51 protein-coding genes and 1 pseudogene (1 of these 52 cut by a window edge) are annotated in these 56533 nt (G+C 73.9%); 35 read left to right on the forward strand and 17 right to left on the reverse strand.

The features are described 5' to 3' along the window. Positions 1-437: 437 nt before the first annotated feature. Positions 438-2033: a hypothetical protein gene (locus AB0I60_RS18595; protein WP_360731368.1), complete on the forward strand. Its 1596-nt coding sequence runs from the start codon at positions 438-440 to the stop codon at positions 2031-2033. Positions 2034-2106: 73 nt separating this feature from the next. Here the strand turns inward: AB0I60_RS18595 and AB0I60_RS18600 are convergent, their stop codons facing one another. From AB0I60_RS18600 to AB0I60_RS18610, 3 genes are all read right to left on the reverse strand, one after another. Next, positions 2107-3033, reverse strand: coding sequence for a YihY/virulence factor BrkB family protein (locus tag AB0I60_RS18600; protein WP_360731370.1), 927 nt, complete (start codon positions 3031-3033; stop codon positions 2107-2109). Positions 3034-3102: 69 nt separating this feature from the next. Then, a complete protein-coding gene (locus AB0I60_RS18605; RefSeq protein ID WP_360731371.1) occupies positions 3103-3804 on the reverse strand; it encodes a Crp/Fnr family transcriptional regulator in 702 nt (233 codons plus the stop codon). 218 nt (positions 3805-4022) lie between these two features. Then, positions 4023-4508 (reverse strand): carboxymuconolactone decarboxylase family protein, encoded by a 486-nt coding sequence (locus AB0I60_RS18610; RefSeq protein ID WP_360731372.1) that lies wholly within the window; start codon positions 4506-4508, stop codon positions 4023-4025. Between the two features lie 170 nt (positions 4509-4678). On the opposite strand from AB0I60_RS18610, the gene AB0I60_RS18615 reads away from it, so the two are divergent. Beyond that, positions 4679-5596 carry an RNA polymerase sigma-70 factor gene (locus AB0I60_RS18615; RefSeq protein ID WP_360731373.1) on the forward strand — a complete coding sequence of 306 codons (918 nt, stop codon included), beginning with the start codon at positions 4679-4681 and terminating at the stop codon, positions 5594-5596. A 36-nt stretch (positions 5597-5632) separates the two neighbouring features. On the opposite strand, the gene AB0I60_RS18620 is transcribed toward AB0I60_RS18615, so the two are convergent. Continuing rightward, the gene (locus AB0I60_RS18620; protein WP_360731374.1) at positions 5633-6223 is read right to left on the reverse strand and encodes a hypothetical protein; all 591 of its coding nucleotides are present in this window, start codon (positions 6221-6223) and stop codon (positions 5633-5635) included. A 152-nt stretch (positions 6224-6375) separates the two neighbouring features. Between AB0I60_RS18620 and AB0I60_RS18625 the strand changes: the two genes are divergently transcribed. The 6 genes from AB0I60_RS18625 to AB0I60_RS18650 all read left to right on the forward strand — a co-directional run bounded on the left by AB0I60_RS18625 (position 6376) and on the right by AB0I60_RS18650 (position 11536). Further along, the gene (locus AB0I60_RS18625; protein WP_360731376.1) at positions 6376-6729 is read left to right on the forward strand and encodes a ClpX C4-type zinc finger protein; all 354 of its coding nucleotides are present in this window, start codon (positions 6376-6378) and stop codon (positions 6727-6729) included. Next, positions 6726-7994, forward strand: a complete 1269-nt coding sequence (locus AB0I60_RS18630) for an MFS transporter (protein WP_360731377.1) — start codon at positions 6726-6728, stop codon at positions 7992-7994. The genes AB0I60_RS18625 and AB0I60_RS18630 overlap by 4 nt, the downstream gene beginning before the upstream one ends. Before the next feature lie 110 nt (positions 7995-8104). Continuing rightward, positions 8105-8674, forward strand: a complete 570-nt coding sequence (locus tag AB0I60_RS18635) for a YbaB/EbfC family nucleoid-associated protein (RefSeq protein WP_360731379.1) — start codon at positions 8105-8107, stop codon at positions 8672-8674. Between the two features lie 10 nt (positions 8675-8684). After that, complete coding sequence (locus tag AB0I60_RS18640; protein WP_360731381.1) at positions 8685-10193, forward strand: WXG100 family type VII secretion target; 1509 nt, start codon at positions 8685-8687, stop codon at positions 10191-10193. Positions 10194-10196: 3 nt separating this feature from the next. Further along, positions 10197-10937, forward strand: coding sequence for a hypothetical protein (locus AB0I60_RS18645; protein ID WP_360731383.1), 741 nt, complete (start codon positions 10197-10199; stop codon positions 10935-10937). After that, a complete protein-coding gene (locus AB0I60_RS18650) occupies positions 10934-11536 on the forward strand; it encodes a hypothetical protein (RefSeq protein WP_360731385.1) in 603 nt (200 codons plus the stop codon). Before AB0I60_RS18645 ends, AB0I60_RS18650 begins: the two co-directional genes overlap by 4 nt. Before the next feature lie 19 nt (positions 11537-11555). Here the strand turns inward: AB0I60_RS18650 and AB0I60_RS18655 are convergent, their stop codons facing one another. Both AB0I60_RS18655 and AB0I60_RS18660 read right to left on the reverse strand, forming a co-directional pair. Further along, on the reverse strand, positions 11556-12164 hold the full coding sequence (locus AB0I60_RS18655; protein WP_360731387.1) for an isochorismatase family cysteine hydrolase: 609 nt from the start codon (positions 12162-12164) through the stop codon (positions 11556-11558). Next, entirely contained in the window at positions 12161-13201 is a 1041-nt protein-coding gene (locus AB0I60_RS18660) for a methyltransferase (RefSeq protein ID WP_360731389.1), read from the reverse strand. The genes AB0I60_RS18655 and AB0I60_RS18660 overlap by 4 nt, the downstream gene beginning before the upstream one ends. 643 nt (positions 13202-13844) lie before the next feature. On the opposite strand from AB0I60_RS18660, the gene AB0I60_RS18665 reads away from it, so the two are divergent. The 5 genes from AB0I60_RS18665 to AB0I60_RS18685 all read left to right on the forward strand — a co-directional run bounded on the left by AB0I60_RS18665 (position 13845) and on the right by AB0I60_RS18685 (position 18765). Beyond that, positions 13845-14822, forward strand: coding sequence for a siderophore-interacting protein (locus AB0I60_RS18665; RefSeq protein ID WP_360731391.1), 978 nt, complete (start codon positions 13845-13847; stop codon positions 14820-14822). A gap of 37 nt (positions 14823-14859) precedes the next feature. Further along, positions 14860-15861 (forward strand): ABC transporter substrate-binding protein, encoded by a 1002-nt coding sequence (locus AB0I60_RS18670; RefSeq protein WP_360731392.1) that lies wholly within the window; start codon positions 14860-14862, stop codon positions 15859-15861. Beyond that, complete coding sequence (locus AB0I60_RS18675; protein WP_360731394.1) at positions 15858-16856, forward strand: iron chelate uptake ABC transporter family permease subunit; 999 nt, start codon at positions 15858-15860, stop codon at positions 16854-16856. Before AB0I60_RS18670 ends, AB0I60_RS18675 begins: the two co-directional genes overlap by 4 nt. A gap of 176 nt (positions 16857-17032) precedes the next feature. Continuing rightward, positions 17033-17992: an iron chelate uptake ABC transporter family permease subunit gene (locus AB0I60_RS18680; protein WP_360731863.1), complete on the forward strand. Its 960-nt coding sequence runs from the start codon at positions 17033-17035 to the stop codon at positions 17990-17992. After that, positions 17989-18765, forward strand: a complete 777-nt coding sequence (locus AB0I60_RS18685; protein WP_360731395.1) for an ABC transporter ATP-binding protein — start codon at positions 17989-17991, stop codon at positions 18763-18765. Before AB0I60_RS18680 ends, AB0I60_RS18685 begins: the two co-directional genes overlap by 4 nt. 6 nt (positions 18766-18771) lie before the next feature. Here AB0I60_RS18685 and AB0I60_RS18690 read toward each other — a convergent pair whose 3' ends face one another. Then, positions 18772-20307, reverse strand: a complete 1536-nt coding sequence (locus AB0I60_RS18690; protein ID WP_360731397.1) for a spherulation-specific family 4 protein — start codon at positions 20305-20307, stop codon at positions 18772-18774. A 231-nt stretch (positions 20308-20538) separates the two neighbouring features. On the opposite strand from AB0I60_RS18690, the gene AB0I60_RS18695 reads away from it, so the two are divergent. Then, positions 20539-21429, forward strand: a complete 891-nt coding sequence (locus AB0I60_RS18695) for a DUF2268 domain-containing putative Zn-dependent protease (RefSeq protein ID WP_360731399.1) — start codon at positions 20539-20541, stop codon at positions 21427-21429. 55 nt (positions 21430-21484) lie between these two features. On the opposite strand, the gene AB0I60_RS18700 is transcribed toward AB0I60_RS18695, so the two are convergent. Continuing rightward, complete coding sequence (locus tag AB0I60_RS18700; RefSeq protein WP_360731401.1) at positions 21485-23596, reverse strand: M6 family metalloprotease domain-containing protein; 2112 nt, start codon at positions 23594-23596, stop codon at positions 21485-21487. Positions 23597-23825: 229 nt separating this feature from the next. Here AB0I60_RS18700 and AB0I60_RS18705 point away from each other — a divergent pair, with 229 nt between their 5' ends. After that, positions 23826-24443 carry a hypothetical protein gene (locus tag AB0I60_RS18705; protein ID WP_360731403.1) on the forward strand — a complete coding sequence of 206 codons (618 nt, stop codon included), beginning with the start codon at positions 23826-23828 and terminating at the stop codon, positions 24441-24443. A gap of 64 nt (positions 24444-24507) precedes the next feature. Then, positions 24508-25524, forward strand: a complete 1017-nt coding sequence (locus tag AB0I60_RS18710) for a LacI family DNA-binding transcriptional regulator (protein WP_360731405.1) — start codon at positions 24508-24510, stop codon at positions 25522-25524. Between the two features lie 54 nt (positions 25525-25578). Here the strand turns inward: AB0I60_RS18710 and AB0I60_RS18715 are convergent, their stop codons facing one another. Beyond that, positions 25579-26043, reverse strand: coding sequence for a hypothetical protein (locus tag AB0I60_RS18715; protein ID WP_360731407.1), 465 nt, complete (start codon positions 26041-26043; stop codon positions 25579-25581). Between the two features lie 203 nt (positions 26044-26246). On the opposite strand from AB0I60_RS18715, the gene AB0I60_RS18720 reads away from it, so the two are divergent. The 4 genes from AB0I60_RS18720 to AB0I60_RS18735 all read left to right on the forward strand — a co-directional run bounded on the left by AB0I60_RS18720 (position 26247) and on the right by AB0I60_RS18735 (position 31593). After that, the gene (locus AB0I60_RS18720; RefSeq protein WP_360731409.1) at positions 26247-27833 is read left to right on the forward strand and encodes an ABC transporter substrate-binding protein; all 1587 of its coding nucleotides are present in this window, start codon (positions 26247-26249) and stop codon (positions 27831-27833) included. A gap of 61 nt (positions 27834-27894) precedes the next feature. Then, positions 27895-28884 (forward strand): ABC transporter permease, encoded by a 990-nt coding sequence (locus AB0I60_RS18725; protein WP_360731411.1) that lies wholly within the window; start codon positions 27895-27897, stop codon positions 28882-28884. After that, positions 28881-29789, forward strand: a complete 909-nt coding sequence (locus tag AB0I60_RS18730; protein ID WP_360731413.1) for an ABC transporter permease — start codon at positions 28881-28883, stop codon at positions 29787-29789. Before AB0I60_RS18725 ends, AB0I60_RS18730 begins: the two co-directional genes overlap by 4 nt. Before the next feature lies 1 nt (position 29790). Further along, complete coding sequence (locus AB0I60_RS18735; RefSeq protein WP_360731415.1) at positions 29791-31593, forward strand: ABC transporter ATP-binding protein; 1803 nt, start codon at positions 29791-29793, stop codon at positions 31591-31593. Positions 31594-31632: 39 nt separating this feature from the next. Here AB0I60_RS18735 and AB0I60_RS18740 read toward each other — a convergent pair whose 3' ends face one another. Next, positions 31633-32517, reverse strand: coding sequence for an RNA polymerase sigma-70 factor (locus AB0I60_RS18740; protein ID WP_360731417.1), 885 nt, complete (start codon positions 32515-32517; stop codon positions 31633-31635). Positions 32518-32682: 165 nt separating this feature from the next. On the opposite strand from AB0I60_RS18740, the gene AB0I60_RS18745 reads away from it, so the two are divergent. From AB0I60_RS18745 to AB0I60_RS18775, 7 genes are all read left to right on the forward strand, one after another. After that, positions 32683-33423, forward strand: a complete 741-nt coding sequence (locus AB0I60_RS18745; RefSeq protein ID WP_360731419.1) for an SDR family oxidoreductase — start codon at positions 32683-32685, stop codon at positions 33421-33423. Between the two features lie 174 nt (positions 33424-33597). Continuing rightward, complete coding sequence (locus AB0I60_RS18750; RefSeq protein ID WP_360731421.1) at positions 33598-34701, forward strand: TIR domain-containing protein; 1104 nt, start codon at positions 33598-33600, stop codon at positions 34699-34701. A gap of 61 nt (positions 34702-34762) precedes the next feature. Next, the gene (locus AB0I60_RS18755; protein ID WP_360731423.1) at positions 34763-35617 is read left to right on the forward strand and encodes a virginiamycin B lyase; all 855 of its coding nucleotides are present in this window, start codon (positions 34763-34765) and stop codon (positions 35615-35617) included. A 148-nt stretch (positions 35618-35765) separates the two neighbouring features. Beyond that, the gene (locus AB0I60_RS18760; RefSeq protein WP_360731425.1) at positions 35766-36641 is read left to right on the forward strand and encodes an XRE family transcriptional regulator; all 876 of its coding nucleotides are present in this window, start codon (positions 35766-35768) and stop codon (positions 36639-36641) included. A 171-nt stretch (positions 36642-36812) separates the two neighbouring features. Beyond that, the gene (locus AB0I60_RS18765) at positions 36813-38387 is read left to right on the forward strand and encodes a hypothetical protein (protein ID WP_360731427.1); all 1575 of its coding nucleotides are present in this window, start codon (positions 36813-36815) and stop codon (positions 38385-38387) included. Between the two features lie 149 nt (positions 38388-38536). Continuing rightward, positions 38537-38911, forward strand: coding sequence for a helix-turn-helix transcriptional regulator (locus AB0I60_RS18770; protein ID WP_360731428.1), 375 nt, complete (start codon positions 38537-38539; stop codon positions 38909-38911). Continuing rightward, positions 38908-40281 carry a permease prefix domain 1-containing protein gene (locus tag AB0I60_RS18775; protein ID WP_360731430.1) on the forward strand — a complete coding sequence of 458 codons (1374 nt, stop codon included), beginning with the start codon at positions 38908-38910 and terminating at the stop codon, positions 40279-40281. Before AB0I60_RS18770 ends, AB0I60_RS18775 begins: the two co-directional genes overlap by 4 nt. 65 nt (positions 40282-40346) lie before the next feature. On the opposite strand, the gene AB0I60_RS18780 is transcribed toward AB0I60_RS18775, so the two are convergent. Next, the gene (locus tag AB0I60_RS18780) at positions 40347-41039 is read right to left on the reverse strand and encodes an NAD-dependent protein deacetylase of SIR2 family (protein WP_360731432.1); all 693 of its coding nucleotides are present in this window, start codon (positions 41037-41039) and stop codon (positions 40347-40349) included. Positions 41040-41160: 121 nt separating this feature from the next. Between AB0I60_RS18780 and AB0I60_RS18785 the strand changes: the two genes are divergently transcribed. After that, the gene (locus AB0I60_RS18785) at positions 41161-42441 is read left to right on the forward strand and encodes a cytochrome P450 (RefSeq protein WP_360731433.1); all 1281 of its coding nucleotides are present in this window, start codon (positions 41161-41163) and stop codon (positions 42439-42441) included. A gap of 274 nt (positions 42442-42715) precedes the next feature. Further along, positions 42716-44329 carry a S8 family serine peptidase gene (locus AB0I60_RS18790; protein WP_360731435.1) on the forward strand — a complete coding sequence of 538 codons (1614 nt, stop codon included), beginning with the start codon at positions 42716-42718 and terminating at the stop codon, positions 44327-44329. A 90-nt stretch (positions 44330-44419) separates the two neighbouring features. On the opposite strand, the gene AB0I60_RS18795 is transcribed toward AB0I60_RS18790, so the two are convergent. Beyond that, a complete protein-coding gene (locus tag AB0I60_RS18795; protein WP_360731437.1) occupies positions 44420-45238 on the reverse strand; it encodes a tyrosinase family protein in 819 nt (272 codons plus the stop codon). A gap of 25 nt (positions 45239-45263) precedes the next feature. Then, complete coding sequence (locus AB0I60_RS18800; RefSeq protein ID WP_360731438.1) at positions 45264-45713, reverse strand: tyrosinase family oxidase copper chaperone; 450 nt, start codon at positions 45711-45713, stop codon at positions 45264-45266. A 901-nt stretch (positions 45714-46614) separates the two neighbouring features. Here AB0I60_RS18800 and AB0I60_RS18805 point away from each other — a divergent pair. The 4 genes and pseudogenes from AB0I60_RS18805 to AB0I60_RS18820 form a co-directional block, all read left to right on the forward strand. Beyond that, positions 46615-46989 (forward strand): hypothetical protein, encoded by a 375-nt coding sequence (locus tag AB0I60_RS18805; RefSeq protein ID WP_360731440.1) that lies wholly within the window; start codon positions 46615-46617, stop codon positions 46987-46989. Between the two features lie 83 nt (positions 46990-47072). Further along, on the forward strand, positions 47073-47456 hold the full coding sequence (locus AB0I60_RS18810) for a hypothetical protein (RefSeq protein ID WP_360731441.1): 384 nt from the start codon (positions 47073-47075) through the stop codon (positions 47454-47456). A gap of 177 nt (positions 47457-47633) precedes the next feature. Beyond that, entirely contained in the window at positions 47634-48626 is a 993-nt protein-coding gene (locus tag AB0I60_RS18815) for a glutathione S-transferase C-terminal domain-containing protein (protein WP_360731865.1), read from the forward strand. A gap of 229 nt (positions 48627-48855) precedes the next feature. Next, positions 48856-49095, forward strand: a pseudogene (locus AB0I60_RS18820) (transposase); the annotation flags it as partial. Between the two features lie 99 nt (positions 49096-49194). Here AB0I60_RS18820 and AB0I60_RS18825 read toward each other — a convergent pair. Then, positions 49195-52176 carry a BTAD domain-containing putative transcriptional regulator gene (locus tag AB0I60_RS18825; RefSeq protein WP_360731443.1) on the reverse strand — a complete coding sequence of 994 codons (2982 nt, stop codon included), beginning with the start codon at positions 52174-52176 and terminating at the stop codon, positions 49195-49197. A 191-nt stretch (positions 52177-52367) separates the two neighbouring features. Then, positions 52368-52757: a hypothetical protein gene (locus tag AB0I60_RS18830; protein WP_360731445.1), complete on the reverse strand. Its 390-nt coding sequence runs from the start codon at positions 52755-52757 to the stop codon at positions 52368-52370. A gap of 87 nt (positions 52758-52844) precedes the next feature. Here AB0I60_RS18830 and AB0I60_RS18835 point away from each other — a divergent pair, with 87 nt between their 5' ends. Further along, a complete protein-coding gene (locus tag AB0I60_RS18835; protein ID WP_360731447.1) occupies positions 52845-53237 on the forward strand; it encodes a hypothetical protein in 393 nt (130 codons plus the stop codon). Between the two features lie 37 nt (positions 53238-53274). Here the strand turns inward: AB0I60_RS18835 and AB0I60_RS18840 are convergent, their stop codons facing one another. Together AB0I60_RS18840 and AB0I60_RS18845 are read right to left on the reverse strand one after the other, a co-directional pair. Continuing rightward, positions 53275-54432 carry a hypothetical protein gene (locus tag AB0I60_RS18840; RefSeq protein ID WP_360731449.1) on the reverse strand — a complete coding sequence of 386 codons (1158 nt, stop codon included), beginning with the start codon at positions 54430-54432 and terminating at the stop codon, positions 53275-53277. A gap of 114 nt (positions 54433-54546) precedes the next feature. Then, positions 54547-56094 carry an oxygenase MpaB family protein gene (locus tag AB0I60_RS18845; RefSeq protein WP_360731450.1) on the reverse strand — a complete coding sequence of 516 codons (1548 nt, stop codon included), beginning with the start codon at positions 56092-56094 and terminating at the stop codon, positions 54547-54549. Between the two features lie 307 nt (positions 56095-56401). Between AB0I60_RS18845 and AB0I60_RS18850 the strand changes: the two genes are divergently transcribed. Further along, positions 56402-56533: the start of a siderophore-interacting protein gene (locus tag AB0I60_RS18850; RefSeq protein ID WP_360731452.1), read on the forward strand. It continues 714 nt past the right edge of the window; only the first 132 of its 846 coding nucleotides appear in the window; it begins with the start codon at positions 56402-56404; its stop codon lies beyond the right edge, outside the window.

A 56533-nucleotide genomic window follows, 5' to 3' on the forward strand; every position in this document is an offset into this window, starting at 1 on the left:
AGGAGATGCGCAACGACCTGCACAGCGTCCCGCTGTTCCAGCTCACCGACTTCGCCGCCAGCACGGCGGACATCTCGCCGATTTCCTACATCGGCTTCGGTGGTGGCGTGACCTGGAACATGTACGCCTGGCAGATGAAGAAGTGAGGCGTACCCCGCGTTCGGGGTAGCACCTCGCAGTACGGCGAAGCGCTCGGTCGGGTTGCCCCGACCGGGCGCTTCGCGCGTGTGCGGCTCCTGCCGCCGGGCCAGGCCGGTCGTCTCGCCCGGTGCCGAACGCACCAACCCGGACCCGATGAACGGTCCACAGTGGAGGGTGGGCGCAGTGCGGTGGAATCCGGGCGGATCGCCGGTGTCGCAACGCGATTCGGCCGTTTCGCGGCTATCCCCCCGGCGCGGGCGGCGTGAGGGTGGAGGCAGCCGGCGAAGGGGGAAGACATGCTCGGGCGGGTGTCGGGTGCCGCTGTTCTCGTGGCTGGGTTCGGGCTGGTCGGTGTGCCCGCCTCGGCCGCCGTCGCGGTGCCCTGCGACACGGCGGCGCTGGTGCGCGAGGTCGCGGACTCGACCGGTCAGCTGAGCCTGGCGCCGGACTGCACCTACGTGCTCGACGAACCGGTGGGGGAGAACGGGTTCGCCGTGATCACCGGTTCGCTCACGCTCACCGGGCGCGGCACCACCATCAAGCGCGACCCCCGCGCGCCCCGGTTCCGGATCTTCCAGGTGGCGCAGGGCGGGGCGCTGACCCTCGACGGGATCACCGTGACCGGCGGGCACACCGCCGACGGGAGCGCGCCCGGCGCGTCGGGGGTCGGTGGCGGCGCGGTCCTCAACGCGGGCCGACTGCTGGTGACCCGCTCGACCGTGGCGGGCAACCGGACCGGTGACGGTGCACCCGCCGCGAGGGCCGCCGCCGGTCAGGACGGGTCGACCGGCGGTGACGGCGGCGACGGCGGTGCGGTGCTCGACACCGGCACGCTGGTCGTGCGGCAGTCGGTCCTGGAGGACAACGCCACCGGGCGCGGCGGGCGGGGCGGTGACGGCGGCGCGGACCGGTCGGCCGGCGGGGGCGAGGGCGGCGACGGCGGGCGCGGCGGGATGGGCGGCGCGATCGCCAGTTCCGGTGACGCCTCGGTGGTCGGCAGCACCGTCGCGGGCAACCGCACGGGCAGGGGCGGTGCCGGCGGCCACGGCGCGGCCGGTGGCACGTCCACCACCGGCGACGGCGGCCGGGGCGGCAAGGCGGGGCCGGGCGGCGCGGGCGGCGACGCCGGCGGCATCGGCAGCAGCGGCGTGCTCACCCTCGTGGACACCACCGTCGCGCGCAACACGACCGGCGACGGCGGGCGGTCCGGTGACGCGGGCGTCGGCGGGCGCGGGGTCCGGGGCGGTGCCGGCGGCGGCATCCGGGGCGGGCGGGAGGCGCGGGTCGGCGGTCACGGCGGCGACGGCGGCGGCCTGGCCGTCTTCGCGGACGGGGCGGTGACGCTGGAGCGCGCGACGATCACCGACAACCGGACCGGTGACGGCGGCGCGGGCGGTCACGGCGGCGACGGCGGTGCGCCGGACGGCTTGGCGGGCAGCGGCGCGGTCGGCGGTTCCGGCGGTGCCGGCGGCGGCGTCGAGCTGGGCAACGGCCCGACGAACCCGGTGGTCGTGATCTCCGGCGGCCGGATCTCCGGCAACCGCACCGGTCGCGGCGCGGACGGCGGCCCGAGCGGTCGCGGCGGTTCCGACCTGAGGCAGGGGTACGGCGGTTCGGGCGGCAGCGGCGGTGGCGGCGGGGGCGTGCACGTGAGCAAGAAGCGCAGCCTCCACCTGGTGGACCTGGACGTCGTCGACAACGTGACCGGCACCGCCGGCGAACCCGGCCGGAGCCGGGCGACCGGTGGCGGACCGGGCTCCCCGGGCGCGCGCGGGTCCGGCGGCGGTGTCGGGGTGTCCTGGTACCTGCCCGACCCGCCGACGACCGTGCTGGAGAACGTCCGCCTCCGGGGCAACGAGCCCGACCAGTGCAGCTTCGTCCCGTGCTCGTGACCCCGGGCGGTCGCAACCGGATCGGGTGACGCCCGATCGCGGGACTGACGGCCAGGCTCGCTGCCGGCGGTGCTCAGTCCATGGCGCGGGTGTCGCGGGGCGGGGCGACCGGGTCCTCGCCCGACTCGCCCTTGCGCATCCGCCGACCGCGTTCGAGTTCGGCGTCCAACTCCGCGCCGAGCAGGAGCGCGAGGTTGGAGATCCAGAGCCACACCAGGAACACGATGACGCCGGCCAGCGAGCCATAGGTCTTGTTGTAGGAGCCCGCGTGGCTGACGTAGAACGCGAAGCCGAACGACGCCGCCACCCACACGACGACGGCGAGCAGCCCACCGGGGGTGATCCACAGCCAGCGGGGCTGGCGGACGTTGGGTGAAGCCCAGTAGAGCAGGCCGATGGCGAGGCTGGCGAGCAGCAGCAGCACCGGCCACTTGGCGATGCCCCACACCGTGACGACCGCGTCGCCCAGTCCCAGCACCTCGCCCAGCCAGTCCGCCACGCCGCCGGTCGCGGTGACGCCGAGGGCGGTGAGGGCGAGCAGGGTCACGACGCCGACGGTGAGCGCCAGCCGCAGTGGGACGACCTTCCAGAACGGACGGCCCTCCTCGACGTCGTAGATGGAGTTCGCCGCGCGCATGAACGCACCCAGGTAGCCCGACGCCGACCACAGCGCCGTGACCAGGCCGACGATCGCGAGCGGGCCGGCGACCGCCTTGGACGACTGGAGGTTCTCGATCGCGCCGACCACCAGGTCGCGCGCCTCGCCCGGCCCGAGCGCGTCGAGGCTGTCCACCAGCGTCCTGGTGGCCTCCGGGCCGAGCAGCCCGAGCAGGGAGGTCAGCAGCAGGATGCCGGGGAACAGCGACAGCACGGCGTAGTAGGTCAGCGCCGCCGCCCAGTCGGTCAAGTTGTCGTCGGTGAACTCCTTCGCGGTGCGCTTGAGCACGGCCCACCACGAGCGTTTCGGCAGCGACGTCGGCGCGTCGAGGTCTCCGGTCATGGAGGGAGCGTTCCGCAACCGGGGGTCACCTAAACGGGTTGTCCCCGGTCGGCTCGACGGGCGGACGTGTCACGCGCCGTTGCGCTCCTGGGGGCCGGCGGCGATCTCGCGCAGCCGGGCGAGGTCGGGCACGAGCACGATCCGGCGCGTGCTGGCCCGCACCGCCCCGGTGTCGCGCAGGTCGCTGAACGCCTTCTCCGCCGTGCGGGGCTTCATCCCGGCGATCGAGGCCAGCTCGATGTTGGTCAGCGGGAGGTCCAGGGTCCAGCCGCCGTCGTCGGTGCGCCGCCCGTGCCGGGTGACGAGGTGCACCAGCACCCGGGCGATCCGGGTCGACGCCTGGTGCGGCATCGCCCGGCGCAGGTCGTTGGACCAGCGCAGGTGGTCGATGCCGGCCCTGGCCAGCTCGGTCAGCACGGCGCGGTGCCGGTCGAGCAGGTCGAGCAGCTGGTGCTGGGGGATCAGCCGGGCGGTGACCGCGCCGCACGCGGTCACCGTCGCGGAGCGCGGTTTGCCGTCCAGCGCGGCCATCTCGCCGACCAGGTCGCCGGCCGACCGCACCGCGAGCAGGGTGGGGCCGCCGTCCGCGCCGGTCGTCCACACGGTGACCGCGCCGGTCAGCAGCAGCGCCGCGTGCCCGTCCTCGGCGCCCTCGCGGAACAGCACGTCGCCCGGCCCCCAGGCGACCGGGACGCCCAGGGAGAGCAGCGCGGACACGGTGTGGTCCGGCAGCCGGCCCAGCAGGCCGCGATCCGGTCGGTCACTGTCCACGTCGCCGCCCCCTGCGCAGTCCGTCCCGAGACACCCGGTGCCGACCATTCCACCACTCGGGCCAGTCCGCGTGCCCGGGGCACCGCACCCGCGACGGCGGTGGGCGGGCGCGTCGGCCGACCGGCCGGTCGGCGCGTGGCCGGTGGGCGAGGCCGACCCTACCGGGCGGTTCCCGGGTCGTGCCGGACGAGTCGGTCGCGCCGGGCCGGGTCCGGCGGTCAGCCCGCCATCGCGGCGGCCGAGCCGGCCTCGTACGACCCCGCCGGGGTGCGCACGATGACGTTGACCCGGTTGGCCGCGTTGATCAGGGCGACCAGCGAGACCAGCGCGCCGACCTGGTCGTCGTCGAAGTGCGCGCGCACCGCCGCCCAGGTCTCGTCCGACACGCCCCGGTGGGTGTCGGCGAGCCGGGTGCCCTCCTCGGTCAGGGCCAGCGCCGCCCGTTCCGCGTCGGTGAACACGGTGGCCTCGCGCCAGGCGGCGACCAAATGCAGCCGGACCGGGGTCTCGCCGGCGGCGGTCGCCTCCTTCGTGTGCATGTCGGTGCAGAAGCCGCAGCCGTTGATCTGGCTGGCCCGGAGGTTCACCAGCTCCTGGACCTCCCTCGGCAGCGACGACTGCTCGATCACCTGGCCGGCGGCGATGAACCGCTTGGCGAACTTGGCGGTGACCGGGTTGTCGAACAGGTTGAGCCTGGCGTCCATGACCTCGTCCTCACTCTGGGGTGTCGCTTCCCGAACGACCACCAGATGCCTGCGGCGGCGTCGCCGTGACAGCGGTGGCACGTGACGCGCGCCACCGCCGCCGGGTGTCACAGGGCGGTGGCGGCCGGTGTCTGATGGGGACCGCGACCGCCCTCGGAGAGGAGCCACCCATGACGGCCACGCCCCAGGCCGCACCGGACGGGGACGGGCACCCGGACCGCGCCACCGAGGTGTTCCTCGCCCACCGCAACCTGCTGTTCACCGTCGCCTACGAGATGCTGGGCTCGGCCGCCGACGCGGAGGACGTGCTCCAGGAGACGTGGCTGCGGTGGGTGGGCGTCGACCTCGACGCCGTGCGGGAGCAGCGCGCGTACCTGGTCCGGATCACCACCCGCCAGGCGCTGGGCCGGCTGCGGGCGGTGGGCCGGCGGCGGGAGTCCTACGTCGGCTCGTGGCTGCCGGAGCCGCTGCTGACCGCGCCGGACGTGGCCGAGGACGTCGAGCTGGCGGACAGCGTGTCGATGGCGGTGATGCTGGTGCTGGAGACCCTCACGCCGACCGAGCGCGCGGTGTTCGTGCTGCGCGAGGTGTTCGACGTGGGCTACGACGAGATCGCCGAGGCGGTCGAGAAGACCCCGGCGGCGGTCCGCCAGATCGCGCACCGGGCCCGCGCGCACGTGGCGGAGCGCAGGCCGCGCGGGGGCGCGTCGCCGGCCGAGACCCGGGACGTGCTCTCCGCGTTCCGCCGGGCCACCGAGACCGGCGACCTCCAGGGCCTGTTGGACGTCCTCGCGCCCGACGTCGTGCTGCTGGGCGACGGCGGCGGGATCAAGCAGGCGGTGCCGAAGCCGGTGGTGGGCGCGGACAAGGTGGCCCGCCTGATCGCGGCCGGGCTGCGCAAGGTGCCCGGCGCGTCGCTGCACCCCGCCCAGGTCAACGGGTACCCGGCGCTGGTCCTGCGGCTGGGCGGCGAGCTGGACACCGTGCTGGCGGTGCGGGTGGCCGACGGCGTGGTCACCGGGCTCTACGCCGTGCGCAACCCCGAGAAGCTGGCGCACATGGCGCGGGAGACCACTTTGCGCCGTTGACTCCGGGTCGCGGTGCCGCGCACCCGGGGCAGGACCTCACCCGGCCGGCACGCGGTCCACGACCTCCGACGCCGTCTCGCCCCGGTCGGTGTCGGACACCGCGCACCGGGCGTCGAACTCGGCGTCGCGGGCCCGCGCGGTCGGTGCGACGCCCCGGCCGAGGAACACCGACCGGCCCGGTGACAGCTGCATCAGCACCACGTCGGGCGCCCAGTCGACGGTGACCTCCACCAGCCCCGAATCGTCGTCGGCGAGGAAGGCGGCCACGCCGCGCAGGACGGTGAACGCCCACACCGGCGACGGGAGCGGGAAGTCGACCCGGGTGTCGAGGTCGAGGACGAGCGCGCCGCTGTCCCCGTCGTGGCCGAGGGTCAGCCCGCCGTCGTCGTCGAGCCCGCGCAGCAGGTCCGCGTGGTCGCCCCCGACCCAGCGGTCGCACTCGGCGACGGCACCGGCCGGCTCCGCGCGGTACCGCCGCCGGGTGGCGGCGTCGCTCCACGCCTCGCACAGGCCGACCCACTCGTGCTCGGCCCAGGCGGACGCGGGCGGGACGGGTGCCCGCAGGTAGCTCTGAAGACGGGGTGTGGCGATGGTGATCGCCGCCGCGACCGTGAGGTTCCGGGACATTGCGCGCTTTCGCCGTGGGGAGCCGGGGTGTGCGCCGCCGATTCTGCCCGCAGCCCACCGCGCGCGTCCGGGCGGTCGTGGTTGTCGTGGGAAGGGGCGAGGCGCTAGGCTCGCATCTGTCAGGCAGTGCCTGACAAGAGGGGGGTGATCGCGTGGCGGACGAGGAGTGCTCGCCGTGGTGTTCGTTCTGCGGCAAGGCATCCGGCGAGGTGGGCAAGATCATCGCCGGGGCGGGTGTCTACATCTGCGACGAGTGCGTCGAGAAGTGCGTGCAGATCCTGGAAGCCGACGACTCACCGGTCGGCGCGGGCGTCCCCGAGTGGTCGGTGATGACCGACGAGCAGTTGCTCGCGCACCTGCCCAGGATCGCCGCCACGTCGTCGCGGATCGAGGTGGGCCTGCGGGAGCGGGTCGCCGAGCTGCGCTCGCGCGGGGTCACCTGGGCCGACATCGGCACGGCCCTGGGCATGACGCGGCAGTCGGCGTGGGAGCGGTTCGCGCGGTGAGCACCGCACCCGCGCCGGCTGTGCCGCTGTGGCGCAACCGGGACTTCCGGCTGGTGTGGACGGGGCACGCGCTCTCCGAGTTCGGCAACGGGGTGTCCCAACCGGCCTACCCGCTGCTGATGCTCGCCCTCACGGGCTCACCGGCCGCCGCCGGGATGCTCGTCGCGGTGCGCGCGGTGCCTTACCTGCTGTTCGGGCTGGTCGCGGGCGCGCTCACGGATCGCTGGAACCGCAAGCGCACCATGATCGCCTGTGACCTGCTGCGGGCGGTGAACATGGCGTGCCTCCCGCTGGCACTCGTGGTCAGCACGCTCACGGCGGCGCACGTGTTCGTCGCGGGTTTCGTCGGCGGGCTGCTGCACGTGTTCTTCAGCGCCGCCGAGGGCGCCTGCCTGCCGCACGTGGTGCGGGAGGAGCAGGTGACCGCCGCCGTCTCGGCGCAGGGCACCGCGCAGTCGGCGTGCGGCGTGGTCGCCGGCCCGGTCGGGGGCGCGCTGCTCCAGGTCTCCCGGGGGTTGCCGTTCCTGGTCGACGCGCTGTCGTTCCTGGCATCGGCGCTGTGCCTGTCGTTCGTGCGCGGTGACTTCCGCAGCGCCGACGCCCCCGGGCGGACGGTGAGGTCGCGCGGCTCGTTGCGCGCCGAGATTGCCGAAGGCGTGCGGTGGCTGTGGGACCACCGGGCGCTGCGCCTGATCGGGCTCCTCGCCGCCGGGCTCCAGGTCGCCATCTCCGGCATCGCCCTGGTGGCGCTCGTCGTCGTGCGCGACGCGGGCGCGTCGTCGGCCGTGATCGGGGCGCTGTTCTCCGCGCTGGGGGTGGGTGGCGTGGTCGGTGCCCTGCTCGCACCCCGGCTGAAGGCGCGGCTCGGCCTGGGCGGCCTGCTGCTGTCCGTGCTTTGGCTGCACGGCGCGCTGTGGGTGCTGCTGGCGTTCACCACCGCGCCGCTGCACGTCGGGATCGTGCTGGCGGTCTTCGCGCTGTCCATGCCCTGCTTCGGGATCGCCGCGCTCGGCTACCAGTTGGAGGTCACGCCGGACGGGCTGCGCGGTCGCGTCGGCACGGCGTTCAGCCTGCTGCTGTGGGCCGCCACCCCGGTCGGCGGCGCGGCGGCCGGCGTGCTGCTCGACCTGGTCACGCCCCGGGTCACCGCCCTGGTCTTCGCCGCCTGGGTGGTGGTGCTGTCGGCCCTGGCGGGCGGGCTGCGCGGCCTCGACCGGCGTCCGCGCCGCGAACAGGAGGCCGTGCCGGACCCGTCGGCGCGGTGACGGCACCGCTCGCGGACGTGACCCTGTGCCGTTCCGGCCCCGCACGCGCCCGGGGTTGCTACGGTTGGCCCCGATGGAGTAGCGCCCGTGCTGACAAGGGGGAAGGACCGGTGCCGGATCGCAGGGCACGCCTGGACGACGCCATCCGCTCGTTCCAGGAGCAGGCGGACAAGGTCGCCCAGCTCAAGGACAAGCTCGCGGACCTGCGGGGTGAGGCCCGCAGCGCCGACGGGTCGGTCGTGGTGACGGTCGCCCCCTCGGGCGCGGTGCTCGGGCTGCAACTGGCGCCGAACGCCATGCGGCTGAGCCACACCCAGCTCCAGCAGGAGATCCTGGGCGCCATCCGGCAGGCCACCCGGCACGCCGCGCAGGCGCTGCAGGACACCGTCGGCCCGGTGCTCGGCGACAAGGCGGCGCAGTTCGGCGAGGCGTTCAACGCGCACACGCCGATCCAGCCGCTCGGCCCCGACGCGGTGCCCGGCACGCCACCCGGCACCCCGGCCGGCGCACCGCCCGTCCCGCCGCCCGGACCCCGCGCCACCCCGCCCGCGCCGCCGCCCGCCGGGCCGCCGCCCGCGTGGCAGCCGAACCGGCCCGGTGTGCCGCCGATCACGCGGAACCGCCGGCCTGCTCCGCGAGTCGGAGACGACGACGAGGGCTTCGGCTCGATCCTGAGGTGACGGGGGACCGGTGACCGGCTACGACGTGGACAGTGCCGCGCTGCTCGCGCACAGCAAGGGCTCGCAGGAGGCGGCGGGCAACTTCGGCCAGTTGGCCACCCTGCTTGAACAGGCGCGGGTGTCGGACGACTGCTTCGGCCCGCTGGGCGAGCTGATGGCGTTCGCGTACTTCGACAGCCTCCAGGAGTGCCAGGACATGGCCGACAAGGCCAAGTCCTTCATGGAGGGCGTCTCCGAGCGCGCCGACCAGACCGCGCAGACCTACCTGGAGGTCGAGGACCTGATCCGCTCGGCGTTCAGCGACCTGGGCACCGGGCTGGGCGGCCCCGGCGGGCTCGGCGACCTCAACGGCGCGGGCGACGGCAAGCGCAAGAGCTTCGTGGAGCAGCACGGCGGCTACGGCAGCTCCTGGCTCAGCACCTCCGGCGACATCGCGCGCGCGAGCAGCCCGCCGGACGTGGCGATCGCCGCCGTGAACGCCCGGATGGAACAGCTCCAGCTCGTGATGAGCCCCGGGCAGTCGTTCATCGACAACGGCCTGGGCTTCCTGATCGGCATCGTGATCAGCCCGATCGTGGAGTTCGTGCTGGAACCCGCGATCGGCGACCCGGAGCAGATGCGCAGCACCGCGCAGGGCTGGGCGCAGGTCGCGGAGTGGCTGGACCGGGCCGGCGACCACGAGGAGAACCGCGCCGAGTCCACCGCCGAGGCGTGGAAGGGCGCGGCCGGCGACAAGTTCCGGCAGCAGATGGGCGAGTTCGCCGAGGGCTCCCGGGCGTTCGCCGACGAGGTCCGGGGGCTCCAGCAGATCCTGGAGACGGCCGCCGACCTGTTCGACGCGTTCGTCGAGATCTGCATCGACATCCTCCAGGAACTCGTGATGGGCCTCATCATCGAGTGGCTCGCGGCCATCGCGGCGTCCTGGATCACGGCGGGCGGGTCGCTCGGCGCGGCCGGCGCGGTGACCACCGCGCAGGTCTCCATCGCGGGCGGCCGGCTGGGTGCGAAGGCCAGCCAGCTGCTGAGCAAGCTGATGCCGCTGATCAAGCGGCTGGAGGCGATGTTGCAAAAGCTGCGCAAGGGACCGCTGAAGAACCTCGTGGAACGGGCCGAGGGCCTGCGCGACGGGAACGTGGCGCAGAAGTGGCTGGCCCGCCAGATCGACGCCAACCCGCTGGCCAAGATCGTCACCAAGGCCAACGCGGAGGGCCGCGTCGTGGACGGCGTCGAGGAGGCCGCGACCATGGCGTCCAAGACCGGCAACCGGTTCGCGGCCCGCTACGGTGTCGACGGCGAGGGCGCCAACGCCCTGACCACGAACCTCGCCGAGGCCGGCCTGCGCACGGCCGGCCTGAGCGGGACCACGCACGTGCCCACCGCCGTCACCAACGGCATCATGGAGAACGCGCCCGGCCTGGCCGTGGAGCAGGGCATCAAGTACGGCTACAACAAGGGCCAGGACCCCTCCTCGGACGAGGAGCGGCGCGACGCCGTGAACCGCGGTTTCGAGTACGAGTAGGCCATGGGCACCTTCGACTCGCTGCCCGGACCGGGCCTGCTGGCCCGGCTGCGGGTGTGCCGCCCCGGCGAGCAGTTGCTGTGGGCGGTCAACCGGACCGCGTACTACCTCGACGTGGACGGCCTGGACGCGGTCGGCGAACCGCGCAAGGGCCTGCTCGGCCGGGGCGTCCGCGCGGTCGGCCGGGGCGTGGGCGGGTTCACCTTGGACTTCGTCGGTGCGGCGCTGCTCGGCGGCGACGACGCGACCGGTTCGGACCAGCCGCCCGCCCCGGACCACCTGCTGTTCGGACCGGGACCGGGGTGCCTGGCCCACCAGGCGGTGCCGGCCATCCCGGTCGCGCCCGGCAAGCGCGGGGTCGTGCTGTGGGCGCTGACCGCGCACCGGCTCGTCGTCGCCCGCGCGCGGGACCCGGAACCGCCGGCGCGGCCGGAGAGGTCGTTGCTGGGCAAGGCGGTCAGCTTCGGCAAGGGCGTGGTCGACTTCGGCGTGGACGCCGCCCGGATCATCGCCGGCAACCACCACGACTACGGGCGCAACACCTCGGGGCAGCCGGTCCCGCTGCCCGAAGTCGTGGTGCTGCACGAGTTCCCGCGCGCGCGGATCGCCTCCGTCGCGCCGTTCGCGCGCGAGGGCCGTCCCTGCCTCCGGGTGTCCTTCGTGGACGGTTCCGGCGTGGACTTCCTGTTCCCGGACGACGGTCTGGCCCGCCGGGCGGTCGACCTGACGAATGGTGCGCGATGAGCAAGCCGCTGAACGCCGAGGACCAGGTCGTCGAGGGCGAGCTGAACCAGTTCTGGCTCACCCCCGGCGAACGCCTGCTGCTCGCCCTGCCGCCGGTCGAGGCCCACGTCGCCGCGCGGGTCGGCGCGGAGGTCCGCGTGCCGCACCGGCCCGTGGGCGAGGTGCCGGAGCTGGACCTGGGCAAGGAGCACTGGCCGCTGCCGACCGAGCACGTCGCGGCGGACCCGGACGTCGACTGGGTGGACGACCGGACGGTGGGCTACTTCGCCTCCGCCCGGCAGCCCTCGGACGACGCGATCCGGCTCGCCGACCACTTCGCGCACAGCCGGGGGCAGGCGCGCTTGGCGGTCAGCGACCGGCGGGTGGCCGTGGTGTACCCGACGAAGCTGCTGCGCAAGGACCCGCCGACGGTGTTCACCACCCACGCGGACCTGCCCGCGACCCGGCTGGGCCGGCTCGACGCGGTGTTCCTCGGGCAGAGCCTGGGCGTGCCCCCGGTCGTCCGGCTGTCCTTCGTGGACGGATCGGTGCTGCACGTGCGCGATTCCCTCTCCGCCCGCAGGGTGCAGCGCGCGCACGAACGCGCCGCCGGCCGCTGAACCGGGCCGCCGGCACTCGTCACGGTCTTCGGTCGTCCTCGGGACGTGGCGGACGGGTGGGGTTCGGGAAGACGACCTCGTCCGCCGTCCTCAGGACCAGGGTGCCGCCGGGGTGCACCGCCTGGCCGAGCACCCGGTTGTGGTGCGCGATCACCTGTTCGGCGGTGAGACCCGCCTCCGGGTCGCCGGTGGCGGCCGGTGCGTGGCCGTCGGAGACCAGGACGACGTCCAGGTCGTGGCTCAGCGCGGAGCGCGCGGTCGCGTCGACGCAGTAGTCGGTGGCGACGCCGGCCAGCACGATCGTGCCCACGCCGCGCCGGGCGAGTTGGTCCGCCAGGTCGGTGCGGTAGAACCCGTCGGTCGCCGTCTTGGGGACGACCACGTCGGCCGGGCCCAGGCGCGCGCTCAGTCGTGATCCGGGGGAGTCGGGCGCGAGGACCGTCCCGGCGGGGCCGACCTGGCGCAGCGCGACCACCGGGGTGCCCGCCCGCCGGGCCGCGCGGGTCAGCGCGGCGATCCGGTCGACCAGCTCGGTGCCGCGCCAGACGAGCGGGACCAGCGCTTCCTGGAGGTCCACGACGACCAGCGCGACGCCCGTGGCCGGTCGGCCCCGGGACGGGTGGCTCACGCGGTCGGGACGGCTTCGATCAGGTGGAACTCGGACGGCGGCAGCGGGACGAACTCGGCGACGGTGAAGCCGGCCCCGGTGAGCAGCGCCTCGAACTCGGCCCGCGTGCGCTCCTGACCGCCGACGTTGACCAGCATGTTGAGGTCGCTGAGGTAGCTCACCGGGGTGGTGGCGTCGGCGGCGGCCCCGGGCAGGACGGGCTCGACCACCAGCAGGCGGCCGTCCGGCGGGAGGGCCCGGCGGCAGTGCGTCAGGATGGTCGTGCACCGCTCGTCGTCCCAGTCGTGCAGGATGCTCTTGAGCAGCACCGCGTCCGTCGGGTCCGGGCCGGCCGCGAAGAAGTCCCCGACGCTGACGGTGCACCGCTCGGCGACGCCCGAGGCGGCCAGTTTGGCACCGGCCTGCGCGGAGCCGTCGGCGGTGTCGAACACGACGCCGCGCAGGCCCTCGTAGCGGCGCAGGACGGCGGTGAGCAGGGTCCCGTCGCCGCCGCCGACGTCCGTGATCGACGTGAAGCGGCCGAAGTCGTAGGCGTCGGGCAGCAGCCCGGCGACGAGCCGGGCACCCTGGCTCATGGCGGCGTTGAACCCGGCGGCCAGCTCGGGCACGGTCTTGAGGTGGTCGAAGAACGGCTGGCCGAACGCGGTGTCGAAGGTGGTGCGCTCGTCGCGGACGGCCTCGCTCAGGTCGTGCCACGCCCGCACCATGACGGGGTCGGTGAACATCCGGGTGAAGGCGTTGAGCGACCCCGGTCCGGTGGAGCGGAGCAGCGCGCCTGCGGGGGTCAGCGCGAAGCGGTCCGCGCCGCGCTCCTCGGCCAGGCCCAGCACGACCGCCGCGCGCAGCAGCCGCCTCGTGGTGCGCGCGGGGGTGCCGCAGGTGGCGGCGATCTCGTCGGCGGTCGGCTCGCCGTCGGCGACGGCGTCCGCGACCCCCAGCCGGACGACCGCGCCCGCGACCTGGGCGGCCATCGAGCCGAAGACCAGTTCGACCACGGTGCGCCGGGCTGTTGCGTACGTGTGCTGTGCTTCGGACATCGGCCCCCCAAGGCAGTGTGACGACAGAACCGTTCGACAGTGGGTTGGGTGACAACGGGTCGAGTGACGACAGGTCGGACGACGAGGAATCTCCCGACCAAGGTAGCACTGCGTGCCCGGTCGGTCACCGAAAGCGTGGGTGACTTCGGTGGCCCGAACGGATCACCCGCGCTCGGCCCGCCGGAGTTCCGGCGGGCGCGCGAACGTCCGCCGCAGCGCTGTTTCCCGGTGAACCCACGGTGTCGGGGGAAACACGGCGAGCGACATTGCGGGGAGCGTCCACGCGTCTTCCGGCGGGGGAATATAGGGGTCGCGGGAAAAGGGGTTTTCGACCGTCGCCACCTGGCCCGGAATCCGGTTACGGATGGTGCGCGATCGATTTCACCTCGACGACTGGGCGGTGAACCGCCCTTAATGGTTCCCAGGTGGTTTATGTCACCAAATTGGGCGGAAGATCTCTGGACCTCTGCCGGGCGGTTAGGTTAGCTTCAGCTAAGTATTGCGGAAGGATGTTCACGTTCCTCCGGCCAGTGCGGAACAGCGGTGCCGAGCTCGCACGCGAGGGGCGCGACCGGGCGTACGACGGGCGGAGTCGCGGCGAAGCCACCCCGCTGCCGGCCCCGATCCCCGCAGGAGCACCGAGTTGAGCAACGCGAGCCCGTCCACCGCCGGGGAGCGCGGCGCGACCGCCCCGCGCACCGACCACCGCGACCGGCACCTGGAGCGCATCGCCGAGGTGCGCGCGGGCCGGGTCGCCGAGAAGGTCGGCTACCCGATCCACGTGCGCGAGGCCACCGTGCTGCGCTCGGAGGCGGTCGGTTCCGGGCTGCTGCGCGTCACGCTGGGCCGGCCGGGCACCGAGGGCTTCGAGGCGCACTCGCCCGACGAGCACGTCAAGCTGATGTTCCCGGGCGAGGACGGCGTGCTGCGGCTGCCCGAGCGCAACGGGTACGTGCTGCGCTGGCCCAAGCCGCTGCCGACCTCGCGCGAGTACACCGTGCGGCGCTACGACCCGGCGACCGGCGAGCTGGACATCGACGTCGCCCTGCACGCCGGCGGCCTCGGCTCGGACTGGGCGCGCGCCGCCCGACCCGGCGACACCGTGCACGTCGCAGGCCCTCCCGGCGGCCTGATCGTGCCGCACGGCTACGACCGCTACCTGCTCGCGGGCGACATCACCGCGCTGCCCGCGATCGCCCGGTGGCTGGAGGAGCTGCCCCGCGACGCCGCCGGGTGGGCGTTCATCGAGGTCGCCGGCCCCGACGAGCAGATCGCGCTGTCCGCGCCCGCCGGCGTCGAGGTGCGCTGGCTGCACCGGGGCGACGTGCCGCCGGGCGCGAGCGCCCTGCTGGCCGACGCGGTCCGCGAGGTCGTCGTCCCGCCGGGGGAGCGGGTCTACGTCTGGGTCGCGGGCGAGGCGGGCTCGATCAAGCCGCTGCGCCGCTGGGTCCGCGACGACCTGGGGCTGGCCAAGCACGACCACGACATCACCGGCTACTGGAAGCGCGGGGTCGAGGACTTCGACGACGACCACGACCACGGCGACCACGAGCACGGCGACCACGGTCACGACCACAGCCACGACCACGACGGTCACGAGCACGGTCACGACGACCACTAGACCCCCCGAAGAGCACGCGAACAGCAAGGAAGCACGCATGTCCCTCGCCAGATCCCCCCGACTCGTCGGCGCGCTCGCGCTCTCCCTCGCCGTGGCCACCGGCTGCGGCTCCTCCGACGGCGCCGACAGCGCGCCGCCGGCCGAGGCGCAGACCAGGGTGTTCGCCGCCGACAACGGCGACGTCACCATCCCCGTGTCGCCCAAGCGCGTGGTGGCCACCGGCTACGCCGTGCCCGCGATGCTGGAGGCCGACGCCCCGCTGGTCGGGATCTCGTCCTGGCAGCGCGGCGTCCCGCTGATGAGCGACGAGGACCGCAAGCGCTACGAGGAGACGCCGAAGATCGCCGGCGAGACCGCCGCCGAGACGAACTACGAGGCGATCGCGCAGGCCGACCCCGACCTGATCATCATCGGCGTGCCCAAGCCGGTGCTCGCCGACATCGACCTCAAGCGGCTGCAGGACATCGCGCCGGTCGTGGCGATCGGCCCGTCGGTGCCGTCGATGTGGCGCGAGCTGTCGCGCAAGCAGGCCGACGCGGCGGGCTCGCTCAAGGAGTTCGACGCCGTCCGCGACGAGTACCAGGCCAAGTCCGCCAAGCTCACCGAGAAGTACGCCGCCGTGCTGCCGGGCCTGAAGCTGGGCCACGTGGGCGCGTACGGCGAGGTCGCCAAGGGCAACTTCCAGCGGGAGTTCAACGGCTCGTGGGGCACGAACATCGCCGAGGACCTGGGCGCGGAGTACTACGGCGAGGTCAAGGTGAAGGGCGCCGGCTCGGCGGCGGTCAGCGAGTACCCGTCGATCGAGGAGCTGCCGACCGCGTTCGCCGAGGCCACCGCGATCACCTACTCGGTCAAGGCCGACGGCTCGGTCCCGCCGCCGGTGCAGTACGTGCTGGACTCGCCGCTGTGGAAGGAGCTGCCGGCGGTGAAGGCCGGCAAGGTGTTCCCGCTGCGCTACACCGAGGCCGCCACCTACCGGTCGGCGATGAAGACGCTGGACGCCGCGGACGAGGCGTTCGCGCCGCTGCTGGCGAAGTGAAGGACGCGCGCCGAGGACCGGGCGCGCTGACCGCCGTGCTGATCACCGCCCTGGCCGTGCTGGCCGTCGTGGCGGTGGTCAGCGTCGGCGTCGGCGCGCACGCGATCCCACCCGTCGACGTCGTGCGGGCGCTGGTCGCGTTCGACGGGTCGAGCGACCACGTCGTGGTCCGCGACATCCGGGTGCCGCGTGCCGTCCTGGCCCTCGGCGCGGGCGCTGCGCTCGCGGCGGCGGGCGTGCTGGTGCAGGTGCTGACCCGCAACCCGCTGGCCGAGCCGGGCGTGCTCGGCGTGACGGCGGGCTCGGGCTTCGCCATCGCCGTCGGGTCGGCGCTCGGCTTGACCGCGTCGGCGGTGGGCGAGCTGGTGGTGGCCGTGCTCGGCGCGGTCGCGGCGACCCTGCTGGTGTACTCGGTCGGCCGGGGTTCCCCGCTGCGCCTGGTGCTGACCGGCGTGGCGCTCAGCTCGGTGCTCGCCGGCGTGTCGCTGGGGCTGCGGCTGATGATCCCGGAGGTGTTCGACAAGTACCGCTTCTGGTCGGTCGGCTCGCTGGCCGGGCGGGAGCAGGCGCCCAGCGCGCTGCCGCTGGCCGTGATCGCGGTGGGCGTGGTGTGCGCGCTGCTGCTGGGCAGGCAGCTCGACGTGATCGCGCTCGGCGAGAGCGCGGCGCACGGGCTGGGCGCGAGCGTGACCCGCGTGCGGGCCGCCTCGCTGCTGCTGATCACCGTGCTGGCGGGCACCGCGACGGCGATCGCCGGCCCGATCCTGTTCGTCGGCCTGATGGTGCCGCACGTGGCGCGGCGGCTGGCCGGGGCGTCCGTGCCGTGGGCGATGGCGCTGGCCGTGGTCCTCGGGCCGGTGCTGCTGCTGGTGGCCGACACGGCGTCGCGGGTGCTGCTGCCCACCGGGGAGGTGCCGGTGGCGATCGTGACCGCGTTCCTCGGCGGCCCGGTGCTGGTGTGGGCCGTGCGCCGGTACGGGGCGGCTGCCCTGTGAGCATCCCCGCCGCGAAGACCCCCGGAACCGGGAGTTCCGCTGTGCCGACCCCCGCTGTGCCGACCCCCGACCCGAAGACGCCTGACGTGGAGACGCCCGTGCGGGCCGTCGCGCCGTCCGCGCTCGTGGTGCGCATCGGCCCGATCTCGGCGCTGGTCGAGCGCCGGACCCTGGTCATGGCGTCCGCGCTGACCCTGGTCGTGCTCGGCCTGGCGCTGGTCGGCCTCTGCTACGGCCCGACGTGGGCGAGCCCGGCCAAGGTGTTCGACGCGCTGACCGGCGCGCGCGGCGGCTCGAACGTGGTGATCCGCGAGTGGCGGCTGCCCCGCGTGCTGGCGGCCGTGGCGTTCGGCGCGGCGCTCGGCGCGGCCGGCGCGGTGTTCCAGAACATCACCCGCAACCCGATGGGCAGCCCCGACGTGATCGGGCTCGACGCAGGTGCCTACACCGGCGCGCTCATCGCCATCACCGTGCTGTCCGGCTCGCCCGCGCAGCTCGCGCTCAGCTCGGTGGTCGGCGGCCTGCTCACCGCCGCCGCGGTCTACCTGCTGTCGGCCGGCGGCGGCACGTCCGGGCTGCGGCTGGTGGTCATCGGCATCGCCGTCAACGCCACGCTCACCGCCCTGAACTCCTGGATCGTGCTGCGCTCCGAGCTGGAGGTCGCGATCGCGGCCGTCGGGTGGAACGCGGGCTCGCTCAACGGCGTGGACTGGGCCGACGTCACCGTCCCGTTCGCGATCATCGCCGTGCTGCTGGTCCTGCTGGCCGTCCAGTCGCGCGCGGCCCAGCAGTCCGCGCTCGGGTCGGACGTCGCGGTGACCACCGGCGTCCGGCTGGAACCGCTGCGGCTGCGGCTGGTGCTCATCGGCGTGTGCTGCACGGCGACGGTGACCGCCGTGGCCGGCCCGATCGCGTTCATCGCGCTCGCCGCGCCGCAGATCGGCCGCCGGCTGGCCGGTGCCCCCGGCATCCCGGTGCTGCCGGCCGCGCTCACCGGGGCGGCCCTGCTGCTCGGCGCCGACCTGGTCGCCCAGATGCTGCTCCAGCCCGTTTCGCTGCCGGTCGGCGTCATCAGCACGGCGATCGGCGGCTGCTACCTGATGTGGTTGCTCGCCAAGGAGGTTCGACGCAGGTGACAGCGCTCCTGTCCGCCCGGGACGTGACTCTGCGCTACGGCGACCGGGTGGTGTCCACCCGGCTGGGCATCGACGTCCCCGACGGCGCCTTCACCGCCGTCGTCGGCCCGAACGCCTGCGGCAAGTCCACGCTGCTGCGCGCGTTCGTCCGGCTGCTGCGGCCCACCGAGGGCCGGGTCGAGTTCGACGGCCGGGACATCGGCGGCTACCCGGGCAAGGCGCTGGCCCGCCGGCTCGCCTTCCTGCCGCAGGAACCCGTCGCGCCCGAGGACATCCGGGTGCGGCAGCTCGTCGCGCGCGGTCGCTTCCCGCACCAGTCGCTGCTCAGCTCCTGGATGCCCGCCGACGAGGCGGCCGTGGCCGGCGCGATGGGCGTCGCGGGCGTCGCCGACCTGGCCGACCGGCCGGTCCAGGAGCTGTCCGGCGGTCAGCGCCAGCGGGTGTGGGTGGCGATGGTGCTCGCCCAGGACACCTCGCACCTGCTGCTGGACGAGCCCACGTCGTTCCTCGACATCACCCACCAGTACCAGTTGCTGTCGCTGCTGGCCCGGCTGCGCGACGAGGGGCGCACGGTGGTCGCGGTGCTGCACGACATCAACCAGGCGTCGCGCTACGCGGACCACCTGGTGGCGATGAAGGGCGGCCGGGTGGTCGCCGAGGGCGCACCGTCCGACGTCGTGGACGCCGCGCTGATGCAGGAGGTCTTCGACCTGCCCTGCGTCGTGGTGCCGGACCCGGTGACCGGCACGCCCATGGTCGTGCCCGCGCTCTGACCCGGCTCACCCGCCGGGGCACTGCTCGCCGGTCGACGTCGTGGTGACGACGGCGCTGTACTCGTCCTGGCCGTCGTTGCCGTTGAACACCACGACCTGGGTGCTCGCCGCCGACCCGCCGAACGCCGCCACGGGCACCCGCCAGGTCACCTCGGCCCCGTCCACCTCCTGCTCCACGCCGGTGACCGGCTCCCACGCCCAGCCCGGCCCGGTGTAGCGGAACAGCACGTCGTTCTCGACCAGGTGGTCCGCGCCGGACGGCAGCCCCGGCGGCAGCGCCCACCCGGTCGACGGGTCGTCGTCGGCGTCGATGAACACCCGGCGGTGCGGGAAGTCGCGGGTGAACGTCGCGCGGTAGTGCGCGGTGGTCGGGCCGAGGCACGCGGAGGGCCCCAGCACGGCGGCCGGCGGCGTGGTGACGGTGACCGGGGCGCTGGGCGCGGAGGCGTTCCCCGCCACGTCGCGCGCCCGCACGGTGAACGCGTACCCGGTGCCGGGCGAGAGGTTCGCGGCGGTGAAAGCGGTGTCGTAGGTGGTGCCCACCGGCTCGCCGTCCCGGAGCACCTCGTAGCCCGACACCGCCACGTTGTCCAGCGCCGACCGCCAGCGCAGGACGACCCGGCCGGCGGCGGCCACCGCCGTCACCCCGCGCGGGGCGCCCGGCGGGGTCGTGTCCACCACGCCCCCGATCGCGGCCAGCTCGGCGTCCCAGTACGAGGTCAGCCAGTCCCACGTCGACGGGCTGAAGGGCCGGTCGGTGACGTAGGCGTAGCCCGCGCCGTTGGCCTTGGTGCGGGCCACGACCTCGGCCATGTCCTGCGCGGTCGGCACGTCGTAGACCAGGTGCCAGAACTTCTCCCGGTCGCGGTTGGCCGACTCCCAGGCGGGCGGCACGTGCGCCAGGTAGGAGCGCTGGTCGCCCTCGAACGACAGGATCGTGTCGGCGACCGCGTCGTAGCACTGCTCGGTGCCCGTGCCGGGGTTGATGGCGATGTGGGCGTGCGGGTGGGCGGCGCGCACGTGGTCGCGGACCTCGGCGTAGCGGGCGGCGTACTCGCCGTCCGGGCCGCAGACGTGCGGGGCCTGGTCGAGGAAGACGCCGTCCACGCCGTACTCCCCGTACAGCTCGTACCACTCGTCGACGTCCCGCCGGATCTGCGCGGCCCACGCCTCGGTCGACGTGCCGCCGCCCCGGGTCGGGTGCGCGCCTTGGCCCAGGTCCAGGCCGAAGTAGCCGGTGTCGACGTAGACCAGCACCCGCGCGCCCGAGTCGTGCACCGCCTCGATCGCCTCGGCCCACGCCGGCGAGAACGGCACCTCCGGTCTGCTCAGGCTGCCGTTGAGCACCACCATCCCGGTGGTGGGCCGGTTCTGCGCCAGCCGGCGGAAGGTGGTCAGGCCGTCGGGGTCGGCCGGGCTCCAGTAGGCGGGGATCGCGGCCCGCTGGCCGGTCGCCGCCGCCGCTGCGGGGGCCGGTGTCAGCAGGGAAACCGCCGCGACCGCCGCGCCGACTCGGGCGAGGGCGGAACTCGGGCACGCCATGGAGGCCAGTCTTGGCCACGGCCGTCCACCGGGCAATCACGCGGAAGCACCGGCCGCCGCTGGGCCGCCCGATGGCAGCCGGCGCGGGCAGCGGACCCAGCGGCCACCCGACCGGACCAACCGCTGCGAGGCGTTCCGGTGACGCCCGGCCGCACCCTCTCCGGCCGTGAGCGGTGGCTGCCGTCATAACGGCTTGAACCTCCAGCCACTGGAAGTTCTAGCGTCCCCGGCATGACGATCACGGTCCTCGACACCGGCCCCGCGATGCGGGAGGTCCTGCGGGCCGCTCCTGCGGACCGGCCCCACCTGCTGCGGGCCGTGCTGGAACCCGCTGCGGGCATGTACCGGTACTTCCCCGGCGACGTCGACCTGGTGGCGATGCACGCGATGGCGTCGGGCTTCCCGCTCGACCGCGACGAGCAGCGGTGCCTGGAGGCGCTGGACCTGCTGCACGAGGCCGACGCGTGGGGGCGGATCGCCCGCGCGCTGGAGGACGCCCTGGCCGTCCAGCTCGCCGCGACACCCGGGCTCGCGGTCCCGGACATCACGGTGCTGGTCGTGCTCGGCGACCCCGGCGACGAGCACTTCACCGGCACCGCCCTGGGCATGACGGCGAACGGCAGCGTGCCCGGCCACCTGTTCCTGAACCTCTGGCCGTACCCGGAGAACCTCGCGCGGCTGGAAGCGACGGCGGTCCACGAGCTGAACCACAACCTCCGCTACGGCAGCGGTGCCGTCGTGTGGGACCCGGCCACCGTCACGGTGGGGGAGCAGGTGGTGTCCGAAGGTCTGGCGGACGCGTTCGCCCGGCAGCTCCACGGCGACGAACTCGGCCACACCCGGATCGGCGTGCCGCACCTGCGCGACGACGCCGTGTTCGCCAAGGTCGTCTCCGGGCTCGGGGTGACCGGGATGGAGAACTTCACCGCCTGGGTGCACGGCGACGCGACGGCCACCCGGTACGGGGCCACCCCGGTCGGCCTGCCCACCGGGGCGGGCTACGCCGTCGGCAACCGGCTCGTCGACGCGTACCTGGCCGCCACCGGCCGCAGCGCCGCCGAAGCGCTGCTGGTGGACAGCGGGAAGGTCGTCGCCACCGCCCTGCGCGCCCACGAGCGGTAGCGCGCCGGTCCGGTCGGCGTTCCCGTGCGCGTGCGCCGGGAACGCCGACCGGAACTCACCGGCCGAGCACCACGCAGGTGGCGGTCGCGGACTTGGACGGGTCGCTCTCCGAGGTGGCCTTCAGCGTCACCTTGGTCAGCAGCGGGCCGCCGTCCCGCTTGGCGTGCACCGGGACCCGGACCTGCCGGCCGAACTCGGCCGTGGCCAGCGCGTTGGGCACCGAGACGGTCCAGCCCCGGCCCTCGGCGGTGGCCGAGACGCGGTAGACGTCGCTGCCGAGGTACTGGGCGACGTCCTCCGGGTGCTGCCCGGCGGGTGCCGCGTTGCGCCCGGTGTTGAACAGCGGGAACTCGCACGTCGCCACGCCGTCCCGACCGGTCCGGCCGGCGGTCGGCAGGACCCGCACGCCGCGCCGCTGCGGGCCCGCGCCGTCCAGCGACCTGATGGCGACGGTGTAGGACAGGACGCCCTGGCCGTCGCGCTTCACGTCGAGCACGTAGAAGTGCAGGCGGTTGGCCTGGTCGACGTACTCGTACTCGCTGCCGGATCCGGTGCCCACGTGGAACAGCGCGTCCGAGAGCTGCCGGTAGTCGCCGACCGTGATCGGCACCCTGCGCCCGTCCGGCAGCACGTAGTCGGTCATGCCGATGTCCTGCGGGTTGGCGTCGACCACCCACGCGAACGGCGCGCGGTCCTCGTTCTTGGTCTTGGCCAGCAGCACGCCCGCGTCCGGCGTGAACGAGTCCGCGCCCATCCGGTCCACGACCTCGACCGTGTAGTTCTGGTAGCCCCCGCCGTCGCACAGCGGGTCGGTCCGGATGTCGCAGGCGGGGGCGAGGTCGCCGGTGCCGAGCGCGACGTTGACCCCGGAGAGCCCCTTCGGGCCGGCCTGGACGGTCCGCGCGGTGACCTTGGCGACCACCAGGCCGGAGTCGCCCAGCGCCTCGCGGGACAGCCGCAGCACGTTGCGCTCGTCGACGATCCCGAGCTTGATCTTGTTGCGCAGCACGTGCTGCGCGCCCAGCGACGCGCCCGCCGTGGCCGGGATGACCCAGCGCGAGTGCGGTCCGCCCGGTCCGTTGAACGAGCCGCGCGAGAGCATGTCCCAGATGCCGGTGTAGGCCCGGCGCGGCGGGTTGCCGTAGGGGTTGTTGTAGTTGTCGCCGATGCCCAGCAGGTGGCTCAGCTCGTGCGCGTACACGCCCTGGCCGGAGCTCTCCGCCTGGGTGGACGAGCCGCCGCCCGCGTTGGGCCAGATGGCCGACCCGGCGGCCCACGACGTCCAGTCGACGTACCGGGTGCTCGACCAGTTCGGCAGGGCGGGGTCGGGCGGGCCGAACGCGTCCGGCACGTCCTGCTTGGTCGGGAACTTCATCATCCCGAACTCCTGCCAGGTCCCGGACTCGTCCTGGCCCGCCGACAGGAAGTAGACGAAGTCGAACCCGGCGGGCACCTGGGCCCCGACGTCGGCCACCCAGGCGGCCCGGCCGTCGGTGCGGATGTCGCGGTCGCACCGGTCGCCGGCCGGGCAGTCGGCGGCGGACTGGAACTCCATCGCGTACTCGTGGTCCTTGCCCGGCATGGTGTACGGGCCGAAGGAGGCGAGGTCGACGCCGTAGCGCCCGCCGGAGTCCTCCATCCAGTACTCGTGGACGGTGTGGCCCCGGTTGAGCCCGTTGGGCTTGTTGAGGAAGTCGCGGTAGAACTGCGCGACCTGGTCGCGCGGGATGTCGTGGGCTTCGGCGCTGGGGTTGCCGAACACCGTGGAGGACTGGGGCTGGGTGACGACGAACGGCTGGTTCGGGTAGTCCAAGAGCACCAACGCGCCCTTGAAGGTGCGGACCGAGCCCTTGACTGCCGGGTCGGCCCAGTTGGTGCCCGGGATCTTCTTGTAGTCCCGCTCCCACGTCATGTGGTCCGGGTTCACCCAGTCCTGCGGGTCGACCGGACCGGGGAACCCGGCCTGCGCCGCCACCCGCGCGGTGTCCCGGCCCTGCTGCCACGGCTGCTGCTGCGGCCAGTGGTCGTACTGCCAGGGGTGCTCCGGCGCGTCCGGAGGGGCGGCGAGCGCGCCGGAGTTGCCGGCGGTGAGCGCGGCGACCGAGACCAGCGCGGCCACCACCAGCACAGAACGCCTGTGCCTGCGACGAGCCCGGTTGTGATACATGCCACCTCCGTGGGTTGATCCGAACACGCTAACCGGCGTCAATGGCCCGGCAGCGCCCGTGAACCCGTTGTCAGTTGACGCAATGACCGGTCCCGCCTCCCGGCGCGGGTGCCCGTCGACCCTCCACAGTGGACTGGACGGGTCGGTCGGGGCATCCGGCTGACAGGCCGGGCGTTCGACGGCATCCTGGCTCCGGGGTCGGGAGGGGGGATGCGCGGGCCTCCGGAAGATGGTGTCGGAGCGGGACCACCTGCTGGTGGCCTTCGACGGTCCGATTGCCGAGCTGCCGCGCGTGGGCGACGACCCGTTCGAGGTCGTCGCCCACGCGGCGGAGATCGGTCCGGCGACCGCGCGGGCGGTGTACGCGCAGCTCTGCCGGATCGAGTACGAGATCGTGGCCGGCACGCGCCCGGCGCCGGGTGTGCACGCCGCCGCCGGTACCCGGGTCACGGTGGTCACCGCGCTGGACGTCGCGGCGGTGCGCTCGTTCCTGGTGCTGCACGGGCCGGCCGAGCACGTGCGCCACGTGGTCGGCCGGGCCGGGCCGGACCCCGCCGTGCTGCCGCCCGCGCCCGACCTGGTCGCCCTGGCGGTCAACGAGCGCGCGGTCCCGGTGGAGTCGTGCCTGTTCGTGGGCGGCGGGGACGACGACCTGGCGGCGGCCCGCGCGGCAGGCGTCCGAGCCGTCCGCCACCGCCGCGTCCCCGCCACTCCCGGGCCGGTCGAGCCGTCCGACCGGTGGTTCGACGCGTTGTCGGAGGTGCGCGGCGCTGAGCCGGTGGCGGCCCGCCGGGTCCACAGTGGAGCGATCGGTCGTCCGCGCCGGATGCCGCGTGCTCTAAAGTAGGGTGGTCACGCCGTGAGCGGGGCGATAGGTCGAGGTCGTCACCGGTATGACGGGGAGCGCGAGCGTGGGAGCCAGGAAGGCGTCGCGCAGGCCCACCCTGCTCGACGTCGGACGCCTCGCCGGGACGTCGACGGCGGTGGTCAGCTACGTGCTCAACGGCGGTCCCCGGCCGGTCTCGGACAAGACCCGGGTCAAGGTCGAGGAAGCCATCCGGATGCTGGGCTACCGGCGCAACCCGCTGGCCGGGGCGCTGAGCGGCGGCCGGTCCAACCTCATCGGCCTGCTCGTGCCCGACACCGCGAACGCCTTCTACGGCGAGCTGTCCCGCTGCGTGGAGGCCGAGGGCCGCCGCCGGGGCCTGCTGACCCTGCTGGGCAACACCGGCTACGGGTCGTCGCTCGGCGACGAGTACGGCGAGGCGTTCTCCGAGCTGCGCCCGCGCGGGATCTTCGTGACCACCGGGGACCGGCCGCGCCACGACGACGAGACCCCGCGCGTGTACCTCCAGTGGGCCGCCCCGGACGGCACCTCGCCCAGCGTCACGTTCAACGACTCCGAGGGTGCGCGACTCGTCGTGGAGCACCTGCTCGGGCACGGCTACGAGGACATCGCCTGCCTCGCCGGCGAGATCGAGGCCGGTCCGGCGCGCGGCCGGGAGGGCGGCTGGCGGCGGGCGATGGCGGACGCCGGCCTGCCCACCGGGGGCCGCCTGGTGCGCGCGCCGTTCGACCGGGTGGAGGCGGGGCGGGTGGTGCGCCGGGTCATCGAGGGCGACCGCCGGCCCCGGGCGATCTACGCCACGACCGACGAGCAGGCGCTGGTGACCATCCGCACGGCGACCAGCCTGGGGCTGCGGGTGCCCGAGGACCTGGCCGTGGTGGGTTTCGACGGCGTGCGCGAGGCCCGGCTCGGCAGCTTCCCGCTCACCACGGTGTGCCTGCCGTTCGAGGAGTTCGCGGCGTGCGCCTTCGACGCCCTCGACCAGGTCGAGCAGGGTGCGGGCCCGGGTGCCCCGGTGGTCCTGGACGGCACCCTCAGCGTCGGCGTGACCTGCGGCTGCGACCCCGCCGCCGACGTCTGACGGCCGGGTGCCGCCGCCCCGCCGTGAGCGCACGACGGGGCGGTCGCGGTCCGCCTACGGCTTGGGCGCGTGCTCGTCGGACCCGTAGTTGGGGCTCAGCGACAGGGCGCTGAAGCGGAACGGCCGGTCCACGCGGGTGAAGCCCAGGGGGCAGTGGCGGGTCCCGGCCGGCAGGTACACCGAGCCGCTGGTGGTGACCGTGTGCCGGATGCCCTCGATGTCGAAGTAGATCTCCGCGCCGAGGTCGTCCGGGTTCTCCGGGTCGTTGCCGTGCCAGATCAGCACCTCGTCGTAGTCGTGCACGTGCTCCTTCACCCACAGCACCGGCTCGTCGCACGGGTTGATCCACGTGTAGGTCAGGTGGACCTTGCTCTCCGGCACCTCCTGGGACCGCATGAGGGCGAGCGCCTCGCCCACGTTGTCCGGGTCCGGGACGCCGTTGTCGGAGCCCTCGTTGACGAGGTCGGCGAGGCAGTTCGGCATCTTCCTGACGAACAGGCGCTCGTACGGGCTGGTCATGTCGGGCGACCTCCGGGGTGCGTTGTGCGGTGCGCTTTCGACGCTAGCAAGGCTCTAATCGATTAGAAAAGTCACTCAGCTCCCCTTCCCTGACATCGACGGCGGACGTACTGTGTTGCGCAGTTCGCCCAGGGGGAGTCGGCGGACGCTGGTCTAAGCGATTAGAACACTCATCCACGAGCACTCGGAAGCGGAGTCGCCCTGTGACGCCCAGACCCCCGCACCCCACCGCCGGACGCCGGCGGACCGGAACCCACCGCACCCGCACCCACCGGGTTCGAACCCCGAGGGCACTGCCCGCCACCGCTGTCGCGGCCGTGCTCGTCGCGGCGGCGCTCGCCGGGTGCTCCCCGCCGCAGCGGTCGACCGGCGGGGACGGCGGCACGCTGCGCATCGCCGCCGCGACCGACGTCGGCGAGAGCCTGAACCCGTACGCGAGCAACCAGAGCCCCACCCAGCAGATGCGCAGCGCGCTGCTCTACGAGGGCCTGACCCGGCTGAGCCCCGAGGGCCGGCTCGACTGGGGACTGGCCACGGAGATGACGCCCAACGCCGACCTGACGGAGTGGACGATCAGGCTCCGCCCCGGCGTCCGGTTCAGCGACGGCTCCGACTTCACCTCCGCCGACGTGGTGGCGAGCATCGGGCACCTGCGCGACCCGGCGCACGCCGCGCAGGGCCTGGCGTTCATCGAGCGGATAGACCCCGCCGCCGTCCGGGCGGTCGACCGGGAGACCGTCCGGGTCGGCCTGAGCAAGCCCTTCGGGCCGTTCAAGGAGATCTGGGCGAACGTGCTGCTGCCCATGACCAAGGCCGGTTCGGTGCCCGACGCGCCGGTCGGCACCGGGCCCTTCGCCGTCACCGCCTTCACCCCCGGCCGCGAGACCAGGCTGACCCGCAACGACGGGTACTGGGGCGACAAGCCGAAGGTGGCGGCGGTGCACATCACCGAGTACCAGAACCAGCAGGCGCAGGCGAACGCCCTGCTGTCCGACCAGGTCGACATCGCCTCCGGCGCCACACCGACCATCGCCAAGTCGTTGGCGGACGAGGACGGCATCGAACTGCTCGACAGCAAGGGCGACTACACCCTGCGAATCGGCCTGAACACGACCGTCGCGCCGTTCGGCGACGTGCGCGTGCGGCAGGCCCTGCGCCTGCTCGTCGACCGGGAGCAGGTGGTGTCCAACGCCTTCGGCGGGTACGCGCGGGTGGCGAACGACCACGAGGCCGGCACGCCGCAGTGCGCCGCACCCGACATCCCGCAGCGCGCGCCGGACGTCGAACGGGCCAGGCGGCTGCTCGCCGAGGCCGGGCAGTCCGGCCTGTCGTTCTCCATCGCCACCGACGGGTTGCTGCCCGGGATGCAGGAGATGGCCCAGGTGTTCGCCGAGAACGCCGCGAAAGCCGGTGTCCGGGTCGACCTGGACGTCGTGACGGTGCCCGAGTTCCTGGCCAAGTGGGGCCAGTGGCCGGCGTTCATCGACTTCAACCCGACGCCCTACCTGCCGACCGTGATCGGCAGCCTGCTGCCCGGACGGGTCGGCAACGCCACGCACTGGGACAACCCCGACTTCGTCGCGCTGGCCGACCAGCTCTTCCTGGCCACCGGCCAGGAGCAGTGCGCCATCACCAACCGGATGCACCGCATCGAGAACGAGCAGGGCGCGATGATCACGCCCGCGTTCGTCAACGTCCTGATGCCCCACCGCGACCGCGTGCGGGGGCTCGTCCCCGACGTCGGCGGGCGCCCCCTGTCCTTCCTCACCGGCGTGACCGTCGGTGGTTGAGCCCACCCCCCGCGAGGGGTGCCGCGACGGCACCCCCACCGCCCGACCGACGAAGGGTGCCATGCCCACACCGACCACGCGGACCCGCGCTCCCCGGCGCGGTTCGCCACCCGCGCCGGCCCGCCGGCTGCTGCGCCGGCTCCTGATCGGCGTGCTCGTGCTGCTGCTGGTCTCGCTGCTGCTGTTCCTGGTCACCCAGGCGCTGCCGGGCGACGTGGCCCGGATCGTGCTCGGCAAGGACGCCACCGCCGACCAGGTGGCCGACCTGCGGCAGCGCCTCGGGCTCGACCAGCCGCTGGTCGCCCAGTACTGGAACTGGCTGTCCGGGATGCTCACCGGGCAGATGGGGACCTCGCTGGAGAACGGCGAGCCCGTGGCCGACGTCGTCGGCCCCCGGATCTTCAACTCGTTCGCGCTCGGCTTCGGCTCGATGGTCCTGATCATCCCGATCGCCGTGGTGGTCGGCGTGGCCACCGCCCACCGCCGCGACAGCGCGCTGGACAAGGCTTTCGTGGCGGTGTCCTCGCTGTTCACCGCGCTGCCCGCGTTCGTCGTGGGGATGCTGCTGATCGCGCTGTTCGCCACCTCGGTGCTCGACGTGCTGCCGGGCGTGTCGACCATCCCGCCCGGCGACCTGCCCTGGTGGTACCCGGCGGAGCTGGTGCTGCCGATCACCACCCTCACGCTGATGGGCGTGATGTACCTCGGCCGCCTGGTGCGCGCCTCCTTCATCGACGCGATGAACAGCGAGTACGTGCAGATGGCGGTGCTGAAGGGCCTGAGCGGCCGGCGGGTGCTGTTCCGCCACGCGCTGCCGAACGCGCTCGCGGCGGGCCTGCCCGCAGCGGGCCTGGTGGCGGCGGTGACCATCACCGGCGTCGTCGTGGTCGAGTACGTCTACTCGTACCCCGGGCTGGGCACGGCGGTGGTCAGCGCCGTGAACTCCCACGACCTGCCGGTGATGCAGGCGGGCATCCTGGTGCTGGCGACCGCGTACTACGCGTTCAACCTGCTCGCGGACGTCCTGGCGGTCGTGGGGAGGAACCGGTGACCGGGGTGCCGGTGGCCGTCGACCCGGTGGTCGCCGATCCGGTCGGAGGAGGTCCTCGGGAGGCCGCGCGCGGCGGGCTCCCCGTGCTCGGCCGGGCCGTGCGCACCGGTCAGGCACGGTTCGGCCTCGCGCTGCTCGCGGCGGTCGGGCTGCTGGTCGTGGTCGGCCCGTTCGTCGCGCCGCACGCACCCGACGCCATCGTCGGCCGGCCGCTGGCGGGTCCGGGCGGGGAGTTCCCGCTGGGCACCGACATCCTCGGCCGCGACGTGCTCAGCCGCCTGCTGCACGGCGGCGTCCACCTCACCTGGATGGCGGTGCTCGCCGCGGCGCTCGGCGTCCTCCTCGGCTGCGTCGTCGGCCTCACCGCCGCCTACCGGGGCGGGGTGGTCGACGCGGTGCTGATGCGCGCCATGGACGTGCTGCTCAGCTTCCCCGAGATCGTGTTCGTGCTGCTGTTCGTCTCGGTGCTCGGGCGCGGCACGCTGCTCACCTCGGTGCTCGTCGGCGTGGCGTTCACGCCCGGCGTCTCGCGGGTGGTGCGCGGCGCGGCGCTGCCGGTGATCGGCAGCGAGCACGTGCTGTGGGCGCGGGCGAACGGGCTGCCCGCCGGCCGCGTCCTGCTGCGCGAGGTGCTGCCCGGCGTGATCTCGCCGCTCATGGTGGAGGCCGGGATGCGGCTGGTCTGGGCGGTGTCGGCGATCGCCTCGCTGAGCTACCTCGGGTTCGGCATCGCGCCGCCCGGGGCGGACTGGGGCCTGATGGTCGGCGAGAACCAGGACGGCCTGGCCATCGCCCCGCTCCCCGTCCTGGCGCCGGTCGCGCTGATCCTGATGGTGGCGCTCGGGGGCAACCTGGTCGCCGAGTCCGTCGCCCGGTCGGTCGGCCGCACGGAAGGGAGGGTCTGAGGTGACCGCAGAGGTCGAGGTCTCCGGCGTCACCGTCGAGGTGGCCGGCACGGGGGACCGCATCGTCCGCGACATCGGTTTCGAGCTGGGCCGGGGCGAGGTGATGGGCGTGGTGGGCGAGTCGGGCTCCGGCAAGAGCACGCTCGCGCTGGCCCTGCTCGGCTTCGCCCGCAAGGGCGCGACGATCACCGGCGGGCGGGTCGTCGTCGACGGCGTGGACCTGCTCTCGCTGCCGGCGGAGGAACTGCGCCGCGCGCGGGGGAGCAGGGTCGCCTACGTCCCGCAGGACCCGGCCACCGCGCTCAACCCGAGCCTGAGCCTGGCGACCCAGCTCACCGAGGGGGTCCGGTCGCCCCGCCGCGAGGCGCTCGCGCGCGTCCGGCGGCTGCTGGGCACGGTGGGGTTGCCGGACGACGACGCGTTCCTCGCGCGCCGGCCCCGACAGCTCTCCGGCGGGCAGCAGCAGCGGGTCGCCATCGCCATGGCGCTGGCCCCCGGGCCCCGGCTGCTCGTGCTCGACGAGCCGACGACCGGCCTCGACGTCTCCACCCGGAAGCGCGTGCTGGACCTGGTGCGCGACCTGTGCCGGGAGCGCGACATGGCGGCCGTCTACGTCTCGCACGACCTCGCCGTCGTGGCCGATGTCGCCGACCACGTCACCGTGGTGTACGGCGGCGAGGTGGTGGAGCGCGGCACCGACCGCGACGTGCTCGTCCGCGCGGCCCACCCCTACACCCGGGCCCTGCTCTCGGCGGTGCCGTCCGCGACCCGCAGGCACCGGCTCGTGCCCATCCCGGGGCGCGCGCCCGGTGTCGGCGCGGGCCGGTCGGGCTGCGTGTTCGCGCCCAGGTGCGCCCACGTCGTGGCCGGGTGCCGGACCACCCGGCCCGACCTCCTGCCCGGACCGACCGGGACCGTGGCGCGGTGCCTGCGCGCCGACGAGGTGGCCCGCTCACCGCGCGCCCCGCAGTCCCCGGACGGGGGGCACGCGGTCGCCGAGGGGGGACCCGAGGTGTTCGCGGTCTCCGGGCTGGACGCCGGCCACGGCGGCCGGCAGGTCCTGTTCGACGTGTCCTTCGGCGTGACCCGTGGCGAGTGCCTGGCGCTCGTCGGCGAGTCGGGCAGCGGCAAGACCACGTTGTCCCGCTGCCTCGTCGGACTGCACGAGGAGCAGGACGGGCAGGTGGTGTTCCGGGGCCGGCCGGTCCCGCCCACGGCGGGCGCGCGCACCAAGGAGACCCGCCGCGAGGTGCAGTACGTCTTCCAGAACCCCTACGGCTCGCTCAACCCCCACCGCACCATCGGGGGCAGCCTGTCGGTGCCGCTGCGGCACTACTTCGGGGTGGGCGCACGCGAAGGGCGGCAACGGGTGCGGGACGCGCTCGAACGGGTCGAGCTCCCGGCGGCGCTGGCCGACCGCTTCCCGGCCGAGCTGTCCGGCGGACAGCGCCAACGGGTCGCCATCGCGCGTGCCCTGGTGTGCGAGCCGACGCTGCTCATCTGCGACGAGGTGACCTCCGCGCTGGACGTGTCGGTGCAGGCTTCGGTGGTGGAACTGCTGCGCTCGCTGCTCGCCGACGGGCCGTCGATGATCTTCGTGACCCACGACCTCGCGGTGGTGCGCAGCATCGCGGACCGCGTCGTCGTGCTGAACGGGGGACGGGTCGTGGAGGCGGGCCCGGTCGATACCGTGCTGTCCGCGCCCTCGCACCCTTACACGCGCAGCCTGACCGCCGCCGCGCTCGACGTGCCCGAGCCCGACGAGCCCGCCCTCCCGGGCGCGGCCGACGCCCCCGTGGGGTAGCCGTCGCGGTGGAGTGGCCATCGCGGTGGGCCGGACCGGTCAGGACCGGCCCACCGCAGCGAGCTTGTCCGGGTTCATCATCCAGAAGACGGTGTCGATGCCGTCCGCCGACGCGGCGACCGCGAGCACCGCGAACACCGCGCCGTCCCGGCGCAGCACCGCCGCCGGACCGCCGTTGACCGTCGCCCACGACACCTCGACGCCCGTCCAGAAGTGCCCGGCGAACGCGCGGACGTACCTCGCCACGGTGACCGAGCCCGCGACCGGGATGCGCGAGGCCCGCACCACGCCGCCGCCGTCGGACCAGCTGACCACGTCGGCGGCGAACAGCTCCTCCAGCGCCGCCAGGTCGCCCTCCCGCGCGGCGGCGACGAACGCGGTCAGCAGCCGGCGCTGCTCGGGCGCGGCCACCGGGGTGCGCCGCTCGTCGGCGAGCCGCCGGCGGGCGCGGCTGACCAGCTGCCGGGCCGTGGGCTCCGAGGCCCCGATGATGTCGGCGATCTGGTCGTACGGGTAGTCGAACGCCTCCCGCAGCACGTACGCCGCCCGCTGCGTCGGCGTCAGCTTCTCCAGGAGGAACAGCACCGCCACCTCCAGCGCCGCTTCCCGCTCGGCGCCGAGCTGCGGGTCCGCCGACGTGTCGACGGGCTCGGGCAGCCACGGGCCCACGTACACCTCGTGCCGGGCCCGCGCGGTCCGGCCGGCGTTGATGGCCAGCCGGGTGGTGGCGGTGGCCAGGTAGGCGGCCGGGTGCCGCACCGCCGACCGGTCGGCGGCCTGCCAGCGCAGCCACACGTCCTGCACCAGGTCCTCGGCGTCGACCGCGCTGCCCAGCACCCGGTAGGCGATGCCGAACAGCCGGGGCCGCGCCTCGGCGAACTCGGAGGTGGCCCGGTCGAGGTCGCCGCCGACGGTCTCCGCCATGGTCCGGACGTCCTCCAGCACTGCGCACCGCCGACACCGTCCCGGCCGATCCTAGTGGCGGTGCCCGGGTCCGCCGGGCGCGGCTGTCACAGATCCGGGGCCCGCGTTGTCCTCGCTGGGGAAGGGACGCCCGGACCGTCCGGGCGTCGGCGGAGAGGAGTCACCATGAAGGTCGTCGTGATCGGCGGGACCGGCCTCATCGGGTCGAACGTCGTCACCCGGCTCGGTGAAGACGGGCACGAGGCGGTGGCGGCGGCACCGTCGACCGGGGTGGACACGATCACCGGCACCGGGGTGCGGGAGGTGCTGGCGGGCGCGGACGTGCTGGTCGACGTGTCGAACTCGCCGTCGTTCGCGGACGACGACGTGCTGGCGTTCTTCCGCACCGCCACCACCACCCTGGTGGAGGCGGCGAGGGCCGAGGGCGTCGGGCACTACGTCGCGCTGTCCGTGGTGGGGGCCGAGCGCGCGCCCGAGTCGGGCTACCTGCGGGCGAAGGTGGTCCAGGAGCAGTTGATCCGCGAGTCCGGCCTGTCCCACTCGCTGGTGCACGCCACCCAGTTCTACGAGTTCGCCGGCGGCATCGCCGACTCGGCGACCGCCGACGGCGTGGTCACCCTCCCCGACGGCGGCGTCCAGCCGGTGGCCGCGACCGACGTGGCCGCGACCGTGGCCCGGACGTCGGTCGGCACGCCGCGCGACGGCGTGCTGGAGATCGGCGGCCCGGAGGTGTTCGGCATGGACGAGTGGATCCGGACGGTGCTGACGGCGCGGAACGACCCGCGCACGGTCGTGACCGACCCGGCGGCCCGCTACTTCGGCACGCGCCTGGACGCGAAGACCCTGCTGCCCGGCCCGGACGCCCTGGTGGGCGAGGTCCGCCTCGCGGACTGGCTGACCACCTGACCACCGCGCCCGGCGCGGCACCCGGGCCGGGGTGCCGCGCCGGGCGGTGTCGCTTTGGGGAGCCGTGCCGATCCGGGTGCCGTACGAGGTGCGGTAGAACTGCGGCGGCGAAGTCGATGCGTGCGTCGTGCGTCGTCGAAGATGCGGAGGCAATCGAGGATCGGATCCGACACGGTGACGCACGTCTTCATCAGCTACAGCCGCCGGCAGCAGGGCTACGCGCAGGAACTGGCCCGGTTCCTGCGCGAGGAGCACGGCCTGGCGACCTGGATGGACGACGAACTCGTCATCGGCGACCGCTGGGAACGCGTGATCCGCGCGAACATCGACCGGTGCGCGGCGCTGGTCGTCGTGATGACGCCCGAAGCGGAGGCGTCCGACTGGGTCGACCTGGAGATCACCAGGGCGCGCGACCTGGGCAAGCCCGTGCTCCCGGTCCTGCTGGCGGGCACGGTGTTCTTCCGCCTGGGCAACCTCCAGTTCGAGGACGTCCGCGACGGCTCCATGCCCGGCGACCGCTTCATCCGGGCACTGCGCAGGCTCACCGACCCCGCGACGCCGACCGCCGGTCCGACGACGGCACCGGACCCCGACACCGTCCCGCAGGCCGTGGCTGAGGACGTGGTGGCGGAGCATCCCGTTCGGGACGCTCCGCCCGGAGCACGCCCGTTGCGCAACGCCCTGTGGTGGGGCCTGGGCGGCGGCGCGCTCGTGGCCGCGTTGGTGATCACGCTGGTCACCCTGTCGCACCGGGCCGTCGACGCCGACGCGCGAGGTTCGACGTCGACCACCACCACGTCCGTCACGACGGCCACCACCACGTCCACTACGACGTCCGTCACGACGGCTTCGCCGGCCGGCACAGGCACCTCGCCACGGTCCTGCGCCGTCGGGGACATCGGGGTCACCCCGGGCACCAATCCGAGGGTCACGATCCCGGACGGCTGCACGCCGCCGGGTGCGCTGCTGAAGTCGGACCTGGTCGCCGGGAGGGGGCAGGAGGTCGTGGCCGGCGCGGCGGTCTCGTTCCACTTCGCACTCGTGACCTGGTCCGACCGCAGGGAGGTGGACAGCACCTTCAACGGCGGAACGCCCCTCGACCTGGAGGTCGGAGGGGGGAAGATGATCCCGGGTTTCGAGGAGGGGCTGCTCGGGGCCAGGCAGGGCGGGCGGCGGCTGATCGTCGTGCCGCCCGACAAGGGCTATCCGGAGGGAGCGGGGCAGATCCCGGCGGGGGAGACGCTCGTCTTCGTGGTCGAGGTGCTGTCCGTCTCCTGACCGGCCGGGCGTGCCACGGCTGCCTACACTCGGGTGAAGATCATCGGAGGAGGGGGCGCGCGTGGTCGTCGAGGAGTTCCCGGTGGGAGAGCCGGGTGCCGGGCCGTACGGGGTCGTGGTCGGTGGGGACGGGGCGGTGTGGGTCACCGAGGTGCACCACGGGCGGATCGGGCGGTGGTCGGGCACCGGCTACTCCGCTGTCGCCCTGCCCGACCCGGCTGGGCGTCCTTCGGTGCCGGCCATCGGGCCGGACGGGGCGCTGTGGTTCACGGAGACCGCCGGGCACCGGATCGGGCGAGTCGGTCCGGACGGTGGGCTGTCCTCCTTCCCGGTGCCGGGCGCGGGGCCGTTCGGGCTGACCGCCGGGCCGGACGGGGCGCTGTGGTTCACCGCCATGAACACCGGGCGGGTCGGGCGGATCTCCACCTCCGGTGACGTCGTGCAGTTCGACGTGCCCGGCGGCGGCTTCCCGGCCATGATCACCGCCGGGCCGGACGGCGCGCTGTGGTTCGCCCTCAACCAGGCGGACGCGATCGGGCGGGTCACCACGTCCGGCGACGTGACCACCCACCCGCTGCCGACCGCCGGCGCGAACCCCGTGGGCATCACCGCGACCCCGGACGCGGTGTGGTTCGTGGAGATCGGCGCGGGGCAGGTCGGGCGGATCACGCCGGACGGCCGGGTCGCCGAGTTCCCGCTGCCGGACCGGGAGGCCAAGCCGCACGCGATCGCCGCCGCGCCGGACGGCTCGTGCTGGTTCACCGAGTGGGCGACCGGCCGGGTGGGGCGGATCGCCCCGGACGGCACCGTGGAGACCCACGACCTGCCCGGCGCGGAACCGCACGGCGTCGCGGTCGGCCCGGACGGGGCCGTGTGGGTCGCCCTGGAGTCCGGCGCGCTCGCCCGCCTCACCTGACCCGACGACACCGCTCACCTGACCCGACGACACCGCTCACCCGCGACTCGGCGGTGGTCCGGGACGTGCGCCTGGGGCACCATGGGCGGACCGGACGACCCGGGTCGTGGACCGTGGCGCAGCACGGACCGGAAGGCGGGTGGCGGTGGTGGACGACGGGTCCGGGCGGCGTGGGCGGGGCGGTGCGTTCGCCGAGGCGCTGGACGGCGGGATCGCGGCCTGCGGGCTCACGCTCGACCGGGTGCGGCACCGGTTGGCGGAGCGGGGCGTGGACGTCAGCAACGCCACGCTCAGCTACTGGCGGCGCGGTCTGCGGCGGCCGGAGGGTGCCGGGTCGCTGCGGGCCGTCCAGACCCTGGAGCGGGTGCTGGGCCTGCCGCCGGCGTCGCTGATCACCCTGCTCGGGCCGCCGAGGCCGCGCGGGCGGTGGCTCGTCCGGCCGGAGGCGCCCCAGGTCGCGGAACTGGCGCGGCTGCTGGACGACCCGGCCGAGGGCCGGTGCGAGGTGGTGTCGGCGCACGACGTGTTCACCGTCGCCGGGGACCGCAGCGAGCGCGGCGTGCGGTCGCGGCTGGTGCTGCGCGGGGTGCGCGGGCGGGTCGGCCGGTACCTGGTGCGCTACCAGGCCGACGGGCCGGGGAGCGCGCCCGCGCTGCTCGCCGCGCACTTCTGCCGGGTCGGGCGGGTGGTCGGCGACCCGGGCAGCGGGCTGGTGGTGGCGGAACTGCTGCTGGACCGGCCGCTGACCGCCGGGCGGCACGCGGTGGTCGAGTACGAGATGTGCGCGCCCGCCGGACCGGCCGTGGAGGTGTACTACCGGCGGCTGGCCGGCCCGGTCGCCGAGTACAGCCAGATCGTGCGTTTCGAGGGCGACCCGCCGATGTGGTGCGGCACGTTCCGGAAAGCCGATTTCGCCTCTCCCGAGCACGACGCGGAACAGGCCCAGGTCGGCCCGTCCGGCACCACGTGCCTGGTTGCGTTCGACGAGCGGCCCGGGGTCGTCGGCACCCGCTGGCGCTGGTGAACGCAGTTTTTCACAGGATTGACCCGCTGCGCCCGGAAAGCGGCGACCCGTTTTCACACAATGCGCCGCCCCTCCGGGCGGCCGTTGCCCCGGTCAGTGCGCGGGGTTCATCCTTTCCGTCGTCACAGCGCCGTGACGACTTCCGCGAAAGGCCCCTGCATGATTTTCCGGTTGAACTCCGCGATGTGCGCGGTCGTCCTCGCCTCCGCGACGGTCCTCGCCGCGCAGTCGCCGGCCTCCGCCGCCGACTGCACCCTCACCGCCGACGCGCCGCACGCCGACCGGCGGTCGTGCGTCGACACCTCCGTCTCGCTCGACCGCCTCCCGGCGGTGGGCGAGTCCGCCACGGTCACGGTCACCGTCCGCTCGGAGGTGCCGGTGGCCGCCGCCGACCTGGCCGTCCGCATCCCGCCTGCCCTGCGCCTGACCGACCCCGCCGGCCTGTCCGCGCCCCGGTCCGCCGGCCTGGCCCAGCGGTCCGGGCTGCGGTTCGCCCTGCCGGCGGCCGGGCGGGCGTTCACCTTCGGCGTCACCGCCGTCGCACCCGGTCCCGCCCAGGTCGAGGCCGAGGTCACGCCCGTGGTCGACCGCGCCCGGCCCGCCCGGTCCTCGGTCGCGGTGACGGTGGGCGACCGGTCGGGCTCCACCCGCCCCGGCGTCGCCGGCGCGGACTCGGCCGCCGTCGCGCGCACCGGCCAGACGACGGCCGCCGCCACCGCCGGTCGCATCTGCGCGAAGGGCGTCTTCACGCACACCGATGACGACGGCACGTGGCAGGCCGTGCGCAACGCGCGGGTCGACGTCCAGGGCCGGGCCACCGCCAACGGCGCGATCGCCACCTACGCCACGGGCCTCACCAGCGCCGGCGACGGCTCCTTCTCGCTGTGCTTCACCCGGGCCACAGCCCTGGCGCAGGTGTGGGTCCGCTTCACCGCCGACTCGGGGCTCTGGCAGGTTCGCCCGTTCCGCACCACCGCCGCCTACAACACGACCACCGCCGTGAAGGCGTCGGTCGCGTCCGGGTCCACTGTGGACTTCGGCCACGTCGCGCCCGCCGACATCCACATGCGCGGCTGGCACGCCTTCGACACCGTGACCCGGATGTGGGGCATCAAGGGCCCCGGCCCGTGCTGGACGTCCAACCAGACGTCCGGCTGCCGGAAGCTGTCGATCTGGTGGGAAGCCGGTCACGAGGTGGGCGCGCACTGGGACAACCAGGTCCCGGTTCCCGACCGGCACGTCGAGCTGTCCGACGCCGACCCGGACTCGGAGCACCTGGTGGTGCACGAGTCGGCGCACGGCCTGATGGACATGCTCTACGACGGCGAGTGGCCGGTCAGCGACTGCCCCGACCCGCACCTGATCAACCGGCGCACCGGCACCACCTGCGCGTGGACCGAGGGTTTCGCCAACGCGGTGGCCGGCCACGCGATGGGCGACGGCAGGTTCGTCTTCGTCGGCGGCGTCTCGGTCGACCTGATGAACACCAGGCCGTTCGACCCGGGGCAGCCGAACTCGGCCACCAACCTGCAGGACGGCGACCAGGTCGAAGCCCGGGTGGCGGGTGCGCTGATCACGTTGTGGCGCAAGGTGGACGGCGGCGCGCGCCCGACGTTCGACAGCATGGTCGGGACGCGCTCGAAGAGCTTCCGCGACTGGTTCGCGGTGGCCCGCCCGGCGGCCGGGCTGGACGTGTCGGCCAGGACCCGCGACCTGGTCCGCGCGCACACCATCGACTACCGCTGACCCCGGTCCCCGGCGGGCGCCCCACCCGCCCGCCGGGGACCGGGCTTCCTCCCGTGGCGTGGCGGCAGGTCCCGGGGCCTGCTTGCGCGCCGTTGATACCTAGAACTACTATGCCTCACGGTTCTAGGTATTCAGTGGAGAGGTGGCTGGTGAAAGTCACGAAGGATCTGGTGGCCGCCTCGGCGACGCCGATGGTGCTGGGCATCCTCGCCGAGGGGGACAGCTACGGCTACGCCATCCTCAGGCGGATCAACGAGCTGTCCGGCGGTGAGCTGGACTGGACCGAGGGGCTGCTCTACCCGCTGCTGCACCGGCTGGAGCGGCTCGGGCACGTCGAGTCGAGCTGGCAGTCGGTCGCGGGGGAGCGGCGGCGCAAGTACTACCGCATCACGCCCGGCGGGCTCGCCGAGCTGGCCGAGCAGCGCCGCCAGTGGGCCACCGTGGTCGACGCGCTCAAGGAGATCTGGCCCGGGTCCGGCGACGCCCGGCCGTTCAGCGCGATCCCGGCGGGAGGTCTCGCATGACGGCGTCCGAGGGGAAGGACGGGTTGGAGGCGCAGTTCGCCCAGTGGCGCGACTACGTGCAGCGCCGGCCGGAGCTGCGGCGGACCGACGCCGACGAGCTGGAGGACCACCTCCGGGGCTCGGTCGACGAGCTGGTCGCGGCGGGCCTGCACACCGACGAGGCGTTCCTGGTCGCGGTCAAGCGGATGGGCAGCCTGGACGACCTGTCCCGCGAGTTCGCCCGGGAGCACTCGGAACGGCTGTGGAAGCAGCTCGTGCTGACCGGCGACGGGGACGGCCCGGCAGCCGGCACCCGGTCGCGCCGCGACCTGTTCGCCATGGTGGCGTTCGCGGTCGGCGCGGCGGTGACGATCAAGGTGCCGGAGCTGTTCGGGCTGCGCTTGGAGGACGACCCCGCCTTCTACGCGCCGAACGCCGCCGTGCTGGCGCTGCCGTGGCTGGCGGCGTTCCTGGCCTGGCGGCGGCGGGCCGGCCGGGCGCTGATCGGCGTGCTGGTGGGCCTGTTCGCGCTCGGCGCGGTGGCGGCCAACGCCTACCCGCTCGGGGACGACTCGCAGTCGCTCGTCCTGACCAGCATCCACCTGCCGATCGCGCTGTGGTTCGCGGTGGGCGTGGCCTACGTGTCCGATGACGTGCGCTCACCGCGCCGCCGCATGGACTTCGTCCGGTTCACCGGCGAGTGGTTCGTCTACTACGTGCTGATCGCCCTCGGCGGGATCGTCCTGATCGCGTTCACGGTCGGGACGTTCAAGGCCATCGGGATCACGTCGGACACGTTCGTGTCGCAGTGGCTGGTGCCCTGCGGTGCGGCGGCGGCGGTCGTGGTGGCCGGGTGGCTCGTGGAGGCCAAGCAGAGCGTCGTGGAGAACATCGCCCCGGTGCTGACCCGGCTGTTCACGCCGCTGTTCACGGCCGTGCTGCTGGCGTTCCTGGTCGCCTACGCGGTGGCCGGCGACCGCATCGACGTCGAGCGCGAGGCGCTGATCCTGTTCGACCTGCTGCTGGCGCTGGTGCTGGCGCTGCTGCTCTACTCGATCTCCGCGCGCGACCCGCTGGGTCCGCCCGTGCTGTTCGACCGGTTGCAGCTCGCGCTGGTGGTCAGCGCGCTGGCCATCGACGTGCTGGTGCTGTGGCAGATCGTCGGGCGGATCACCGAGTTCGGCACCACGCCGAACAAGGCGGCGGCGCTCGGGGAGAACGTGCTGCTGCTGCTGAACCTGGCGTGGTCGGCGTGGCTGGTGTTCCGCCTGGTCGGCCGGCGCGCGCCGTTCGCGGCGCTGGAGCGGTGGCAGATCAACTACCTGCCGGTGTTCGCCGGCTGGGCGTGGGTCGTCGTGCTGCTGTTCCCGCCCGTGTTCGGCTACCTCTGACCGGTGCCCCACCGTCCCGGGCCCGACCGCGCACCTGTGCCGGTCGGGTCGGAGACGGCGGGGAGTCACCGACCGGGCGCGACACCGGGCAGGCCGGGACGTGCCGGGCCGATGCCGACCAGGTACGGCCGCAGCAGGCGGGCGACCTCCGGGTCCGGGCGGCCGAGCGACTCCTCCTCCGCGACGCGGCGGGCGATGCCGGCGACGAAGTCGGCGACCTGGACGCGGTGGTCGGCGCGCGAGTCGAGCAGGGTCAGCTCGCGCAGGCCGGGGGCGGCGCGGCGCAGGTGCGCGATGCGGTGGGGCGTCAACGTCGGGTGGAAGTCGTGGCGCACCACCACGTCGTCGCCCCAGTGGCGCACCGCCCGGACGATCGCCGGGAACAGCGGGTCGAGGCTGCCGTGCGGACCTCGGGCGCGCAGCGCGTCGTTGTGCGGCTCCAACGGGCCGGCCGGCGTGTGGCCGAGGCGGTCGAGCAGCAGCGCGCGCTTGTCCACCAGTTGCACGTAGGCGTTGCCCAGCACCGGCCCGTCCGGGCCGAGCAGCCACAGCAGGGCCGGGCGGTGCTTGGGGCGCAGCAGGTGGTTGGCCTTGTACTCCCGGGCCGGCGACCGGATGCGGTCGCGCAGCTCGGCCAGGCACGCGGCGGCGTCCGCCGCGCCGATGCGGACCGACGCGTGGGCGAACACGGCGGTGACGCCGCCGACGAGCTTCTCGCCTTCGGACCCCGACTCGTCGCACACGATCTCCACCGCCATCCCGCGCCAAGCCATCCCGCGCGGACCGGCGCGGCCAGGCGGTTCCGGCCCCGACCGTCTCGTGGCCGGCCGACTACGGTGCGTTAGAGTCGCGGCGTCCCGGACCGAGCAGGAGACCGCCTTGGACACCGCACCGCCCGGCACCGCCGTCCCCGAGCTCGACCCCGCGCACGTCGCGCGGTGGCAGGACTCCGGTGGCGAGCTGATCGACCTGCTCACCGCCGCGCACCGGCTCGGCGGCGTCAGCGGGTTCCGGCTCGGCGGCCGGATGACGGTCCTGGTCACCGCGCCCGAGGCGGTGCACCACGTGCTCGCCCGGCACCCGGACCGGTACGTCAAGCGGTCGCACCGGCTCAAGGCCGTGCTCGGCGACGGGATGATCGCCGCGAGCGGCGAGCGCTGGCGCACCCAGCGGCGGGTGATGCAGGCGCAGTTCACCGGACCGGGCGTGCGCCGGTACGACGGGCTGATGCGGGCCGCCGTCGCCGAGGTGGCCGACCGGTGGGCGGACAGCGCCCGGACCGGGCAGCCGCGCGACCTCGGCGCCGACATGCGGCACTTCTCGCTCGACGTCATCTGGCGGTCGATGACCGGCCGCCCGCTGGACGAGACCACGCACCGGGAGTTCCTGGCCGCCGGGCGGGCCGTCGCCGCGCTGCCCGCCTTCGCCCCCGCCACCGGCACCGGCCCGCCCGACATCACCGCCGAGGTCGCCCGGATCGACGCGGTGGCCGCACGTGCCATCGCCGCCGCCCGCGACTGGCCCGGCCCGAGCCTGCTGCACGTGCTGCTCGCGGCGGAGCGCGAGCTGCCCGAGTACACCGAGCGCCTCGTGCGCGACGAGCTGGTCACGCTGCTGGCCGCCGGTTACGAGACCACCGCCACCACGTTGAGCTGGCTCTTCCTGCTGCTGCACCGCAACCCCGGCGCGCGCGACCGCGTGCTGGCCCACCCGCCGGGGTCGGCGGGGCGCACGGCCGCGATCCGCGCCGTCGTCGACGAGACCCTGCGGCTCTACCCGGCCGCGTGGATCATGCCGCGCTACGCCGCCGAGGACGACGTGCTCGCCGGGTACCGGATCGAGGCGGACACCCCGGTGCTCACCAGCCCCTACCTGACCCACCGCGACGAGGCCGCGTGGCCCGAGCCGGAGCGCTTCCGCCCGGACCGGTTCGCCGAGGGCGCACCCCGGCCGGCGGCGGGCGCGTACTACCCGTTCGGGATCGGGCCCAGGACGTGCCTGGGCATCCAGTTCGGGCTGCGGGAGATGGTGCTGCTCCTGGAGACCCTGCTGCCCGCGTTCGAGGTCGTCCCGCACACCGACCCGCAGCCGACCTTCGGCGTCACCGTGCGCCCGGACGGCCCGATCACCGCCACCGTCACCGCCGCGCCCACGACCTGAGCAGGACTTCCCGCCGCCGCAACGCAAAGCCCCCGCCCGCGCCGCGGGTTCGGTAACGCGTAGCCCCCGGTCCCGGTCCGGGCAACCCGGCGTCCACCTGGCGCTGGACATCCACGCCGATCTGCGCTGAAGTGGGAGCACTGGGGCATTTCGGGGGATTTCCACGGGGGACCGGGTTCGCGCACCGCCTGACGGGCGGTGTGGTTCCGCGCGCGTCGGCGCGGGTCCCGCGTGGGTGTCGCCCGTCCTCACCGGACGAGGAGGGGGCAACTCTGTGAGCAGGAAATCGTTGGCACTGCTGACCACCGCGCTCGTGGTGGCCGCCGGGAGCGCCGCGCTGTCCGCGCCGCTCGCCGTCGCGGCGCCCGGGGGCAAGGGCGCGGTGATCGAGGTGAAGCTGGCCGCCGGGGTCGGCGTCGCCGCCGTGCGGGACGTGCTCGGCGACCGCGAGGTGGCCGCCGTCAGACCGCTGTTCTCCCGGCTGGACGAGCGCCTCGCCGCGCTGCGCCCGGTCGGGGCCAAGTCCTCGGCACCCGGGCTGGAGCGGTGGCACCGGGTCCAGCTCGCGCCCGGCGTGGACGCCCGCGCCGCCGCACGGGAACTGGCCGCCCGGGACGACGTCGAGGCCGCCCACCCGCAGCCGGAGGGCAGCGACCCGACCACGCCGAACTTCACCGGCCAGCAGGGCTACTCCGACGCGGTGGGCAGCAGCGGCATCGACGCCGACTACGCGCACACCGTCACCGGCGGCAAGGGCGGCAACGTCAAGGTCGTCGACTTGGAGCGGAACTGGAACCCGCAGCACGAGGACCTGGCCAAGCTGCGGCTGCCCGGCGCGCTGATCGCCAACGGCACGCCGGACTTCGTGCCGAGCAGCATCGACCACGGCACGGCGGTGGCCGGTGTGATCGGGGCCGACGCCAACACGTTCGGCGTCACCGGCCTGGTCCCGGACGCGGGCCTGCACTACACCAACGTGGTCAACTACGAGAACGGCTACGACCTGGCCAACGCGATCCTCACGGCGGGCGCGGGCGTCGGCGTCGGCGACGTCCTGCTGATCGAGCAGCACGTCTACTACTGCAACGACTACGCGCCCATGGAGGTCTGGGACTCGGTGTACGACGCGATCGTCACCGTGGTCCAGTCCGGGCGGCACGTCGTGGAGGCCGGCGGCAACGGCAACCAGAACCTGAACGACCCGTGCTTCGGCGCGCGCTTCCCGGCCGACAAGCCGGACTCGGGCGCGATCATCGTCGGCGCGGGCGCGGCACCGGGCTGCACCGGCACGCCGAGGTCGAAGCTGGGCTTCTCCAACTACGGCACCCGCGTCGACCTCCAGGGCTGGGGCGAGTGCGTGGCCACCACCGGCTACGGCGACCTGCACGGCACCGGCGCGAACGACAAGTACACCGCGTACTTCTCCGGCACGTCGAGCGCGTCGCCGGTCGTGGCGTCCGCGCTGGCGTCGCTGCTCAGCGTCGCCGAGGCCAACGGCGAGACGCTCTCACCGGCCGAGGCCCGGGAGATCCTGATCGCCACCGGCACGGCGCAGAGCGGCACCCAGCACATCGGGCCGCTGCCGAACCTGTACACGGCGGTCGGCAACTACCTGGCGAACGTGAACTTCCCGGAGCGCGTCGCCTACCCGGGTCCGAGGACGGCGACCCGGTGGGTGCCGACCAGCCTGGCGGTCCAGGCGTGGGACGGCGACGACGACCCGCTGACGTTCTGGGCGACCGGCCTGCCGCCGGGCCTGAGCCTGGCGACGGGCACGGGCGTGATCTCGGGTACGCCGACCACCGCCGGCACCTACACCACCACGGTGTACGCCAGCGACAGCTACACCGGTCCGGCCCAGACGACCTTCACCTGGACCGTGTCCTGATCCCGTCCACAAAGGACTGACTGACGGTGCCGCCCCCGCGATCACGGTGATCGCGGGGGCGGTTCGGTCAGCGGGCGACGCCGCCGGCCGTCACTGGTAGGTGTAGAGCGCGCTGTGGCTGAGCATGTCGTTCGGCGTGGTGGTCCACGGGCTCATCGCCTCGTTGAGGTCGACCACGTTCGCCGTCCCCGAGGTGGGCAGGTACGTGCTGCCGGGGTGCTGCGCCTGCCACTGCGACCACAGGCGGTCGACGTTGCAGTGGTGCAGCCAGAACACCGGGTCGTTCGGCGAGCCGAAGCCCGCCATGGTCCCGCTGACCCAGTTGTGCACCCGGTTGTGCAGGTTCGGGCCCCGGAATCCCTCCAGGTAGTTGCGGAAGCTGTTCAGCGAGGTGCTGTTCCACGGCGAGGTGTCGTAGGTCGTCAGCGCCAGGACGGTCGTCACCTCGCTCGCCGTGGGCAGCACCAGGCCGCCGGAGCCGAGGTTGCGGCGCAGGTAGTTGGCCGAGTCGCTGCGCACGGTCAGCGTCCACTGGCCCGTGGCCTGGGCGAACGGGCCGGCGTTGACCCGCCAGTTCGTCGCCGAGGTGCCGTTGGGGCCCATGAAGTCGTTGGCCCACAACGTGGAGGTGCTGCCGGCGGTGGTCCAGTCCCAGTACGGGATGGAGACCGTCGGGTCGACCGCCTGCAACGCCTGCTCGAACTCGATCAGGTAGCGCCGGTGCCACGGCAGGAAGGACGGCGACCGGTGCCCGATGCGCAGCCCCCAGTCGCTGTCGCCGTTCGCGCGGGTGATGTGCTGCTGCACGAACTGGTCGTAGGTGCCGTTCTGCTTGAGCGCGAGCAGCGCGTTGACGAAGTTCGCCCGCTCGGTCGCGGTCAGGTTCTGCTGGTTCTTGCGGATGCCCATGATCTCCCCCTGTCCGATCGCCGGATCAATGCCCGTGGTGGGCCGGTGACGATTCCGGCCGCAGGTCGCCGAGCGTGTCGACGGCCCGCTGGGTCGCGGAGCGGAGGGAGTCGAAGGACTCGTAGTGGTTCACCGAGGTCGTGTAGGTGTCGTCGCCGTTGCGCATGATGTGCAGCGGGTCGCCGTCGACGGAGGCTTCGGTGCGCGGGTTGTCGCCGCTCTTGATGGCCCACCCCTTGATCCGGCGCCCCTTGTAGAGCTCGTCGAACTCCTCCAGCCCCAAGGCCTGCGCGCTGGAGCCCAACCCGATGAGACCGGCCGCCGCGGCCACGGCGACGCCGCCGCCGACCAGACCGCCGACCAGGAATCTCCTGCGGCCCATCACCTTGTCGTTCTCGTCCTCGCGGACATGCATGTTCCAGCCACCCGTCTGTTCGGTGAACGCGACGCGAACAATCCCCAGTGCGCGCTCCACCGGCTCCCGGGAGCGTCGCTGACCAAACGCTATCAGCGGACTTTCATGTGAAAAGAGCCGCCAAACAGACGATTTGTCGTCGGTTAAGTGTTAAACCGGTCGCAGTGGCCTTGCGGGGTCATGGTCCGCAGTCGCCGGCACTCGACCCGCCACCGGCAGAACTGCATTACCGAATCGTCTCCCGCTGTTCGCGGTCTCTTTCCTCGAAAGAATGGCCGTCCGTGCTCGCGGCAGTCCGTGACCTGGCTCCGGTAGAATGCCCCGCCACGAATCGCGGCATCGGAACCAACAGGTTCGGGAACGTCCGGGTATCGTTGTGGGGTGACCCGGGTCGTCCTTTCGGCCGATTCACCTGGGGTGGGCTCCGCACCTGGCCGTGCGGAACGGGTGCGAACACCGCCTCCGGTCCGGCCGGTGTGCCGACGGGCCTGGTGAAGCCAGTGGCCAGGGGGTTCACCAGGCTCCGGCGGGATGGGCCGGGCGGTGGTCCGAACCGATTTCGGCGGGGCGTGGGTCCGGATCGCGGGAAGAGCGGCGGTGCGTGGTGGCCGCGATCGTCGGGCGGTGACCTCGCCAATTCGCAAACGGGGTGCCGGAGGGCTCCGTCCGGCCGTCCGTTCGGGTTGCGACGAAAAGGGCAACCGGTACTGCGACCGCTGTTGCGGAATACTCCGCCAGGACCCGGGCAATTCTGTTACCGACCTGCGTGACGCAGCTCACATATGCCGGGTCGCAGGGACTGTCACCAGGGCATTCGAGCGCACGCCAGGGCTGATTCCGCAGCACTTGTTTCACAGTCGACGACAATGCGTCTCCAGCTCCCGGTAATCCGCTGTTAACGTCGTTCCGGTGCTGTTCGACCGCACCTGTCCGGTCGAACCCGACATTGTGGAGAGTCGACATGACGAAGCTCGCGCGTGTTCTGGGCACCGTGGCGGTCGCGGCTGCGGCCACCGTGGTGCTCGCCGGGGGTAGCGCGCAAGCCACCCCCAACACCGTCCACCTCTACACCGGCACCGAGGCGCTCTGCGAGAAAATCGGCGACGGTGGCGTCGCCAACGACGTGTTCGACACCTACGAGTGCAAGAGCGGCTTCGGCGGCTACAGCACGCTGGTCGACCCGACCAGCAGCATGTTGGCCAACGCCCCCGTCTTCACCGACTCCGAAGAGGTCTGCGAGACGGTCGGTGCCAACGGCCTGGCCAACGGTGCGTGGAGCACCTACGGGTGCCAGCTCGGCATCGTCGGCTACACCCTGTTCGTCGACCGCTGGTGAGACCGGTGGCGTTCCGCGCGTCCGGGACGCCACCCCGCCCGTCCATCCGGAATCGCACCTTGAGAGATGTGGAAGGAACCGACATGAACCGACGAGCGCGATCGCTCGCGGCCCTCTTCGCGGGTCTCGCCGCCGCCTTCACGGTCACGGCGGGCACCGCCCAGGCGGCCCCGGACCCCGACGTCTTCATCCTCTCGGCACCCCAGGGGCCGTGTCAGGCGGCCGGGGACAACGGCGTGAACGGCGGCGTCTTCGCCGACTACGACTGCAACCCCATCCTGGTGAACTACGGCCTGTTCGTCGAGCCGACCTACGGTTCGTTCGACGACGTCTACATCGCCACCCTCGTGGACGAGCCCGCGTGCGAGGCCGTCGGCGACAACGGCGTGAACGAGGGCGTCTGGTCGGACTACCAGTGCGTCGTCGGCACGGTGCCCTCCGGCTACCTGCTGCTGGTCAGCAACTGACCGGCTGACCGCGACGAGCCACCGGCCGCCCGCCCGGCACCCCGGGCGGGCGGCTGCGGTGTGCTGCCCGCCACCCCGCCCGCCGGTCGTGCTGCGGACCGGCCGGAACCTCGTAGGCTCAGCGGTGTGAGCGAGTCGAGCGAGCACCCCGAGCACAGCAAGGGCGGGACGTATTCGGTGAAGGGCAAGGAGTTCACCCGGGACTCCCGGTACATCACCACCCGCATCACCGAGGACGGCCGGGACGGCTTCCCGGTCGAGCCGGGCCGGTACCGGCTGGTCGCCGCGCGGGCCTGCCCGTGGGCGAACCGGTCGATCATCGTGCGCCGGCTGCTGGGGCTGGAGGACGCCCTGTCGCTGGGGCTGCCCGGCCCGACGCACGACGCCCGGTCGTGGACCTTCGACCTCGACCCCGGTGGTCGCGACCCGGTGCTGGGCGTCGAGCGCCTCCAGGAGTCGTACTTCAAGCGCGACCCGGACTACCCGCGCGGCATCACGGTGCCCGCGATCGTCGACACCACCACCGGGGCGGTGGTGACCAACGACTTCGCGCAGATCACCCTCGACCTGTCCACGCAGTGGCGGGCGCTGCACCGCGAGGGGGCGCCGGACCTGCTGCCCGCCGCGCACCGCGACGAGATCGACGAGGTGAACCGGCGGGTCTTCACCGAGGTCAACAACGGCGTCTACCGGTGCGGTTTCGCGGGCAGCCAGGAGTCCTACGACGAGGCGTACGACCGGCTGTGGACCGCCCTGGACTGGCTGGAGGAGCGCCTGGCCGACCGCCGCTACCTCGTCGGCGACACGATCACCGAGGCGGACGTCCGGCTGTTCACCACGCTGGTGCGCTTCGACCCGGTCTACCACGGGCACTTCAAGTGCAACCGCAACAAGCTCACCGAGCAGCCGAACCTGTGGGCCTACGCCCGCGACCTGTTCCAGACACCGGGTTTCGGCGACACGGTCGACTTCGCCCAGATCAAGGAGCACTACTACGTGGTGCACGCCGACATCAACCCGAGCCGGATCGTGCCCAAGGGCCCGGACCTGTCGGGCTGGGTGACCCCGCACGGCCGCGAGGCGCTGGGCGGCAGGCCCTTCGGCGACGGCACCCCGCCGGGACCGGTGCGGGAGGGCGAGCGCGTCGACCCCGCCCACACCCCGGGGTGAGCATCCCCCTCCGTTGCCTTCTCGCAGTTCCTGATCAAGGAGCTGTGGTCGCCGGGTCCGGCATGACTTCCTCCGCCGGTCGAACGCCTGATCCGGGGGTGGTGTCACCGGACCCGGTGACATCGAGGGAACGCTGACAGGGAGACGGCCGCCCGCCGGGCAGGTCTCGTCAGAACGTGGGTGCCGACCGTCGACGCCTGCCGGCGGCCACCCGAGACGAACGATCCGCATGGTGGATGAGCAGCGGTTTCGGCGTTTCCTGGGCCTGGACCCGGCCGGCGAGCGCCTGCACGACGGCCCGCTGCCCCACAGCGAACCCAGGCTGCGCCGCATCGCCGACCTCTGCCCGGGACGCGCCAAGACCGACGCCCGGGACGCGTTCGTCAACGCCGACGCGGCCCGCTCGCTGCCGCACACGCTGCGCCGGGTCGACCCCGACGACGACGCCCTGGCCGAAGTCGACGTGCTCGCCGCGTTCGCCGCCCTCGCCGACATCGAGCCCGAAGCCGCTTGACAACCGGTTGGGGACCCCCGCGCCGGGCCTGGTAGGACCCTGCGCGGGGGGCGCTCAGCTCTCGCTGAGGGCCGGGGTCTCGTGCGCCTCGCGGCACCCGTGCCGGGTGAAGATCTCCCGTGCCTCCTCCGCGCCGTCGTCGCCCAGCGCCGCCAGGTCGCGCAGCGTGCGGGCCCGCCAGACCGGCAGGCCCAGGGCGTCCCACCACTTGAGCGCCTGCTCCAGGTACTGCCGGGCGGGCTCCGCGCGACCGGCGGCCGACTCCAGTTCGCCCAGCGTGCGCAGCACCAGCGCCTGGCCGAAGTTGTCCTGCATCCCGACGCAGACCGCGAGGCATTCGAGCAGTTCGCTGCGCACGGCGTCGCCGCGGCCCTGTCGGATGCGCACCTTCGCCAGCGCCTGCACGGCGTAGGCGGACATCAGCCGGTCGCCGAGCCGGTGCAGCCGGGTCACCGAGGCGGAGATGTGCAGCGCGGCCTCGTCCAGCCGTCCGGCGGCGCGGTGCACGATGCCGAGCGTCCGCGACGCCATCGCCTCGTTGCGCAGGTCGCCGTCGCGCCGGTACGCGATCACGGCGCGCTCGCCGGCCTGTCGGGCGGCGTCGAGGTCGCCCTGTTCGGTGAGCACCCGGCCCAGTTCGTGCACGGCGTGCGCCATCAGGCCGGACCGGTCGAGTTCCCCCAGTTCGGCGATGGCGAGGTCGAGCGACGCGCGCGCCTCGGCGAGCTGCCCGCGCTCGCGCTGCACGGTGCTCAGCGCGACCCTCGTGCGGGCCGCGCCCATCGCGCCGGCACCGCCGCCGGCGGCTTCGTACACCCGCACCGCCTGCCGGTAGTAGTCGGCGGCCTCGTCGAAGCGGTCCTGCTCGTAGCGCAGCCACCCGAGCCCGTAGAGCATCCGCGCCTCGCCCGCGCGGTCACCGGTCCGGCGGGCCGCCGCGAGCGCGGCCGAGTGCGTGCGCCACCACTGCGCGAACAGGTTGCGCACCGAGAACTGGGACGAGCACAGCGCGGCGGCCAGGCGCGTCGCGGGCTCGACCAGGTCCAGCTCACCGAGCCGCTCGACCAGGCTGACCAGCATCGACAACTCGATCTCGAACCACGCCTCGGGATCGGTCAGCGCCTCGTCGTGGCCCTCGACGGGCCGGGCGTGCTCCAGCGGGTCCAGGCCCGCGTGCGGCATCCGGCTGCCGGCCGTGCGCACCAGGGCGAGGAAGTACTCGGCGACCCGCGCCGCGACCGAGCGGACCTCGTCGGCGCTCTCCTCGGCCTCGCCGCGCTCGTGGGCGAACGCCCGGGTGAGGTCGTGCACCTGGTAGCGCAGCACCCCGCGCCCGCTGCACGCCGCGAGGTCGACCAGTTGCGCGTCCACCAGGCGTTCCAGCACCTCCTCCGCCGTGTCGACGTCGGTGTCGAGCACGGTGGCGACCAGCCGGCCCGAGAACGACGACACGTCGAGCAGGCCCAGCCGGCGCAGCGCGGTCCGCTCCCGCTCGGCGAGGCCGTCGTAGCTCAGCGCCAGGCTGCCGCGCACCTCCAGGTCGCCGAGCGTCAGCTCGCGCAGCACCCGCCGCTTCACCCCGAGCCGCTCGACCAGCCGGGCCAGCGACCACTGCGGGCGGGCGGCGAGCCGGCCGCCCGCGATGCGCAGCGCCAGCGGCAGCCGCCCGCACAGCCGCACGATCTCGTCCGCGGCCTCCCGCTCGGCGGACACCCGCTCCGCCCCGATCACCCGGGTCAGCAGGTCGACCGCCTCGCCCGGCTCGAACACCGGCAGCTCCAGGTGCCGCGCGCCGTCCAGGGCGCTGAGCCGCTCCCGGCCGCTGATCAGCGCGGCGCACGCGCGCCCGCCCGGCAGCAGCGGCCGGACCTGCTGCTCGTCGGCGGCGTCGTCGAGGACCACCAGCACCCGCCGGTCGGCGAGCAGGCTGCGGTAGAGCTGCTCGCACTCGGCGAGGTCGGCGGGCACGGCGGTGTCCGGCACGCCCAGCGCGCGCAGGAACCCGGCCAGCACCTCGCCGGAGTCGGCGCGCACCGCCTGCACCCCGCGCAGCGACGCGTAGAGCTGGCCGTCCGGGAACGACTCGCGGACCTCGTGCGCGACGTGCATGGCGAGCGTGCTCTTGCCCGCGCCCGGCTTGCCGTACACCGTGCACAGCCGGGACGCCGTCGTCCCGTCCACCAGCAGCTCCCGGATCCGGTCCACCTCGTCGCGGCGACCGGTGAAGTCGGCGACGGCGAACGGGAGCTGGCTGGGCCGCTGGGTCGCGGCCGGCTCCTCGGGCTGGTCGGGCAGCGCGAGCGGCTCCTCGTCGGCGCGCAGGACCCGGTCGTGCACCGCGCGCAGCGCCGGCCCCGGCTCGACGCCGAGCTCGTCGCGCAGCAGCTCCCGCCCCTCGCGGTAGCACGCCAGCGCGTCGGCCTGCCGGCCGGTCTGGTGCAGCGCGAGCATCAGGTGCCCGCGCAGGCGTTCCCGCAGCGGGTGCTCGGCGACGGCCGCGCTCAGCTCGGCGACCAGGGCGTCGCCGCGCCCCATCGCCAGGTTGGCGTCGGCCCGGTCCTCCAGCGCGGCCACCCGCAGCTCCTCCAGCCGCGCGCGCTCGCCCTCCGCCCACGGGCCCTGCGCGCCGCCCAGCGCGGTGCCGCGCCACTGGGCCAGCGCCTCCTCGAAGCAGGCGGCGGCCTCCTCCAGCGCGCCGTCCGCCAGCGCCTTGCGGCCCGAGGCCACCTTGCGGTCGAACACGTGCAGGTCGACCTTGTCCAGGTGCACGCCGAGCAGGTAGCCGCCGCCCTGGCGGGAGATCAGCTCGGCCTGCCCGCAGGCCCTGCGCAACGTCGAGACGTAGGTGTGCACGGCGGCGCGCGTCCCGTCCGGCGGCTGCTCGCCCCACATCGCGTCGATCAGCCGCTCCACCGGCACGACGTTGCCCGCGTGCACCGCGAGCAGCGCCAACAAGGTGCGCGGCTTCGGGCCGCCGACCGGCACCGCCTTGCCTGCCACACTCGCCCCGACGGGGCCGAGCACGTGAAATCTCATCCATCCCCCTGTGCACCGATCTACGGCGGGGACGCTATTCAACACGGCTCACTTTTCGGTCACGCGGAATTCCGGCACGCGGCTACGGGCCTGACCGAGGGCCGGATGAGCGGGACGGGCCGCCGAGCGCGGTCGACGCAGCGGGAGGACCCGCCGGCGGGACGGGGCCGGGTGTGGGGACCGGCCGGGCGTCAGCCGTTCAGGGCGGCGCGGACCTTCGCGATCACCGCGGTCTCCACCTCGGCCACCACGCCATCGGCCGCCGCGACCTCGTGGCAGATCGCCTCGACGGCCGCCGGGAAGCCCTCGGCCTCGGCCGGTGCCTTCGCCGTGAGGATCTTCAACGACGTGCGCAGGGCTTCCAGCACCTGCTCCTCCAACTCGGCGTCCGAGACGGCCGACAGGTCCGGGCGGGAGGCGTGCAGCACGCCGCGCAGCTCCGGCGAGAGGGTGGTCAGGGCGCGCAGGCCGGCGTGGCGCTCCTCGATCACGGGGCCGGGGTCGGCGTGGGACACCAGCACCATCACGCCGAAGACGGCCTTGCGCAGGGTCCGGCTCTCGGCATCGGTGTAGAAAATCATGCGGCCAGCCTAGGAGACGCCCGCAGGCCGCTCCGCGGAGATCCACCGGAGCGGGAACGGATCGGTGGCGTCGGGTGTCCGACTCCCATGACCTACGACATCGCCGCGTTCGAATCGGCCGACACCGACGACGACGGGTGGGACGCCTGGTACGGCGACCAGCACGACTACTTCGACGCGCACCCCGACGCCGACGTCTCGGTGGTCTCGCCCCGGCTCCAGGCGTTCTACCGCGAGCTGGCGCTCACCGTCACGCCCGCCGACCGCCCGGAGGACGGGGACACCAGCGAGGAGTTCGACCAGTTGCTCAGCGACGACCCGATGCAGGCGATCTTCACGTTCAGCCCCCGGATCGTCTACGGCGAGCACTCGCACGGACAGGAGCGGTCGGCCATCGACCTGTGGCTCTCCCTCGCGCAGCGGCACGGGCTCGCGGTGGCGCTGATCGGCGAGTGCGACCTGCCGATCCACCGGTTCTGACCCGGCGGACCCGGGGCCGGAGTCCCGGGCCTGAGGGTCAGCGCCGCTCCCGCGCGGACAGGTAGGCGGCGCGGACCGCCAGGGTGCGCTCCACCTCGTCGAGGATCGGGGCGAAGAACTGCTTGCGGTGGTCCGCGTCGCTCATCGACGTGATGGCGAAGTACATGCTGCCGAACGCGGCGAACAGCGTCGCGTTGCGCAGCATGGCCGTCGGCAGGGCGGGCAGCACGGTCGAGTAGTTCGGCGGGGCCCCGATCCACTGCTCGGCGGTCTCCGGGGTCACCACCAGCAGACCCAGCACCAGGAAGAACGCGAACAGCGCGAGCCCGACCAGGGCCGCCTGCACGAGCTGGCGGGTGGCGAGCATCAGCAGCAGGGTGCGGTTCTGCCGGCCGTTGAGCGGTGTCGCGCGCAGCGGCCCGGTGAACGCGAGGTCGGCCAGCGGGGTGCCCCGGCACGCGGCGACCAGCCGGTCCGGGCCGAGGTCCTGCTCCACCCGGCCGACCTCGTCGCGCAGGCGCGCGGCTGCCGCCAGCACGGTGATCGCGCTGAACAGGACCACCACCAGGGTCAGCCGCCACCAGGCGAAGTTGTTCATGGCCTGCCACAGCTCGCCGGTGAAGAACAGGAACAGGGTGACGAACAGCATCGCCGGCAGCGCGCGGCCCAGCAGTTGCACGCTGTTGCGCAGGTCGTACACCACGTGCCGGACCGCGCGCCGCAGCAGCCGGCCCAGGCCGTAGGTGGTGGCCAGCAGGGTGGCGGCGAAGACGGCGGCGAAGAACAGCACGAACCCCGGCAGCCCCAGCGCCGCGCCGACCGGCGGCGTCACGGTGTCGTCCACCACCACCTGGAGCAGCGGGACGGCGACCGGCATCACCGCGTAGCCGACGAGGACCCAGGTCCGGGCGCGGCGGGAGAAGCGCGGCAGCCGGTGCACCAGCAGGCGCAGCGCGACCCAGGTGGCCACGGTCGCCCCGAGCACGACGGCGAGCAGGTACCAGCGCTGGGACCCGGCCGACTTGAGCGGCACCAGCCACGCCAGGCTCGCCAGGGTCACCAGGCCGAGGGCGGGCAGCATCCGGGGCAGCACGTGGCTGTCGAAGCCGTAGCCCTCGATCATGGTGGGCGTGCCCTCGCGCACGAACCAGCGCTCGGTGGCGCGCACGCGGGCGCGGTCGGACGTCGGCGACATGCGCCGATCATCCCCCGAACCCGACCGGCGGCCCCCGGCGTACCCGCCGGACGCCTTCAGCGAGGGGGACCGGTCGGCTGCTCCGCCCTGCGGAACGCAGTCGTCCGGTGCCGGTCAGGCGCGGCCCAGCAGGTAGCGGGCGGCGGCGAGGTCCTCGCGGCCGGTCAGGAAGCCGGTCAGCGCGGCCCGGAACTCCTCGGTGTACAGGGTGCCGTCGCCGTCGCGGTCCACCCCGCGCAGGGCGGCGACGATCTCGTGCCGCCGGGGGCTGTGGTCGAGCAGGCGGGCGTACTCGGTCGGGCTCACCTGGCCGTCGCCGTTGCGGTCGATCAGCCGGCAGATCACGTCGGCGACCCGGCCGCAGCCGTCGTCGGCACCGGGCGGGCCGGGGTAGCGGTCCTCGGCCAGGGCGGTCCGGTAGGCGGCCAGCGACACCGAGCCGTCCTCCGGGGTGCCGGTGGCCGCGAGCAGTTGCCGCCACCACGCCTCGAACGCGTCGTGCACCTCGCCCTCGTCGGCCTCGTCCAGGTCGAGGTGGGTGCTCAGCTCCCGCGCCATGCCCAGCAGGTCCGGCCACCGCACGACGCCGTCACCGCTCTGGTCGAGGATCGAGGTGAAGAACTCCTCGGGCGTCGTCTCGGGCCGCTGGGTGACCTCGCCGGTCGCCCTGATCGCGGCGGACGCGTACGGCATGTAGCGCCACGGCTTGGGCACCAGCGACAGCACCGTCCGCACGGCGTGGTGCACGCCCGCGACGACCAGCCCCGCGCCGGGCGCGGTGGTCAGCCGCAGCCGCTCCCGGTACACCTCGGGCAGGGTCGCCTGGGTCGCCTGGACGGCCGCCGAGACGATCACGTACCGCAGCGGCGACCACACCGCGTCGGGCAGCGGCAGCCCGCTCGGGGCGGGGATCCGGAAGATGCTGCCGGACAGCAGGTCCCGCACCGTCGCGTTGTCCTCCAGCACGTCGGCGACCATGTGGTCGAAGTACGCGCGGAACTCCTCCAGGGTCGCGGGCTGGTCGCCCTCGGCCAGCCCGAACAGCCGGCCCAGGGCGCACCACTCGGCGTAGAACCGCCGGGCCTCCTCGGGGTCGAGCGCGTCGCCGCCCAGCTCGTGCAGGGTGACGACGGCCTCGAACAGGGTGAGGTGCACCCACGCGCGGGCGGCGGTGTCGGACGCGGTGAACGGGCGGCCGTGCGGGTCGGTGCCGCGCATCCGGCGGTGCAGCCGCTCCAGCCGGGCCAGCTCGCGCTGCCGTTCGGTCGCGTTGCCGTAGACGTAGGTCTGGAGGCTCTCGACCGTGCGCAGGAACCGCCGCCACGGCCGGGCGTTGTAGACCGAGAACCGCTCGACGGCCGCGCCGATCTGGGGGTGGGCGGCCTGGAGGACCAGGGTCCGGTGGGCCACCAGCAGGTACCGCCACTGGCCGAGGCGGTCCCAGGTGGCCGAACCCGGCCCGGGGACCTCCGCCGCCGGACCGGGCGCGGCGGGCCCGGGTGCGTCGGCGGCTCCGGGCACTGCGGACTCGGTCGTCGCGGGTGCTGCGGCGGTGGGCGGGTCCGCCGTGGGAGCGCCGGGGGTCTGCGGCCCGGCCGGGGCGGGCACGTCCGGCGCGGTGGTCTCCCGGGGAGCGGGGACGGGGATCTCCTGGGTGGTCATGCGTACCTCCGTGCAGTCTCGGGTGGCCGCGAACGCCTCTGCCGGCACGGTCCGCGCACCCCGGAGGTCGAGCGCCCCACAAGATCGGGCTGAGCGCATCGTCGGGCGTCGGCGGAGTGAGCGACAAGCCCCCGACGGCGTGCACCGTCGTCACGCACAGCGACTCGGGAGTGGACGCGCAGATCGTCGGCCCCGTCTGCGTCATCACGCACGGTGCTCTCGAACGAGTGAGTAGGTTAGGCTAACCTTCATTATCGGGTGCCGTGATCTTGGCACGCCCAGGTCGACGAGAGGCGGGGTAGCGCGGATGTCTGTCACCACCGAGGTGGAGGTCGAGCCCTTCCGGCACTTCGACGCGGAGGTGCTCGCGGTCCGCCCGGTCGGGGCCAGCCTGGTGCGGGTCACGTTCGGCGGCGCGGGGTTGCGGGACATCACCACC

It is taken from the genome of Actinosynnema sp. NPDC050436 (assembly GCF_040655415.1).
In the GTDB taxonomy this organism is placed as follows: Bacteria; Actinomycetota; Actinomycetes; order Mycobacteriales; family Pseudonocardiaceae; genus Actinosynnema.

What these genes read in the sequence shown, in the direction of transcription:
- AB0I60_RS18810 (WP_360731441.1), top strand. Translation starts at nt 47,073, where the DNA reads ATGAACCGACGAGCGCGATCGCTCGCGGCCCTCTTCGCGGGTCTCGCC.
- AB0I60_RS18805 (WP_360731440.1), top strand. Translation starts at nt 46,615, where the DNA reads ATGACGAAGCTCGCGCGTGTTCTGGGCACCGTGGCGGTCGCGGCTGCG.
- AB0I60_RS18835 (WP_360731447.1), top strand. Translation starts at nt 52,845, where the DNA reads ATGACCTACGACATCGCCGCGTTCGAATCGGCCGACACCGACGACGAC.
- AB0I60_RS18610 (WP_360731372.1), bottom strand. Translation starts at nt 4,508, where the DNA reads ATGGACGCCAGGCTCAACCTGTTCGACAACCCGGTCACCGCCAAGTTC.
- AB0I60_RS18845 (WP_360731450.1), bottom strand. Translation starts at nt 56,094, where the DNA reads ATGACCACCCAGGAGATCCCCGTCCCCGCTCCCCGGGAGACCACCGCG.
- AB0I60_RS18740 (WP_360731417.1), bottom strand. Translation starts at nt 32,517, where the DNA reads ATGGCGGAGACCGTCGGCGGCGACCTCGACCGGGCCACCTCCGAGTTC.
- AB0I60_RS18795 (WP_360731437.1), bottom strand. Translation starts at nt 45,238, where the DNA reads ATGGGCATCCGCAAGAACCAGCAGAACCTGACCGCGACCGAGCGGGCG.
- AB0I60_RS18650 (WP_360731385.1), top strand. Translation starts at nt 10,934, where the DNA reads ATGAGCAAGCCGCTGAACGCCGAGGACCAGGTCGTCGAGGGCGAGCTG.
- AB0I60_RS18615 (WP_360731373.1), top strand. Translation starts at nt 4,679, where the DNA reads ATGACGGCCACGCCCCAGGCCGCACCGGACGGGGACGGGCACCCGGAC.
- AB0I60_RS18705 (WP_360731403.1), top strand. Translation starts at nt 23,826, where the DNA reads ATGGTGTCGGAGCGGGACCACCTGCTGGTGGCCTTCGACGGTCCGATT.
- AB0I60_RS18780 (WP_360731432.1), bottom strand. Translation starts at nt 41,039, where the DNA reads ATGGCGGTGGAGATCGTGTGCGACGAGTCGGGGTCCGAAGGCGAGAAG.
- AB0I60_RS18670 (WP_360731392.1), top strand. Translation starts at nt 14,860, where the DNA reads ATGTCCCTCGCCAGATCCCCCCGACTCGTCGGCGCGCTCGCGCTCTCC.
- AB0I60_RS18840 (WP_360731449.1), bottom strand. Translation starts at nt 54,432, where the DNA reads ATGTCGCCGACGTCCGACCGCGCCCGCGTGCGCGCCACCGAGCGCTGG.
- AB0I60_RS18830 (WP_360731445.1), bottom strand. Translation starts at nt 52,757, where the DNA reads ATGATTTTCTACACCGATGCCGAGAGCCGGACCCTGCGCAAGGCCGTC.
- AB0I60_RS18700 (WP_360731401.1), bottom strand. Translation starts at nt 23,596, where the DNA reads ATGTATCACAACCGGGCTCGTCGCAGGCACAGGCGTTCTGTGCTGGTG.
- AB0I60_RS18595 (WP_360731368.1), top strand. Translation starts at nt 438, where the DNA reads ATGCTCGGGCGGGTGTCGGGTGCCGCTGTTCTCGTGGCTGGGTTCGGG.
- AB0I60_RS18645 (WP_360731383.1), top strand. Translation starts at nt 10,197, where the DNA reads ATGGGCACCTTCGACTCGCTGCCCGGACCGGGCCTGCTGGCCCGGCTG.
- AB0I60_RS18690 (WP_360731397.1), bottom strand. Translation starts at nt 20,307, where the DNA reads ATGGCGTGCCCGAGTTCCGCCCTCGCCCGAGTCGGCGCGGCGGTCGCG.
- AB0I60_RS18660 (WP_360731389.1), bottom strand. Translation starts at nt 13,201, where the DNA reads ATGTCCGAAGCACAGCACACGTACGCAACAGCCCGGCGCACCGTGGTC.
- AB0I60_RS18715 (WP_360731407.1), bottom strand. Translation starts at nt 26,043, where the DNA reads ATGACCAGCCCGTACGAGCGCCTGTTCGTCAGGAAGATGCCGAACTGC.
- AB0I60_RS18620 (WP_360731374.1), bottom strand. Translation starts at nt 6,223, where the DNA reads ATGTCCCGGAACCTCACGGTCGCGGCGGCGATCACCATCGCCACACCC.
- AB0I60_RS18825 (WP_360731443.1), bottom strand. Translation starts at nt 52,176, where the DNA reads ATGAGATTTCACGTGCTCGGCCCCGTCGGGGCGAGTGTGGCAGGCAAG.
- AB0I60_RS18725 (WP_360731411.1), top strand. Translation starts at nt 27,895, where the DNA reads ATGCCCACACCGACCACGCGGACCCGCGCTCCCCGGCGCGGTTCGCCA.
- AB0I60_RS18680 (WP_360731863.1), top strand. Translation starts at nt 17,033, where the DNA reads ATGGCGTCCGCGCTGACCCTGGTCGTGCTCGGCCTGGCGCTGGTCGGC.
- AB0I60_RS18745 (WP_360731419.1), top strand. Translation starts at nt 32,683, where the DNA reads ATGAAGGTCGTCGTGATCGGCGGGACCGGCCTCATCGGGTCGAACGTC.
- AB0I60_RS18775 (WP_360731430.1), top strand. Translation starts at nt 38,908, where the DNA reads ATGACGGCGTCCGAGGGGAAGGACGGGTTGGAGGCGCAGTTCGCCCAG.
- AB0I60_RS18695 (WP_360731399.1), top strand. Translation starts at nt 20,539, where the DNA reads ATGACGATCACGGTCCTCGACACCGGCCCCGCGATGCGGGAGGTCCTG.
- AB0I60_RS18600 (WP_360731370.1), bottom strand. Translation starts at nt 3,033, where the DNA reads ATGACCGGAGACCTCGACGCGCCGACGTCGCTGCCGAAACGCTCGTGG.